Origin of the sequence: Caldimonas taiwanensis NBRC 104434, from assembly GCF_001592165.1 — a bacterium.
Classification (GTDB): Bacteria; Pseudomonadota; Gammaproteobacteria; order Burkholderiales; family Burkholderiaceae_C; genus Caldimonas; species Caldimonas manganoxidans.
Genome location: NZ_BCWK01000006.1, coordinates 110,596 through 167,982 on the forward strand (window position 1 = coordinate 110,596; position 57,387 = coordinate 167,982).

Below are 57,387 nucleotides of genomic sequence, written 5' to 3' on the forward strand. Positions count from 1 at the left end.
CGTGGCGGTCGATCAGCCAGCCCACGTCTCGTGGGAGTCCTTGCTGGCCCGTGCCGATACCGCGTTGTATGCGGCCAAGCAGCAAGGGCGCAACCGATGTGCCATGTATCGACCCGGCACGCACGATGCGTCTGCGGGCACTGTCTGTGGCGCGACCGCATGAACGTCTTCTACAACTTGACGATCGCTCAATATTGGGGGCTGTTGCTGGCGCTGTGCGTCTTGTCGCTGATCATTCTGGCGCTGTTGGCCGTTCTGCGCCATGAATCGCGCCATATCCGGGGTCCCGGTCATTGGCTGGCTGCGGTGGCCCTGATGATGGTGGGCACGGGCTTGGCCGGAGTGGCCGTGGCCCAGGCGCAAGGGGTGTGGGTGTGGATGTATGCCCCGGCCTCGGCGATTCAATTGCTGGGCATCGGACTGTTCGGGGAGGGACTGAGGCGACATCAAGGGTTGCCTTCACGCGCCGCGACCGTGGTGATGCTGTCGGTGTTGGCCATGCTGGTGTTGCTGGGCCTGACGGCTTCAGGCCGACAGTATGGGGCCGTCTCGAGCATGTCGTTGTTCGCGGGGCTTGCGTGGGCGCGATTCGTTTGGTTGTCGGTGCGCTTTCGGCGGCCAGGCTACGGAGCGATCCGCTTCGGGCTGGTGGCCAGTGGCCTGTTCCTGTTGCTGGGATGGACGGTGCGCGGCGTCGTGTTGCTGCACGCCGGGCCGACGGCCTGGCGAGAACTCATCAGTCTGGCCAACATCGGGTTGATTTTTTTCTCCTTCATCGGCGCGGGCATGTTGGGCTTGCTGCTGGTGTTGCTCATCAACTTCCGGCTGGCCGAGCGCTTGCGGTCCATGGCCTTGCGTGACGCACTGACCGGGGCGCTCAACCGTCGCGGCTTCGAAGAGCGTGCGGCGCGCCTGGTGGCCCTGTCGGCGCAGATGGGCCAGTCAGTGACCGTGCTGATGCTGGACATCGATCATTTCAAACGGGTCAATGACGAGCACGGGCATGCCGTGGGCGACCTCGTGCTCAAGGCCTTGGCGCAGCTGGTGCACCGGGCCAAGCGCGAGACCGATCTGTTCGCTCGCTTGGGGGGCGAGGAATTCTGTCTCGTCCTGCCAGGCACCGATGTGCCCGGCGCCCGAGTCTTCGCCGAGCGACTGCGCCATAGTTTCGAAGTGTTGGAAATCGACACCGGCAGCCGCTTCCTGCGCTGCACGGTGAGCATCGGCGTGGCCTATGCGTCGGCTGCCATGCTGCAATCCAGGCGAGTCGATCTGGTGGACCTGCTGCACCAGGCCGACGAAGCGCTGTACGAAGCCAAGCGAGCCGGCCGTAACCGTCTGCGCTTCTACGCTTCGCCCGAAGTCGTCTCCAGCCGGCTGGACTCACGCCTGTTCGCCACGACCGGCCTGTCCTCGGGCTTTGGCCCATCGAGCCTGGTGTGGGGGGATTCCTCGGGCGTGCAATGAATTCGTGCTGCGGCCGTCGGCCTTGCCAACGGCTGGACCATCTCGCCAGGCAGGGCCGGCCAGCCTTCGGTGGGCGGATCCCGGCGCAGCGGTGCAGCCACTGAACTTTGTCGCGGCGGTTGACTCTGCTTGGCATGTTCCGTGGCCTCTTGCTCCTGCGAATCGCCCTGGCGGCCCTGCTGCTCCACAGCCTCAGCGGCGTGGCGTCCGAGCTGAGCCCCTGGGCCGGCGCATCTGGGGCCGCGCCGGCTCCTCCTTGGCATTTCGTGGGTCTGCCAGGACAGACCTTGCCTCGCACCCGTTACAGTCTCGTCGAGATGGATGGGGTGTCCAGCCTGCGCATCGAGGCCCAGGCGTCTTATGGCAATTTTGTGCATCCAGTCAAGAGCCGGCCGGGCCATTTGAGCTGGTCCTGGCGTGTGGCACGCTTTGCCGAACATACCGACTTGCGCACCAAGGCAGGTGACGATACCTCGGTGAAGGTCTGTGCCTTGTTCGATCATGCGCTGGAACGCGTCCCCTTCTTCGAGCGGCAGTTGTTGCGCATGGCCCGCGCGCGCAGCGGCAGCGACTTGCCCGCTGCCACGCTGTGCTATGTGTGGGATACCGATCTGGCCGCTGGCACGGTGATCGACAATGCCTACAGTCGCCGCGTGCGCTACCTCGTGCTGCGCAGCGGTGAAGCTGCTCCTACGCCTTGGCGTCGCGAGTCGCGCGACCTGGCGGCCGACTTCCTGCGCGCCTTCCACGACGAGGCCACCGACGTGCCGCGCCTGCTTGCCATCGCCGTAGGGGCCGATACCGACAATACGGGCAGCCAGGCGATCGCCTTCGTGCGAGACCTGCAGCACCGCCCGGGAGGATCCGAATGAAACAACTCGTGCTGGCCGGTGGAGGCCATGCCCATGTCCAGGTTTTGGCTGCTTTTGCACAACAGGTCTTGCCCGGGGTCGAGGTGACGCTGGTCACCCCACAGCCCGTGCAGTGGTATTCCGGCATGGTGCCTGGCGTCATTGCGGGCCGCTATAGCGCGCATGAGGCACAGATCGACCTGGCCGCGCTGGCCCGCCGTGCCGGCGCACGTGTGGTGCTCGATGCCGTGGTCGGGGTGCGGCCCGATGCCCGCCAGCTGCGCTTGGCCAGCGGTGGCGAGCTGGCTTATGACGCGCTCAGCCTCGATACGGGCGGAGAACTCTCTCGCGACCTGATCGACGGGGCCCGCGAACATGCCCTGTTCGTACGCCCGCTGCATGCCTTCATGCACCTTTGGCCGCGTTTGCAATCCCTCGCGGCGCGCCAGCCCGGGCTGCAAGTGGTGGTCATCGGTGGCGGGGCGGCAGGCTTCGAACTGGCCGTGGCCATGCGTCACGCGCTGGTCGCCCAGGCGCGCGTCACCCTCGTGGCCGGCAACGCCGGATTGCTGCCGCGATTTCCGCGTGGGCTGCGCCATCGCGCCCTGGCGGTGCTCAAGTCGCGTGGCATCACCGTCATCGCCGACGACGCGGTCGAGATCGAGCCCGGACAGCTGCGCCTGTCCGGTGGCAGTCGCCTGCCTTGCGATGCGCCGGTCGTGGCCTTGGGCGTGCAGCCTCCGGCTTGGCTCGCTCACAGCGGCCTGCGCTTGGCCGCCGATGGCTTCATCGCCACGACCGCCAGCTTGCAATCCGTCTCCCACCCTGAGGTGTTCGCGGTGGGCGACGTGTCCTGCCGTATCGACGCTCCCCATCCCCGCAGCGGTGTCTATGCCGTGCGCGCAGGCCCGGTCCTCGCTGCCAACCTGCGCGCCTGGGCGGCCGGGCGACCCTACGCGATGTATCGTCCGCAGCGGCGGGCCTTGGCGCTGCTGTCTTGCGCCGATGGCACTGCGCTGGCCAGCTGGGGCCCCCTGTCGGCTCGTGGGGCCTGGGTGTGGCGCTGGAAGGATCGCATCGACCGCGCCTTCGTCCAGGCCTATCGCGACAGCGAGCCGCTCGTCTCCCTGTCCCTGCGCTGACAGTGCGCCCTACGCAGCACGCCTGCAGCCATGAGAGCCGCTGCCGTTTGCAAGCAGCGCCGCGACGCCTGTTTGCCACCAAACCCTGCCAGATGTAAGCGCTGGTCGTTCCTCTCGATCGGGGGGACCGAAGGGGGACGAGGAGCCATACTTCGCGCCCATACAGGCGAGAACCGGCAAAAGACCCCCTTCAGGCAGGAGGCGCGAGATGACCGACGGCTTTCCGATCTGGGCCCACTCGTGCGTGCGGCGCAAGCTGGCCCTGAGCCACACGAACGGCTGCTGCGGCGGCACTGGCCGCCAAGCCCGCAGCGCCGCGGAAGTGGAAGTACCACGCAGGATCACCATGCTGCCGCTACGTCCTGGTTACTACGTGGCAAGCGAGACACCCTGTGATCAGGCATCCAACGCAACCATCGTGCGGGTCCACCGGAATGGCATCAATTCGTCCCGCCTGGTCTGTGAATTCTCGAGCATCGAGCAGGTCAGGTCGAACACCTTCCACACGCTGGAATCCTGTAAGGATATCCGTGTTGAAGGCGCCGGAGATGTCGGCACGATTGTCTACACGCTGGATGAAGAATACACTTTCATTTTCGAAAGCCCGCAGGGTGTGGTGCAGAGCTTTCGCTAGTGCCCACAATCCGGCATGCCGACGCCCTGGCGTGATAGCGCCATCAAGGGTTGACCGTAGGAGAAGACGGCAATGTATTTTCTGGTAACAGTCGGCATGGTGGCATTGGGTATCTGGATGTTCACCAGCGCAGTTCGCATTCGCAAGGAATTGGCACGCTACGAATTCGAGCACAGAGACGCTGGAGGCAACGTGACCTTCAAGTCATTTGAGGATGCCGAGCGGCATCGCAAACGTGAAGCAAGGATGAACGTTCTGGTGACCTTCGGTGTGTTGCTGGTACTCGTCGGCGGACTGGGTCTGCTGGCTGGCATTACTCTTCCGCGCTTTCTCGTATGACGGGGCGACCGGAACAGCAACCCGCTCCTGCGTAAAGCAACGCCGCGGAACCGGCCCAAGGGCGATGCCGATGCAGGCAGACAGCCCGGTCCGACGGCGTTCTTGCCCTTTAGTCTCCTGCCCTGCCCGTTTGCCCATCCGCAGATCCGCGCACTCTGCCCTCTACCTGTCGGGTCCCGGATGATTCCCAACCTGTTTTGAGAACAGATGCGGATGGGAGCGGCGCCATCGTTTCATGGCCTGAAGGGTGAGGTGTGGCAGAGCCTTCTGGGGCAGGTGCTCGTTGCGCAGCCACACGCAGCCGTGCAGCGGGGTGGCCAGGCTCTGGGCGCTGTTGAAGGGGTGCGCGCGCAGCACCTGCTCAAGCCGCCCGTTGAATCGCTCGACCATGCCGTGGGTCTGCGGGCGACTTCGGCCGGGTCCAGCGATGCTCGATGCCCAGGGCTTCACACAGGGCGTCCAACGCATGCTGCCCCCTTGGCTTTGGAGCCGAAGGGGCGGTCGGTGAACTCACGGCCGTTGTCGGTGAGCAGGGTGTGGATCTCGAACCGCGCGGCCTTGTGCAGCATGTGGAGGAAGGCTTTGGCCGCCGCAGCCGTCTTGTGGCTCTTGATGGCGATGAACACCCAGCGTGTGGCCCGGTCGATGGCCACGAACACATCGCGCCAGGCCGGCTCGTCGGCCTTGAAGGGTTGGGGCGAGCGCGCAGGGACCTGCGGGGCCGGCAGGCGCGAATGGCCTCGTCGATCGTGCAGCAACCAATCATCCGGGACCCGACAGGCGGTTTGGGAGGAAGGTTTGGGTATCAGCCAGCGAAGGGGGGTGGCGAGCAGGGGGGCGGGGCGCCGACGGTCGAAGTGGCTTGAAGCAGCTCGGCGGCCACGGCCACGGCGATCACTTCGGGAGACTTGCCTTCGATGCCGGGCACGCCAATGGGGCAGCGCATGCGGGCAAGGGCTTGCGGCGCGATGCCTCGTTGAATGAGACGGTGTTCGAAGCGGCTGCGCTTGGTTTTCGAGCCAATCAAACCGAAGTAGCGGAAGTCGCCGCGACGCAGAATGGCTTCGGTGATGCGCAGGTCCAGGTCGTGCTGGTGGGTCATCACCAGGAAGCAGGCGTTGGCAGGTGCGCGCGCGACTTCGGCTTCGACGCTGTCGACGCACAGGCGCTCGATGCGTGCGGCCGTCGAGAGGGGGATGTCCGGAGGAAAGGCGTCTTCGCGCTCGTCGATCCATTGCACCTGACAGGGCAAGGTTTCCAATACGCGCACCAAGGCCCGGCCGACATGGCCCGCGCCGTAGAGCTGCAACACGAAACGCGGTGGAGTCTCGGGCCATTGTCTCCAGGCCGCCTCGTCCAGCGGGGCGATGCGCAGCTCGACCACTCCGCCACAGCATTGGCCCAATCGTGGCCCAAGCGGAAAGCGTTGTGTGAACGCGGTCCATCCGGGGTGGGCCAGGGCCTCGCGCGCCAGACGGATGGCTTCGAATTCGAGATGCCCGCCGCCGATGGTGCCGGCCACCTCGCAGGCGTTGACCAACATGCGCGTGCCGGCTTCACGCGGGGCCGAGCCCTGGGTGTGCTCGACGCTGACCACCGCGGCGGCTTGTCCGCGGTCGAGCCAGGTGCGGGCCAATTCGCGCAACATCAGCCGGCCTGCTGCACGGCATGAATGGCCGCCAGGATGGCCTCGGGCGTGGCCGGCGCGCGCAGCGGGGGATCGATGCGGTGGCCGCCCACGGCCGAGATGGCGTCGCGGATCGCGAAAAACACCGAAAAGGCCAAAAGCAAGGGAGGCTCTCCCACCGCTTTGGAACGGTGGATGCTGTCTTCTCGGTTGTGCGCGTCGTACAGATGCACGTTGAACACCGGTGGCACGTCGTTGGCAGTGGGGATTTTGTAGGTGCTGGGCGCATGGGTCATCAGGCGGCCAGTGCGAGGATCCCACCACAACTCTTCGCTGGTGAGCCAGCCCATGCCCTGGATGAACGCGCCTTCGACCTGCCCTAGATCGATGGCCGGGTTCAAGGAACGGCCCACGTCGTGCAGGATATCGGCGCGCAAGGTGCGAGCTTCGCCAGTGAGTGTGTCCACGATCACTTCCGACACCGCCGCGCCGTAGGCGAAATAGTAGAAGGGCCGGCCTTGCAGGGTCTGCGGATCCCAATGGATCTTGGGTGTGGCGTAGAAGCCATCGCTCCACAACTGGACGCGGGCCAGGTAGGCTTGCCAGACGAGTTCGGAGAAGGTCAGGCGGTGGCCTGCGACATGCACCATGTCGTTGGCGAAGTGCACCTCCTGAGGGGCGCCGCCGAATCGGCTGGCGGCAAAGGCGGCGAGACGATCACGGATCTGACGCGCGGCGTGTTGCGCGGCCTTGCCATTGAGGTCGCTGCCGGTCGAGGCCGCAGTGGCCGAGGTGTTGGCGACTTTGTCGGTATCGGTGGCGCTGCAGCGCACGCGCTCGAAGTTGACCCCCAGCTCGTGCGCCACCACCTGGGCCACTTTGGTGTGCAGGCCCTGGCCCATTTCGGTGCCGCCATGGTTGACCAGGATCGATCCGTCGTTATAGACGTGCACCAAGGCGCCGGCTTGGTTGAAGTGCGGCACGTTGAACGAGATGCCGAACTTCACCGGTGTCAGCGCCAGCCCCTTTTTCAGCACCGGGCTGGCGGCGTTGAAAGCCTGCACCGCTTCGCGCCGGGCGCGGTAGTCGGCGCTGCGTTCCAGCGTGTCCACCAGCTCGTGAAGAATGTTGTCCTCCACCGGCTGGCCATAGGGAGTCGTCTGTCCCTGGCGAGCATAGAAATTGAGCTTCCGCACGTCCAGCGGGTCACGGCCGAGCTTGCGGGCGATGGAGTCGAGGATCCATTCGATGGCAATGGCGCCTTGCGGTCCGCCGAAGCCGCGGAACGCGGTGTTGCTCTGCGTGTTGGTTTTGGCGCAATAGCCATGGATGGCCACCTCGGGCAGCCAGTACGCGTTGTCGAAATGGCACAAGGCACGGGTCATCACTGGACCGGAGAGGTCGGCCGAGAAACCTGCGCGTGAGACCATGTCGATTTCGACGCCCAACAAGCGCCCTTCGTCGTCGTAGGCCGCTTCGTATTCGTAGTGGAAGCAGTGGCGTCGGCCCGTGATCAGGAAATCGTCGTCACGGTCCACGCGCAGCTTGACCGGTCGGCGCAGGGCGCGCGCGGCGATGGCTGCCACACAGGCGAACAGGGCGGACTGTGACTCTTTGCCGCCGAAGCCTCCGCCCATGCGCCGGCATTCCACCCGCACATGATGGGCTTGCAAGCCCAGGGCATGCGCCACCACGTGCTGCATCTCGGTCGGGTGCTGAGTGGAACACTGCACCAGCATCCCCTCGTCTTCGAGCGGGCGGGCATAGGCGATTTGCCCTTCCAAGTAGAACTGTTCCTGGCCGCCCACCTCGAACGTGCCTTGCAGCTTGTGCGGCGCCGTCGACAGCACATGCTGCACAGCCCCTGGCGCACTTTCTCGTCGCATGTGCATGGGTGGCAGCACGTACTGGCCGGCCGCGTGCGCGGCTTCGGGGGTGAGCAGGGCGGGCAGCTCTTCATAGGCCACCACTTCGGGTTGCTGCGCCAGGGCAGCAGCGCGTCGAGCGGCTTGGACCGAGGTGGCCACCACCGCAAAGACCGGTTGGCCCACATAGTGCACCAGGCCATCGGCCAGAATGGGGTCGTCTCCCTTCACGATGGGCGCCACATCGTTGGTGCCTGGAATGTCCCGTGCGGTGAAGACCGCCACCACGCCTGGCATGGACCGTACAGGCTCGAGGTTCAGCGCCGTGATGCGTGCGTGTGGCACACGGGACAGGCCCAGCGCTGCATACAGCGTGCCAGAGACCTCGGGAATGTCGTCGGTGTACGTGGCTTCTCCAGTGACGTGCAGGTGGGCCGATTCATGGGGCCGGCTCACTCCCACGCGCTGGCCGGCGCGCAGGCGTTGCGCCTCGCCATCGGCATCGATGCGGATCGCCCGCGGCGCCGGGTCGATCAGAGCGGGCTCGCTGGGGGTCAGGTCGGTTGGGTCGGCGCGCTGGTTCATGGCGAGTTCCTCATGCATCGGAGGCCGCAGGCAGGGCTTGCGCTCTGTCGTGCCACACCGTCACGGGGGCAGCCCCTGCTTGGCTGTCGTGCCAGGCCCGCAGGATCAGATGGCTGGCCACACGCAGCCGGTACTCGGCCGTCGCCCGCAGGTCACTCAGGGGTCGAAAGTCTTGCGCGAGTGCGGCCATTGCGGCTTGCACGCGCGGCAGCGACCACGGTCCGCCGCGCAGCGCGGCCTCGGCTCGTGGGGCACGGCGCACGGTCGCTGCCATGCCCCCGTAAGCCAGGCGCACGTCGCGCACGGTATCGCCTTCTAGCCACAGTGACAGACCCAGGCAGACCGCTGAGATGTCGCTGTCGTAGCGCTTGCTGATTTTGTAGCCACGCACCAGTTGGCCGGGCTGGGGCAGGGGCACTTCCAGTGCCTGCAAGAACTCGCCCGGCTCCAGCGCGTTCTTCATGTAATCGAGGTAGAAGTCGGCGAGCATCAGGCGGCGTATCCGTGGCCCGCGCCGCAGCACGACTCGCGCATCGAGCGCGATGAGCGCCGGGGCGCTGTCGCCGATGGGTGAGCCGTTGGCCACGTTGCCCCCCATGGTGCCGGCATGGCGGATGGGGGGTGAGGCAAAGCGCAGCCACAGCTCGGCCAGCTCGGGATACAGTCCCACCAGGGCGCTCCAGGCCGCTTCCAGCGTTGCGCCTGCACCAATGTGCAAGCACCCATCGCGCTGCACGATGTGTTTGAGTTCCGCGACCTCGCCCAGGTAAATCAGATCCCCCAGGCGGCGCATCTGCTTGGTGACCCACAGGCCCACATCGGTGGAGCCGGCCAGCAGCCGGGCCTGCGGATGGGCCAAGCGCAGCTCGGCCAGTTCATCCAGGGTGCGCGGGGCGAAGAATCGATCGCTGCCGGCTGGCGTGGCCAGCTGCGCACCTCGTGCCGGGATCAGGCTGCGCAATGCCGCTTCGATGGGCGTGGTGTCCAGGTGCACCGGCGGCAGATCGAACATGCGCAGTCCGGCCTCCAGGATCGGGCGGTAGCCGGTGCAGCGGCACAGGTTGCCCGACAGATCGTCGGCCAAGCGCTGTCGGCTGGGCCGACCGGCAGCCCCGCGGCCGTGGCGCTCATAGGTGTGCCACAGCGTCATCACGAACCCCGGCGTGCAAAAGCCGCATTGCGAGCCATGGCAATCGACCAAGGCTTGTTGCACCGGATGCAAGCGGCCACCGGCCAGGCGCTTGAGGTCTTCCACCGTGAACAGGGCCTTGCCGTCCAGCGTGGGCAGGAACTGGATGCAGGCGTTGACATTGCGCAGATCCAAGCCCCCGACGCGGCTGACGCCGGGCGCCGGCGGGGCCGAAAGATCGGCCAGCTCACCGACGACCACGGTGCAAGCGCCGCAGTCGCCCTCGGCACAGCCTTCCTTGGTGCCGGTGCAATGCAAGTCTTCGCGCAAGTATTGCAGCACGGTGCGCGTGGGCTCGGCCTGCGCCAGCGTGTGCAGCTGGCCTTGGGCGTAGAAGCGGATCGGTCGCGTGTGCATGGCGTCCATGGGGTACGGGCCAAGCCGCTGCTGCGGCGCCGGCCAACGAAGGGCGAATACCGCAACGGTAACGCCAAGGGGGGCTTGGTGTATACGAGAATATGAATAAAGGTTATCGAAACATGGATATGACACTGCGGGCCGAATTCGACAAGATCGAGCTTCATCTCGTGCGGGTCTTGCTCACCGTGATCACCGAACGCAGCGTCTCACGTGCCGCTTTGAAGCTGGGCTTGAGCCAGCCGGCCGTCAGTGCCTATTTGCGCCGGTTGCGTGCGCTGACGGGCGATGCCTTGTTGGTGCGTGCTGGCAATGAGATGATGCCGACCCCGACGGCCTTGGAGCTGCTGGAGCCAGCGCAGACTCTCTTGCGGGAGGCCGAGCGTTTGTTCGGTGCCCCGCAGCGCCACCGCAGTTTTGACCCCTCGACGGCCGCCGGGGTGTTCCGGGTGGCAGCCAGCGACTACCTCGACCCGCTGTTCTTGCCTCAGCTGGTGGCGCACTTCAAGCACGAAGCTCCATTGGCGCAGCTCGATCTCGTGCCGCTGACGGCGCAGTTCGATCTGCGCCGCGCCCTGGCCTCGGGCGAGGTGGATCTCGTGATCGGCAACTGGTTGGAGCCGCCTGAAGAGCTGCATTTGGGGCGGCTGCTGACCGACGAGGTGGTGTGCCTGGTCAACCAGGACCACCCGGCCGTGCGCAGCACGCGCGGCTGGACCGTGGAGCGCTATCTGGAGTGTGAGCATGTCGCGCCCATGCCGCTGCACACCGGACGCGAAGCCCTGGGCGTGATCGACGCCTATCTGGGTGCTCGGGGCTTGCATCGGCGTGTGACCGTGCGCAGTGCCCACTTTGGTCAGATCCCGCACATGGTGGCTGCCAGCCTGCTGGTGTTGACCACCGGGCGGCAGTTTTGTCAGCGCTATGTGGATCACTTGCCGGTGCGCATCGTGCGCTGCCCAGTGGGATTCCCGCCGATGAACTACTACCAGCTTTGGCACGAGCGCACGCATTCGTCTGCCGCCCATCGGTGGTTCCGCGAGCAGGTGCGCGAGGTGGCGCGCGCCTTGGTCGGCTCATGAATTCGATGGCCCACCGATGACATGTCGATGAACCAGCCCTTGCCTTCGAAGTTTGCCCTGCGCGGTGACTTGCTCGACTTTGCCGCCGACCCGGGCTGGAGTGTGGAGCCGGGTGCGGCCGTGCGTTTCCGGCCCGACCATTGGCTGTTGGTGGAGGACGGCATCATCCGTGGTGTGCATGCCAGTGATGCGGCATTCGACGCGAGTTGGACGCGCATCGACCACCGCGGCCGCTTGGTATTGCCAGGTTTCATCGACACGCATGTGCACGCGCCTCAGCTCGATGTGATCGCCAGCTTCGGCGCCGAACTGCTGGACTGGCTGAACACCTATACCTTTCCGGCCGAGCAGCGCTATGCGGATGCGCACGAGGCCCAGGCTGGCGCCGAGCGCTTCTGCGATGCCTTGCTGGCGCACGGCACCACCAGTGCGGTGGTGTTCCCGACGGTGCACAAAGTCAGTGCCGATGCATTGCTGGCGGCTGCTCATGCGCGCGGCATGCGGCTCATCGCCGGCAAGGTGCTGATGGATCGCAACGCGCCGACGGCATTGCTGGACACCGTCGACAGCGCCGAGGCCGACAGCCGCGAGCTCATCGAACGATGGCATGGCCGCGGCCGCTTGGCCTATGCGATGACGGTACGCTTTGCGCCCACCAGCACGGTCGCGCAGATGGAGATGGCCGGCCGCTTGATGCGCGAAGTGCCGGGCTTGTACATGCAGACGCACGTGGCCGAGAACCGCGCCGAGGTGGCCTGGGTGCGCGAGCTCTTTCCGCAGGCGCGTAGCTACCTCGATGTCTATGACCGCCATGGGTTGCTCGGACCGCGGTCGGTGCTGGCGCACGGCATCTGGCTCGACGACGAAGACCGGGCCTTGCTGGCGCGCACCGCAGCGCAGATCGCGCACAGCCCGAGCTCCAATCTCTTTCTCGGCAGTGGGCTGTTCGCTTGGCGTGCCTTGGAGGACGCCGGCGCGCGGGTCAGTGTGGCCACCGACGTGGGCGGCGGCACCAGTCTTTCGATGATCCGCACATTGGCCGATGCCTACAAGGTGCAAGCCTTGCAGGGAGTCAAGCTCACGGCCTGGAAAGCCTTGTATGCCGCCACCCGCGGCGCGGCCCTGGCGCTGGCGCTGGACCACGAGATCGGCAGCTTCGAACCCGGGCGCATGGCCGATGTGTGCGTGTGGGACTGGGCGCGGGGGCCGGTGGGACAGCGCCGCCTGGCCGTGGCCACGGGGCTGCACGAAAAGGTGTTTGCCTGGATGACCCTGGCCGACGAGCGCCATCTGGTGCAGGCCTTCGTGGGCGGCATCAGCCGCGTGCGGCGCGACACGAGTTGACCCGCGTTCATCGATTCCATTCACCAAGTATCACAGGCGGGCGCCCGTGCGACCCGCTGCAACAGGAGACACATCATGCCGGCCCAGACCGACCCCACGCCCGGTGTTGCCAACCCCCTGGTTCCGACGCGCGCCGATGCGCCGCCGCAGCCGCTGCTGGAGCGCTGGTTCCAGTTGCGCGCACATGGCACCGATGTGCGCACCGAGCTGACCGCAGGACTGACGACCTTTCTGACGATGGCGTACATCGTCTTCGTCAATCCGTCCATCCTGGGAGATGCCGGCATGCCCAAAGACGCCGTGTTCGTGGCCACGTGTCTGATCGCGGCCTTGGGCACCTTGATCATGGGCCTGTATGCCAACTACCCGATCGCCCTGGCCCCGGGGATGGGCTTGAACGCTTACTTCGCTTACGTGGTGGTGCTGGGCATGGGCTACTCCTGGCAAGTGGCGCTGGGGGCGGTGTTCATCTCCGGCTGCTTGTTCCTGTTGGTCACCGTGCTGAAGCTGCGCGAACTCATCATCCGTGGCATTCCGTCGGCGTTGCGGGTGGCCATCACCGCAGGCATCGGCATGTTTTTGGCGATCATTGCCTTGAAGAGTGCTGGCATCGTCGCCGCGTCCAAGGCCACCTACGTGACGCTGGGCAATTTGCACCAGCCCTCGGTGGTGTTGGCCGTGCTGGGTTTCTTCACCATCGTGGTGCTCGATCACCTGAAGGTGCGGGGCGCGCTCCTGATCGGCATCTTGTTGACCACCGGTTTGTCCTTCGTGTGGGCAGACAACACCTTCGTGGGCGTGTTTTCCGCGCCGCCGTCCATCGCGCCGACCTGGCTGGAGCTGGATGTCCGCGGGGCCCTGGCGGTGGGGGTGTTCAACGTGATACTGGTGTTCTTCCTGGTCGAGTTGTTCGACGCCACCGGGACCTTGATGGGCGTGGCCAAACGTGCGGGCTTGCTCGCCGAGGGGCAGATGCACCGCATGAACCGCGCGCTGCTGGCCGACAGCGGCGCGATCTTTGCGGGATCTTTGCTGGGCACCTCCAGCACCACGGCGTATATCGAGAGTGCCTCGGGAGTGCAAGCCGGCGGGCGCACCGGCCTGACGGCTGTCACCGTGGCCGTGCTCTTTCTCGCGTGCCTGATGATCTCGCCGTTGGCTGCCTCGGTGCCGGCCTATGCCACGGCCCCGGCACTGTTCTTCGTGGCCTGTTTGATGCTGCGCGAGCTCACCGAACTGGACTGGGATGACACCACCGAAGTCATCCCGGCGGCCGTCACCGCGCTGAGCATGCCGCTGACCTACTCCATTGCCAATGGGATTGCTTTTGGCTTCATCTGTTATGCGGTGCTCAAGCTGTGTACCGGGCAGGCCCGCGCGGTGCACCCGATGGTATGGATCATCGGTGCCATCTTCTTGTTCAAGTTCATCGTCATGGGCGGGCATTGATCGAGCGACGGCCTGGCCCGCCTCGTGCTTGTGGCCGAGGTCGTCGCCACACAGGCACAATCACGGGCCGTGAACGAGACCGCCCCCCGATCGGAGAACTCCATGCCCCTGCGCCTCGAACTGCTGGGCATCAGCAAGCAATATCCCGCCGTCAAAGCCAATGACCGGGTCCACCTGCAGGTGGCCCCTGGTGAAATCCATGCCGTGCTGGGCGAGAACGGTGCGGGCAAATCCACGCTGATGAAAATCATCTACGGCGCGGTGCAGCCCGACGAGGGCGAGATGCGCTGGAATGGGCAGCCGGTGAGGGTGCGCAATCCACATGAGGCGCGCGCGCTGGGCATCAGCATGGTGTTCCAGCATTTTTCGTTGTTCGACACTCTGACCGCGGCTGAAAACGTGTGGCTCGGGCTGGACCGTCGGCTCAGCCTGGACGCGGTGAGCCAGCGCATGCGCGAGGTCTGTGGTCTGTACGGGCTGGACGTGGACCCGCAGCGCCCGGTGCACACGCTCAGTGTGGGGGAACGCCAGCGCGTGGAGATCGTGCGCGCCTTGCTGACCCACCCGCAACTGCTCATCCTGGACGAGCCCACCTCGGTGCTCACCCCCCAAGCGGTGGACAAGCTGTTCGTGACGCTACGCAAGCTGGCCGATACCGGCTGCTCCATCCTCTACATCAGTCACAAGCTCGACGAGATCCGGGCGCTGTGCCACCGCTGCACGGTGCTGCGTGGCGGTCGGGTCACGGGTGAGGTGGATCCGACGAAGGAGACCAACGCCAGTCTGTCGCGCTTGATGATCGGTGCCGATCCGCCCGAACTGGTGCACCGCGAAGCCCAAGCCGGACCGGTGGCCTTGGCGGTGCAGGGCTTGAGCCTGCCCAAGCGCCACCCCTTCGGCACCACGCTGCATGACATCGCTTTCGAGTTGCGGTGTGGCGAAATCCTCGGCGTGGCCGGCGTCTCGGGCAATGGTCAGCAGGAGCTCTTGGCGGCCCTGTCGGGCGAGGACACGCGCGCGGCGGCCGGCAGCATCCGTCTGTTCGGCCAGGACATCGCGGGCCAAGATCCTCGCCGGCGTCGCCAACTGGGCTTGCACTTCGTGCCCGAGGAGCGCTTGGGGCGAGGGGCCGTGCCTTCGTTGTCGCTGGCCCTCAATACCTTGCTGACGCGCACCGAGGCCGTGCATCCCCGCACCGGCTGGATCGATATGCGCCGCGTGCGGGAGCAGACCGAGACGATCATCCGACGCTTTCAAGTCAAGGCCGCAGGAGCGGCCGCGGTGGCCAAAAGCCTGTCGGGGGGCAATTTGCAGAAGTTCATCGTCGGGCGCGAGATCAGCGCCAACCCCAAGGTGCTGATCGTCGCTCAGCCGACCTGGGGCGTGGATGTCGGTGCGGCCGCACAGATTCGAGCCGAGCTGTTGGCGTTGCGCGATGCCGGTTGCGCGTTGCTGGTGGTCAGCGAGGAGCTGGACGAGCTGTTCGACATCAGCGACCGCCTGGTCGTGATGGCCCAAGGACGGCTGTCGCCTGCCGTGCGCACCCGCGAGGCCACCGTCGAGCGCATCGGGGAGTGGATGAGCGGCCTGTGGCCGCAGGAGCGCGCCCAGACGCCTCCAGTGTCTTCCATCGGAGTGACCCATGTTCAAGCTTGAAGCCCGCCCCACGCCTTCGCGGGCCATGTCTTTGGTGTCGCCGCTATTGGCACTGGCCCTGACCGTGCTGATTGGCATCGGTTTGTTCATCGTGCTGGACAAGGACCCGGTGCGCGGCCTGCAGATGTTCTTCGTCGAACCGCTCAAGAGCGGCTACCAGCTCAGCGAGCTGGCAATGAAGGCCGTGCCCTTGGTGTTGATCGCCTTGGGGCTGGCGGTGTGCTTCCGCGCCAATGTGTGGAACATCGGGGCCGAAGGGCAGTTCATCCTCGGTGCCATCTTCGCCGGTGGTGTGGCCATGCAGGCGGGGCCTGGCACGCCGGGCGGCTTCTTCGTCCTTGTGCTGCTGGCTGGCGTGGTGGGTGGCATGGCCTGGGCGGCGATCACCGCTGGGCTGCGTGACCGTTTCAATGCCAATGAGATTCTGGTGAGTCTCATGCTGGTCTACGTGGCTGACATGCTGTTGAGCTATCTGGTCTATGGCCCTTGGAAAGACCCGGCGGGCTTCAACTTCCCGCAAACGATCAGCTTTGCCGAGGTCACCCGCGTGCCGCGGCTGTGGAGCGGATTGCGGGTGAACATCGGCCTGATCCTCGCGCTGGTGATGGTGGTTGCCTTCAGCCTGTTGTTGTTTCGCACCTATGCGGGCTTGAAGCTGCAAGTGGGGGGGCTGGCGCCAATGGCAGCCCGCTATGCCGGCTTTTCCTCACGACAGGCGCTGTGGACGGCCCTGCTGCTGTCCGGCGGCATGGCCGGGCTGGCCGGTGCGCTGGAGGTGGCCGGGCCGCTGGGCCAACTCACGCCGCACGTGCCCTCGGGCTATGGTTTTGCGGCCATCATCGTGGCCTTCGTGGGGCGGCTGCACCCCGTGGGCATTGTCTTTTCGGCGATTCTGATGAGCATGTTTTACATCGGTGGCGAGCTGGCCCAGTCGCGCATGGGGCTGCCCAAGTCGATCACGGGCGTCTTTCAGGGCTTGTTGTTGTTTGCGCTGCTGGCGTGCGACACGCTCATCCATCATCGCCTTCGCTGGCAGCCGTGGGCGCGGGTGCGAGCGGGTGCGGGCCAAGGAGGGGTCTGAGATGGAATCGATCGCCTTGCTGATGGCCGCCACGATGAACGCCGGCACGGTGCTGGCCATTGCTTCGCTGGGTCTGCTCATCAACGAGCGCGCCGGCATCGTCAACCTGGGCGCCGAGGGCATGATGCTGGTGGCGGCCATCGCCGGCTTTGCCACGGGGGTGCACACCGGCAGCGATGGGCTGGCCTTTGCTGCCGGGGCCGCCGCTGGCGCGGCCCTGGCGCTGGTCTTTGGCCTGCTGGTCATTTGGCTCAACACCAACCAGTACGCCTGCGGCCTGGCGCTCAGCCTTTTTGGTGTGGGCTTCTCGGCCTTTGTCGGCATTGGCTATACCCAGCAGCGTCTGAGTGAACGGCCTCGCTTCGAGATCCCCGGCTTGGCCGACTTGCCGTTCTTCGGCGCGGCGTTCTTCAAGCACCATCCGATGGTTTACTTCGCCATCGTGTTGACAGGGGCGCTGGCATGGTTTCTCTACCGTTCCCGTGCCGGCTTGGTGCTGCGCGCGGTGGGCGAATCGCCCGAATCGGCCCATGCCCTGGGCTATCCCGTGCGGCGCATCCGGCTGTTGGCCGTGCTGGCCGGCGGTGCGCTGTGCGGGCTGGCCGGCGCCTACATTTCGGTCATTTACACCCCGCTGTGGGTGGAAGGCATGATCGCTGGCAAGGGCTGGATCGCGCTGGCCTTGACCACGTTTGCCACATGGCGCCCGGCACGGGTGTTGCTTGGCGCGTATCTGTTCGGGGGCGTGACGATGCTGCAGTTCCACCTGCAGGGGCAGGGCGTGCAAATCGCCAGCCAGTTGCTGACGATGTTGCCCTACCTGGCCACCATCGTGGTGCTGGTGCTGATTTCGCGCAACCCGAGCTTCATTCGCGTCAACATGCCGGCCTCGTTGGGCAAGCCCTTCTATCCCGGCGGCTGATGGCGAGATAATTGCCCGTTCACCCCCTTCTTGACCCTTCGATCGGAGACGCTTGGACATGACCGACTTCACCAAACGCACCCTGGTCCGCCTGACCGGCTTGGGCGCCCTGGCGGTGGCTGCGGCCCTGGTGGGCTGCGGCAAGAAAGAAGAGCCCGCCGCCCCAGCGGCCTCTGCCGAGGCGCCGGCGGCTGCCAAACCCGAGCCCCTGAAGATTGCCTTCGCCTACGTCGGCCCGGTGGGCGACGCGGGCTGGACCTTCGCCCACGACCGTGGGCGCAAGGCCATCGAGGCCGAATTCGGCGATCGGGTGCAGACCTCGTTCGTCGAGAGCGTGCCCGAAGGGGCCGATGCCGAGCGCGTCATCCGCGACATGGTCGGTCAGGGCAACAAGCTGATCTTCGGCACCACCTTCGGCTACATGGACTACATGCTGAAGATTGCGGCCGATCACAAGGATGTGAAGTTCGAGCATGCCACCGGCTACAAGACGGCCGAGAACATGCGCACCTACGATTCGCGCACCTATGAGGGGGCTTACATGGCCGGCGTGATCGCCGGCGCGATGACGAAGTCGAACACCCTGGGGGTGGTCGGCTCGGTGCCGATCCCCGAAGTGATCCGCAACATCAATTCGTTCACCCTGGGCGCCCAGAGTGTCAACCCGAAGATCACCACCAAGGTGGTGTGGGTCAACAAGTGGTTCGATCCGCCCAAGGAAGGCGAGGCCGCGCAGTCCTTGCTCAACCAGGGGGCTGACGTGTTGTTCCAGAACACGGATTCCTCGGCCGTGCTGCAAGCGGCCGAGAAAGCTGGCAAGCTGGCCTTCGGTTGGGACTCCGACATGAGCCACTTCGGCCCCAATGCTCATCTGGCCTCGGCCATCATCAACTGGGCGCCGTACTACATCAAGGCCACGCGTGACGTGCTGGAGGGCACCTGGAAGACCGAAACCACTTGGTGGGGCGTCAAGGAAGGCGCGATCGACATCGTCTCCATCTCCGACAAGGTGCCGGCCGATATCCGTGCCAAAGTCGAGGCGGTCAAAGCCGGTCTGAAAGACGGCAGCTTCCAGATCTGGAAGGGGCCCATCGTCGCTCAAGACGGCAAAGAAGTGCTGAAGGCCGGTGAAGTGGCCGACGACAAGTTCCTGCACGGCATCAACTTCTACGTCAAAGGCGTGGACGGCAAAGTGCCCAGCGGGGGCTGAGGCTTGGCCATGCAGGCCGCCGGGGCACAGGCCCGGCGGCTTTTTCGTTTCTCGCCAGTCATGTGGCCACCGCCAGGCCGTGGCCTCGCCCCCACGTGCTGCTGGACGGCCCAGAGGCCCTTGGAGGCGCGTGGCAGACAGGATGCAGGCCGCACTCAGGGGGTGGCGCATCCGTGCCGAGGCCCGGGCCTGTTCGAGGATGGATGCGCAGGAATGGCGGTTCAGTGTGGACGCTTCAGGCTACTTTCCAAACGCAAACATGAACGAGCTGATTGGCTATCTGGCCGCTTGCCTGACCACGCTGTCGTTTCTGCCACAAGCGCTGCACACGTTTCGCACGCGCGATGTCAGCGGGATCTCCTTGGGCATGTATGCGCTGTTCACCAGTGGCGTGGCGCTGTGGCTGGTGTATGGCGTGCTGCTGCGGGCTTGGCCGATCATCGTGGCCAATGGCGTGACCTTGGCGCTGGCGCTGGCCATTTTGTCGATGAAGCTGCGCTATCGCCGGCGCTGAGAAGATGCCCGAGTTCGCCCGCAGGCCAGTCGCAGGGCCGGTCTGCCGCGGTGCGCAGAAGGTCAAAACCCAACGGCGCAGCACGGCCTGGTGTGGCCGCGCTGTGCGCCAGCCGTGGCCGGCGGGCCGCACCGTGCTGGGACGGCCGCGCTGCCGCGGCCGCCCACCGTGCCCCTGCGGACACTCTGGCTCAAGCCACGGGTTGGGGCTTTTGTGTGTGCAGCATTTGCATATAGCGGTCGACTCGGGGGTCCATGATGCGACGCCACAGCGGCGGGCACAGTGCCACCACCACCGCGGCGGCGTAGCCGAACGGCAGTTGCGGGCTTTCATCGAAGTGACGCAGCACTTGGTAGCGCCGTGCGGCGTAGGCGTGATGGTCTGAATGCCGCTGTAGATGGAACAGGAACATGTTGGTCACGAGATAGTCCGAGTTCCATGAATGCTTGGGATCGACGCGCTCGTAGCGGCCATTGGGGAGCTGGCGCCGCTGCAAGCCGTAATGCTCGACGTAGTTGATGATTTCCAGCAAGCACACAGCCACGAAGGCCTGGCCGACGAAATAGACCAAGCCGAGCCAATGGCCTGCGATCCACACGCAGGCCAGGGCGAACAAGGCGCTCAGTCCGAACCAAACCGCCAGTTCCCCGAGCCACGGGCTGTAGGGCTCGCCGCGTCGCTTGGCACGCTGGCGCTCCAGCTCGAAGGCGCGCGGCACGTTGTGCCGCAGTGCGCGGCCGATGAAGCCGTACACGGTTTCGCCGCGTCGCGCGGTGGAGTTGTCGCGCGGCGTGGCCACATCGACATGGTGTCCGTAGATGTGTTCGATCTTGAACGATCCATAGATCACGGACGACAGCAGCAAGCCGCCCCCCCATTGTTCGATCCGGCTGGGCTTGTGGATCAATTCATGGGCGACGTTGATGCCCAGCACGCCGCCCAGGCAGCCCATCGACACGATCCAGCCCACCGCACCCAGCGGACCGAAGGGCGCGGTGGCAAACACATGGGCCCCCCATAGCATCAGGCTGAGTTGAAACGGCACGCACAACAGGGGCAGCGCCGCGTAGTACCAGGACCGCTCCAGCATGGGCGTGTCTTGGGAGGATGGGTTGAGTTTGTCGGTGCCAACGATCAGATCGGCCAGCGGAATCGCCCCGAAGTACATGAGCGGTGTGAGCCAAGCCCACAGATCCCATCGCCCATCCATGCTGGCCATCCAGTAGCTCATCACCGGGGGAGTTCCGGCCAGCAAGAACATCAGATAACCCCAACGGTGATACCCATGGGTTTTCGATCGGGTCAGCCATTGCCACAACATCGCATGCCTCCTCTTGTCAGAACGCGTAGCCCACGCTCAGTAGTACGACGTATGGATCGAGTTTGCTGTCGATCTTGCGCTCGTAGGTTCCCAATGTGCCTCCTCGCGACTGGGCCACACTGTTGAACACGGAATCGAGAATGCCTTGCGTCAGCGGACTGTTGGCGATTTGAGGAATCGGCGCCGGATAGTCTTGCAAGACCGGCGAGCTGCTGCTGAGCATGGTGTCACGCGTGGTCAGGGTGGCGGTGGTGCGCACGGTGACGTACCCCAGCGTCAGCTTCAGATGCAGGCGCTGACTGAATTGGTATTGGAGTCCTGCAAACACGCCCCAACCGGTGGACGGTTTCATTTTGATGTCGGTCGGGCCGCCGGTATAACTTTCCAACGCGGGTGTGGCCTCGGCGTCGAAAAAGTAGGTGTAGTTCAGGCCCACACCCAGCGAGGGGCGAAGTTTGTCGCCCCAGTTGCCGAAGTAGCGGTGCAGGATCAGCGTTGGGGGCAGTTGCTTGACCGTGGCCACCTTGCCCAGACGTTCGATGGTGCCGGCGCCGTAGATGTCGTGCTTGAAGGGCGCGGCCAAGATCAGTCCTTCCACCGCCCAGTTGTCATCCAGGAACTTGCCGATGCTGCCGTAGACCGATTGGCTGTCGCGCACGTCCACGGTCACTCCGGCGGGGATGCCGAAGCTGCGGAAGTTCGGAGAGAACAGCCCCAACACGCCCAGCAGGGGGTGATCGGAGGACGTGAGCACCGGGCCGGTGACGTCGCGCGCATCGCTCGATTCGTCGTTGACTTTGATTTTGGCGCCACCCAGACGGGCGAACCACCGATGCTTGGGTTCGATCTGCAAGCTGCTGCCCGACGATGCCGCGGTGTTGGCTTGCGCCAGTGTCCAGATGCCGCGGTCCTGCTGGTGCGGGCCCGGCCATGAGAGATTCAAGCCCGTGCCACTGGCCGGGCCGACCGCGGGGTCGTCGAGCAACACGCTGGTGGCGGCATGCGCCGGCGAACTGGCGCCCAGGCATGCTCCAGCCAGGGTCAAGGACAGGCTCAAACCGCGCAAACCGCGCGCGGCGAGTCGAATGAACTGCATCGGTTGTCTCCGAATCAAAAAAATGTGGTGGTCGATGGTTCAGTCGGTGTCAGGAAAAGTCCTAATTTCCGGCCAGCGGACGTCCATGATTGATTGAAAGATTGCGGCCTGCGACCGGCTGAGGGGGCTTTGCCTGGGTCATGCGATTGCGAATCGGGTCGGGTCCTCGGGGGCGATTTCAGGTGTGGCGTGATCTGGGTTCGCCCCACGTCCGGTGTGGTGGCTTGCAAGCGTATGGCCCGGGCTGAAAACCCGGGCGATCGATGCGGTCGACGTCAGCGTCAAAACTGTGAGAGATTTCATGGATTGGAAGCATGACCTTCATGCGGAGCACGACACGGTTCGCAGCCCGTCCGGCGTCCGCACTTTTCGCCGGAGTCCGCCTGCGGCATCGTCGATGGAACGACAAACCTTCGTCGGTGGCTGCAGCGTCAAGCATGGCCAAGCCGCTGCCGGTGTTCAATGATTCGAAGCCGTGGGTTGAGGGGGAGCGATGCCAACGCAATCACTGCTGGGTGGGCCGGTGGGGCGAGGGCATTCGCTTGGGGGGCCGATGCGGCCGCGACGCTGATGTTTGAGGGCTGTTTGTGTTTCCACGTATGATGAAAATCGACCATGGGCCCGCTGCCCGGGACTGGCCATCTTGCGGCGCCTGGCCGCTGTGGGCGGCCGCCTGCGGGGACCTTCACGGGCGAGCCAGGGGGCAGGGGGGAGGCCGCGCCGGTCTGGCGGGGCCACGGTGGAAAAAGGGGGGGCGCACATGAGCACGACTCGCACGACGATGGTGCGACGCGGCCCGGCCGAGCCATCCGGCCCGGCGGTGGCGCCCCCGGATCCAGGGTTGGCTTCGACGCCGGAGCCGACGGCCACCGTTTACGAATCCGCCCTGACCCTCATTGCGGTGGTACGCCGACATGGCGCCACCGATGCTCAAATCTTGAACGCCACCGGCATCGACGTGCGCCGGTTGAAGGGGCCCTTGGCGCGTGTGCCCTTGTCGCGGCTCGAAAAATTGTGGGATTTCGCTGCGCAGGTCACCGGCAACCCTGGCATTGCGTTGCAACTCCATCAGTACTATCCCGAAAACAAACTGCATTTCGTGGCCCACTTGGGCATGCGGGCCCGCACGTTGCGCGAGGCCTTGATCAGTTGGCGTCAATACGCGTCTTTGGTGTGTGAGGCCGACGAGGTGGACTTTGCCGTGGACGGTTCGGTGGCAAGGTTCATCTACCGTTGTCGTGACCCGCGTTACGAGTCCCGTTGGTTTGCGGAACACTTTTTGTCCCTGGCCGCTTGGTTCGCTTTGTCCTTCACGGCGGCGCCGCTGCGGGCGCATCAGGTCAACTTCATGCATCCGGATCCGGGCTGTCCCGAAGCGTATCGACAGGCGTTTTACGGCGCGCCGGTGAATTTCCTGGCCACGGAAAACAGCATCGTGTTCGATGCACAGTATCTGGAGCTGCCGTTTTGCACCGCCGACAGCTATTTGCAGCACTTTTTGAAGGAGCAGGCCGAGGAGCTCAAGCGCAGGCTCGAGCGCGATACGCCGGTGAGCAACCGGGTCATGTTTGCCATTTCGGCGTTGATCCAGCGCGGCGAAGAAGTGTCATTCGAGCGCGTCAGTGAAGTGCTCGAGCAGCCGCCGCGCAAGCTGCGTCAGCAGTTGGAAGCCGAGGGACGTCGGTTCCGTGATCTGGTGGACGAAGTTCGGCGGCACTCGGCCGCTCGCTATCTGAAATGGGGGTTGTCGATCACCCAGATGACGGAGATGCTGGGCTTCTCCGAGCCCAGCGCCTTGCAGCACGCCTTCCGTCGGTGGTTCCGTGCGACACCGGGGGCCTTGCGTGCGCAGATGAAATCCGGGGACCCTACCAGCGACTGACCCTCGATCGGCCGTGATCCCTTGGGGCGGCGTTCGAGGGGCCGCCCTGGGGACGTGCGCTTCAGGGGGCCGTCGGCGTTGCGTGGCAGCGCCATCTTGCGTGCGTCCATGCCTTGCCCCGCGTGCACGATGTGCCCGGGCCCTGAGCCGCCTGGCGGCATCGCAGCGCCGCGGGGTGACACCAGCGTCGCCAAAGCCGCGCTGGAGCACATCTCGAATCATTGTCCGGGCCATGGAGCCTGCGTACGCTTGCGTCCATTTCACTGAGCCTTTCAACACTCCAATGCACAGAGGACTTGCGACATGATGGATGTGGGCTTCGTTGCGGCCGTCGTGGCCGCATTGCCGCTCGGGTGGTTGCTCTTGATCTACGCCGGGGCGTCGGTGGGGTGGGCGCTGATGTATGCCCTGGCGTGGACCGTAGGTGCATACGCCACTGGGGCCTTGGGCGTTCGGGGGGTGATCGTCGCGGCGGTGGTGGCGGTGCTACCGCTGGCCGTCTTGACGGTCAAGCCGCTGCGGCGTCGCTGGCTGTCCAAGCCGTTGTTGCGCGTCTTTCGCCGCATCCAACCGTCGATGTCGGCCACCGAGCGTGAAGCCATCGAGTCCGGGACGGTGTGGTGGGAGGCCGATCTGTTTTCCGGTCGCCCCAACTGGGATCGGCTGCTGTTGATGCCGGCGCCACGGTTGACGGCCGAGGAGCAGGCTTTCCTCGACAACGAAGTCGAGCGCTTGTGCGATCTGGCCAATGATTGGGAAACCACGCAGATCTGGCAAGACATGTCGCCGCAAGCCTGGGCGTATGCCAAACAGGCTGGCTTCATGGGCTTGATCATTCCCAAGGAATATGGGGGCAAAGGCTTCTCGGCCTATGCGCATTCTCAAGTGGTGATGAAACTGGCCACCCGCTGCTCGGCGGCCATGGTGTCGGTCATGGTGCCGAACTCTTTGGGCCCGGCCGAGCTCTTGCTGCATTACGGCACGGAGGAGCAGAAGCGCTACTACCTGCCGCGCTTGGCGCGCGGCGAGGAGATCCCGTGCTTTGCGTTGACCAGTCCGTATGCGGGCTCGGATGCCGCCTCCATTCCCGACGTGGGCATCGTGACCAAGCGCATGCACGAAGGGCGCGAAGTCTTGGGCTTTTCTCTGACGTGGAACAAGCGCTACATCACGCTGGCGCCGATCGCCACGGTGCTGGGGTTGGCCTTCCGGGCGCAAGACCCGCATGGCTTGCTCTCGGACAAAAAAGACTTGGGTATCACTTGTGCCCTGATTCCCACGAACCACCCGGGCGTGAACATCGGTCGCCGTCACTGGCCGCTCAACGCCGTGTTCCAAAACGGTCCGACCTCGGGCAAGGATGTCTTCATCCCGCTGGACTGGGTCATCGGCGGGCGCCAACAGATCGGTCAAGGCTGGCGCATGTTGATGGAGTGTCTGGCCGCGGGGCGTTGCATTTCGCTGCCGTCGTCCAATGTCGGAGTCGGCAAGCTCGCGGTGCGCACCACCGGCGCGTATGCCGCATTGAGGCGTCAGTTCAAAACCTCGATCGGCAAGATGGAAGGCGTTCAGGAAGTGCTCGGTCGCATGGGAGGCCACTTGTATGCCATGGATGCGACGCGGCGCTTTGCGGCACTGGCCGTCGATCTGGGCGAGCGTCCCTCGGTGCTGTCGGCCATTGCCAAATACCATGTGACCGAGCGTGCTCGCATGGTCGTCTCCGACGCGATGGACGTGGTCGCCGGCAAGGGCATTTGCATGGGGCCGCACAACTTCATCGCGCGTGCATGGCAGCAGCTGCCCATCGCCATCACGGTGGAGGGCGCCAACATCATGACGCGCAGCTTGATCATCTTTGGTCAAGGATTGATCCGCTGCCATCCATGGGTGTTGCGTGAGCTGCAGGCGGCGTCTCAGTCGGATGAGCGCGTGGCGCTGCAGTCCTTCGATGAGGCCGTGTGGGGGCATGCGGGATTCATGCTGCGCAACGCGGTGCGGGCTTGGATCGATGGGTGGACCGGCGGGCGGCTGTTGAGAGCGCCACGGCGTGCTGCCTCCGAGCTCAAGCCTTACTACCCGGCCGCCACCCGGCTTGCCACGGCTTTGGCCTTGGTCTCCGACGCCTCCATGTTTTCCTTGGGCGCACGGCTGAAGCGCGCCGAGTTGGTCACAGCGCGATTGGGCGATGTGCTGTCGCAACTGTTGATGGCCAGCGCCACGCTCAAGCGCTATGAGGACGAGGGCCGTCGGGTCGAGGATTTGCCGTTGGTGCACTGGGCGGTGCAAGATGCCCTCACCCGCGCTTGGCGGGCTCTGGACGAGGTGCTGCTCAACCATCCGGTGCGCTGGCTCGGTCGTTTGCTGCATCGATGGATTGCGCCTTGGGGCGTGCCCGACTTCCGTCCGTCCGATCGCGAGCTGATCCGCATCGCGGAGTATGTGCAAACGCCGGGTCAAGCGCGCGACCGCTTGTTGGCCGGCTCGTATGTCCCCAGCCCGCAGGTCGATGAAATCGCGCATGGTGAGCTGGCCTTTGCGTTGCATCCGCGGGTGATGCAGATCGAGAAGCGCTTGCGCGAGCAAGGGGCGCTGGTGACCTTGGGGCCCGTGCCGCAGGACTTGCGGCAGTGGCCTGCCTGGGCTCGCAAGGCGCAGCAGCTCAAGCTGATCGACGCACAGGAGCTCGCCCTCCTGGAGCAATACGCGCAGCACTGTGAGATTGCCCTGATGGTGGATGACTTCCCGCAGGACTTCAATTTGTTGGCCGACTTGCAGCGGCGCCAGCAGGCTCTTGCCGATCCTGCGCGCATGGCCGCTTGAAGCAACGATCCAGACTTCCAACGCTTATGAACACCTATTCGCAAGGCTCCACCTCCACGCCGGCATCTTCGGTGGGGGCTCATCCAGCGCTGCGCTCGCATGAGCGCGCGTCCGGGGTGGCCGACCGCTATGTGCATTTCGCCAATTCCGCCTTGGGCAGGCGCGTCATCAGCGCCTTCGGACTGCCACAACCGGCCGTGCTGCGCCGTTGGCAGCCGCATGAGCCCGAATTTCCGGGCCCCGTGATGGTCGATACCTCCCCTGGCAGCGCCCTGGGCGATCGTTTGATCGGCATGCTGGAGGGCTTGGGCGCCAATGTGGTGTCCCCCGCGCGCGTGGACATCGTCAAAGGCTTGCATGCGCTGGTGTTCGATGCCACCACCGTCCAAAGTAGCGCCGAGCTCAAACGCTTTTTCGATTTCTTCCAGCCCAGGGTGCGATCGCTGGCGGCGTGCGCGCGGGTGGTGGTGCTGGGCCGCCCGCCGCAGCAGACCGCCACGACCGCGCAGGCCATTGCCCAGCGTGCCCTGGAGGGGGCGGTGCGTTCGTTGGCCAAGGAGCTTCGGCAAGGTGCCACCGCGCAACTGATCTACGTGACCCCGGGGGCCGAGGGGGCGCTGGAGAGCACGTTGCGCTTCTTTTTGACGGCCCGATCGGCTTTCGTCTCGGGTCAGGTCGTGCGTGTGGATCCACCGGTCGATCCCGTCGTGACCTGGGATCGGTCTCGCCCGCTGACGGGACGCACGGCGGTGGTCACCGGAGCTTCGCGTGGCATCGGCGAAGCCATCGTCCGCGTTCTGGCCCGCGAAGGCGCGCGGGTGATCGGGGTGGACGTGCCGGCGGCCGAGGCGGCCTTGCGGCGGGTGTGTGAAAGCGTTGGGGGGCTGGCCCTCGCGCTGGATGTGACCGCGGCCGATGCCGGGGCCCGCATGGCCAAGGCCGCCGACGGGTGCATCGACGTGATGGTGCACAACGCTGGCATCACGCGGGACAAGCGGCTGGTCAATATGCGCGAGGACCAGTGGAGCAGTGTCATGGAGGTCAACCTGCTGGCGCCGGAGCGGGTCACCGAAGCTTTGGTGGCCCTCAAAGCTTTGCCACGGGGCGCGCGGGTGGTGTGCGTGTCGTCGATGAGCGGCATTGCTGGCAACGCTGGGCAGGTCAACTACGCGGCCTCCAAGGCTGGAGTGATCGGCTTGGTGCAAAGCTACGCGCCACGGCTGGCGCCCGATGGCGTGACGATCAATGCCATTGCGCCGGGCTTCATCGAAACACAAATGACCGGTGCCATGCCATTTGCCATTCGAGAAGCGGGTCGGCGTCTGAACTCCTTGGGCCAAGGGGGCCAGCCGGTGGACGTGGCCGAGGCGATTGCTTGGTTGGCACACCCGGCCTCCGGTGGAGTCACCGGGCAGGTCGTGCGCGTGTGTGGACAGAATTGGCTGGGAGCTTGAGCGATGAACGCTTTCGTGGCGCAAACGAGCTCGTCTTTGGAACTGCCGAGCTGGCGTTATCGGCGGGTGGGTGGTGTGACGATGCTGCGCGCGGGCATGACCTCCTGGACGCGACGGCACCATAGCGCCTTGCCGCCCACCGGGTATGACGTGCGCGGTTTGCCCGAACTGGGCGTGCAATCGAGCAACGTGCAGGTGCGCGCCCGTGACGTGCGGGCCTACGGGAAGGTGTGCGGTTACGCGTTTTCCAGGCACGTGCCGCCGACCTATCTGCATGTCTTGTCGCTGCCTTTGCAAATGGCGCTGCTGCTCGATCGACGGTTCCCATGGCCCTTGCCGGGGCTGGTGCATTTGTCCAGCAGTTTGCGTCAAATCCGACCCGTGCATCCCGGCGATGAGTTGAATCTGGCCGTGTGGATCGATCGGCTCGTGTCGCATCCCAAAGGTCAGGCCGTGGTGTTGGCATGCCGGGTCAAACAAGCTTCGGATGTCGTTTGGGAAGGAGAAAACGTGTATTTGCGCCGCACCGAGGCTGCCTCCGTGGGGGAATCTTGGCGCCCGTTCGTGCTGCCCGATTGGGCTGGCATGACGATGGTCGAGTCCTGGAAAGTGGCCAGCGACATCGGCAGGCGATACGCATGGGTTTCTGGCGATGCCAACCCGATTCATTTGCACGCTTGGCTGGCGCGGATGTTTGGTTTTCGTTCCGCGATCGCGCATGGCATGTGGGTTTTCGCGCGCGCCCTGGCAGGTCTTGGGCAGTTGCCGCCTCGTCTGCGCGCGTATGTGGAGTTCCGCTCTGCCGTGACCTTGCCTACGCGAGTGTCCTTGTGGGCCACCGCGTGGCACAGGGATCGGCCGCGCACCGGGCCGTGGATGGTTCAATCGATGGACGGCTCCCGCATTCATGCCATCGGAGAGTGTGTGGCATTGGGGGAGGTGTGAACGATGCTGGCACTGCAAGCGCCCAGACGGGTGGCCATTGTCGCCGGCAACCGCATTCCTTTTGCCCGCTCGAACACCGCTTATGCTGAACGGTCCAATCAGGAGATGCTGACGGCGGCATTGCGAGGGCTGGTCGATCGTGTCGGATTGCAGGGTGTGCGCCTGGGCGAGGTGGTCGCCGGCGCGGTACTGAAGCATTCTCGTGATTTCAATCTCACCCGCGAAAGCGTGTTGGGCACCACCTTGCATCCAGACACGCCTGCCTACGACATCCAGCAAGCCTGTGGCACGGGGATGCAAGCGGCCATCTTGGTGGCCAACAAGATTGCGCTGGGGCAAATCGACTGTGGCATTGCTGGAGGGGTGGACACCACCTCCGATGCGCCGATTGGACTGAACGAGAAGCTGCGCCGACGGCTGCTGCGTGTCCATCGGGCACGCGGCACCGCAGCGCGTTTGCGCGAGCTGTTGCGCATCAACCCCGGACTGTTCTTCGCACCGGCGCTGCCGCAGATTGCAGAGCCGCGTACCGGTTTGTCCATGGGGGAGCATTGCGAGCAGATGGCCAAGCGCTGGGGCATCTCGCGCGCAGACCAAGACGCCCTGGCCTTGCGCAGCCACCAGCGATTGCATGCCGCCTATGAGCGTGGATTCTTCAATGACTTGGTCACGCCGTATGGCGGACTGCAGAGAGACAACAACTTGCGCGCTCAGCTCAGCGCAGCACAGCTGGCGGCTTTGAAGCCGGCGTTCGATCGTCAGGCTGGAACGCTCACCGCAGGCAATTCCACGCCGTTGACCGACGGTGCCTCATGCGTGCTGCTGGCCAGCGAAGAGTGGGCCAAGGCGCGTGGCTTGCCGATATTGGCCTATCTGCGCTTGGCCGAGACGGCGGCGGTGGATTTCATTGCGCCTCCGGCCGAGGGCTTGCTGATGGCCCCGGCGTATGCCGTGCCGCGCATGCTGGCCAAACTCGGATGGAGCTTGCAGGACTTCGACTATTACGAAATCCACGAGGCCTTTGCCGCGCAAGTGCTGTGCACGCTCAAGGCTTGGCAAGACCCGAAATACTGCCGTGACCGGCTCGGCTTGGATCGCCCCTTGGGCAGCATCGACATGGACCGCTTGAACGTCAATGGCGGTTCGTTGGCGGCAGGACACCCGTTTGCGGCCACCGGGGCCCGCATCTTGGCCCAATTGGCCAAGCAGCTGGCCGAGCGCGGCGGGGGCCGAGGGCTGATCTCCATCTGTGCGGCCGGCGGCCAGGGCGTGGTGGCCGTGGTCGAGCGTTGAGTGTGGCCCCCGGTGGTTGACCGGTCGATGAGGACGGTCGAGACGACAGGAGAAGCATCCGTGATGTCAACGAACGAGTCCAGGATTCGTCTGGCGCGAGTCGCCATGCCCGATGCCGGGGCGGCCGCGGATACGGCCACCCCGGTCCGACCGGTGGGCCCAGAGGGCGCTGCGACTGGCGTGTCCGGTGCGCAAACGGTCGATCCGGATCGCCCATGGTTGCGCTCGTATGCGCCGGGCGTTCCCGCGGACATCGACCTGACGCGGTATCGGTCCATTGCCGAGGTGTTCGAGGAGAACGTCAGGCAGTTTGCCGATCGCACGGCTTTCGTCAGCCTGGGCTCGCCGATGAGCTATCGCCGATGCGGCGACTTGGCGCATGCGTTTGCTGCTTGGCTGCAGTCGGTGGGCGTGCAGCCCGGGGATCGGGTGGCCATCATGATGCCCAACTGCCTGCAGTATCCCGTGTGTCTGTTTGGCACCTTGCTCGCCGGGGCGGTCGTGGTCAACGTCAATCCGCTGTATACGGCGCGTGAGCTGGCGCATCAACTCAATGACAGCGGCGCCGAAACGCTGGTGGTGATGGATTTGTTCACCGGCACGGTGCAAGAAGCGTTGCCGCAAGTGCGACTCAAACGAGTGGTCGTCACCCGCATCGGCGACCTGTTTGCCGACGGGCTGAATCTGAAGGGCCGTCTGGTGAATCGGCTGGTGCGTCTGACCGCGCCCAAGGAGCGACGCGTCGTCTCGCTGCGTGAGGCCATCGATCTGCGTGATGCGCTGAGGTCGGGTTTGCGCCGCAGTGCAGCATTGCCCGTGCGGATGCAAGCAGAGGACCTGGCCTTCTTGCAGTACACCGGGGGCACGACCGGCGTGGCCAAAGGGGCCATGCTCAGCCATCGCAACATCATTGCCAATTTGCTGCAGTCGCTGGCCTGGCGAGGGCATTACGTGGACACCAGCCAGGTTGAAACCAACGTGAGCTTGCTGCCGATGTATCACATCTTCTCGCTCACGGTGAACTGCCTGCTGTTCATGTGCTTGGGCGGACGCAATGTGCTCATCGCCAACCCACGTGACGTCAAACGGGTGATGATGGTGCTGCGCAAAGAGCGCTTCAATGGCATGGCCGGCGTGAGCACGCTGTTCAATGCCTTGCTGGAAAACGAGGATTTCCGGCGCCATGATTTTTCCGATTTCAAGCTCACCATCGCCGGGGGCATGGCCACGCCTCAAGCCATCGCGCAACGGTGGCAGCAAGTCACCGGCGTGCCGGTGATCGAGGGCTACGGCCTGACGGAGTGCTCACCGATCGTCACGATCAATCCCCTCGATCTATCGCAGCCACGCAACATGCGCTACACCGGCACGGTCGGGTTGCCGGTGCCTTCGACCGAGGTGCGTCTGCGTCGCGAGGATGGTCGCTGGGCGGCAGTCGGCGAGCCGGGCGAGGTGTGTGTGCGTGGACCGCAAGTCATGCAAGGCTATTGGCAGCGCCCGCATGACACGGCCCAAGTGCTGGATGCGGAAGGATGGCTGGCCACCGGCGACATCGGCGTGATGGACGAGCAAGGCTATTTGCGCCTGATCGATCGGCGCAAAGACATGATCCTGGTGTCCGGCTTCAATGTCTATCCCAATGAGATCGAGGATGTCGTCATGCGTCATCCCGGAGTCAGGGAATGCGCGGCCGTCGGGGTTCCCGATGCGGTGGCCGGCGAGCGGGTCAAGCTGATCGTCGTGCCCAGCGATGCGCGGCTGACCGAGTCCGAGCTGTTGGCACATTGCCGGCGGCACCTCGTGGCCTACAAAGTGCCGCGCATCGTCGAGTTTCGGCGGGAAGAATTGCCCAAATCCACCGTGGGCAAGATCCTGCGGCGTGAGTTGCGCTGAGCCTTTGCGGCGGTTCGCTGCCGCGAACACTCCAAAGCGCTCGGCGTTGCGGCCATTCGGTCGATTCCAATACCCACCATGAGGAGACAGCCATGGGGATGTATCGTCATCTCATCCATCGTGCCGCCGCCGTGGCGGCGTCTGTTGTCGCGCTGATGTCAGTTGCTGGGGCGGCGCATGCCGTGAAGATCACGCCGGCCGGGGAGGTGGTCGCCTCAGGCAAGTTGCGATACAAGAAGAGTTTCGTGACCCTCGAATGTGACACGAAGTTCGTCTCCCATATCACGGAGGACGGCCGGTTGACGGTGCTCAATGCCGAGTTCGGTCGCAATGGTTTGTGTCGCCACATTTCGGCCTTGGCCTTGCCGTGGCGAGGACAGGCGCAGGGCAACAATTTTTTGGTGATCCACAATGCCTATGTCAATGTCGATGTGCCGCTGCTTGGCGGCGTGTGCGGCCCCAGTCGGCTCGAGCTGGCCTGGGACAACGCGCAGTCCACATTGACCTTCAAGGATGCGGTGTTGATGTCTCCCGAAGGGCGTGACTGCATCACCAATGGGGTGGTCACGGTGGTGCCGGCCTTGGACGTGCAGCCGTGAGCGTGCACCGATGGAGCGTGGCGGCCGGCAGCAGGCGGCCGCTCGCGGCTCCGTAGCCAAGGCTGCTTGTGGCCGTTGTCCGCCGCCAAGGCCAGGCCGCCGGTGCCCTCGGCTTTGAGGCCGGGGGGCTGCGCACCGGGCGATCATCGTGGCTGCTTCGACTCGGCGGTCGGCCACTCCTCCACGCCAAAAGCCATAGCTCGTCTTGCCAGCTTCATCCAGGCCGACCCCGGTCAGCGAGGTGGGGTTGTAGACCGCCACGCCATGCAAGGCCGCCGTCGGCCGACGGCCTCTTCGATCCTGTCCATCCGGGCCACGCCAGCGGTGGCCACCGTGATCATGGGTTCGGGCCTCGATGCAGGGAAAACCATAACTAAATCCAGTTGATTTATTTAGATGTGGGCAACTATAGTTGCTGCCATCCGCGGCTGGATGCGGGGTTCGTCCCGATCCCACGTGCTGATGCACCAGGCCGAGCAAGGGCTGCGGAGCAGACCTGACCTCTGAGGAGACCGTCCATGAACAAAGCCATCTTCCTGTCGTCCGTGCTGGCCTTGGCGATGGGGTCTGTGTTCGCGCAGACGCAGCCAGTCATTGGCCTGATCACCAAGACCGAATCCAACCCGTTCTTCGTGAAAATGAAAGAGGGCGCCGAGGCCGAAGCCAAGAAGCTGGGCGCCAAGCTGATCGTGGCTGCGGGCAAAACCGACGGGGACAATGCTGGTCAGGTCACGGCGATGGAAAACATCGTGGCCGCCGGCGCCAAGACCATTCTGATCACGCCCAGCGACGCCAAGGCCATCATTCCGGCCATCAAAAAGGCCCAACGGCAAGGCGTGATGGTGATCGCGCTGGACAGCCCGACCGACCCGCCTTCGGCCGTGGATGCTTTGTTTGCCACCGACAACTACAAGGCCGGTGTGCTGATCGGGCAGTATGCCAAGGTCGCCCTGGGCCAAAAGAAACCGGTGATCGCCACCTTGGACCTGTTCCCCGGACACCCGGTGGGCGCACAGCGCCACAACGGCTTCCTCAAGGGCATGGGGCTGAACGCCCCGGATGCCAAGAGCAATGAACTCGGTGGCAAGGCCGCAGGCGTGGCCTGCATGGCCGACACCTACGGCGACATGGCCAAGGGCCAGACTGCCATGGAAAACTGCTTGCAGAAAAACCCCGACATCAACCTCGTCTACACCATCAACGAACCGGCCGCAGCCGGTGCGTACAAGGCGCTCAAAGCCGCTGGCAAGGAAAAGGATGTGATCATCGTGTCCGTCGATGGGGGGTGTGAAGGGGTGAAAAACGTGGGCGCAGGCATCATCGCGGCCACCAGCCAGCAGTACCCCTTGCGCATGGCCGCCATGGGGGTGGCCGCCGGCGTGGAGTACGCCAAGACGGGCAAGAAAGTCAGCGGCTATACCGACACTGGTGTGACGCTGATCGCAGCCAAGCCCATGCCCGGTGTGGACAGCAAGGACGTCCAAACGGGGCTGGACCTGTGCTGGGGCAATAAGTAAACGATGCTCTGTGTCGCGCCGCCTGCCGGGCTCGTCGTCGGGGGCCCCCGCACGAGTGGGCGGGCCGCGTGGGGTGTGCCTAGCAAACTTTCGCCACCGCCCCAACGGGGCCGATCGCCATGACTGCCATCCACACCAAACTGCCGCCCTTGGGCGCACTGGGACCGTTCATCGCGCTGGTGTGCGCCTGCGCCTTCTTTGCGACGCAAAGCGAGCGGTTTTTGACCTTACAAAACTTCTCGCTGATCCTGCAACAAGTGATGGTGGTTGGCACGATCGCGATTGGCCAGACCTTGATCATCTTGACCGCAGGCATCGATCTGTCGTGCGGCATGGTGATGGCCTTGGGGGCCATCGTGATGACCAAGACGGCGGCTGACCATGGTTTGTCTGCGCCGGTGGCCTTTGCGCTGGGCATGGCCGTGACCACGCTCTTTGGCCTGATCAACGGTTTGTTGGTCACCAAGGCCAAGTTGCCGCCGTTCATCGTCACCTTGGGCACACTCAACATCGCGTTTGCCATCACCCAGCTGTACTCGGGCTCGCAAACCATCACCGAGGTGCCCGCGGGCTTGACCTGGCTGGGCGAGAGTTTTCGCATCGGCTCAGCCCACATCCTCTATGGCGTGGTGCTCATGCTGGCGCTGTATCTGATCACCTGGCTGTATTTGCGCGAGACCGCGCCCGGCCGGCACATTTATGCGGTGGGCAACAACCCCGAAGCCACGCGCTTGACGGGCATTTCCACCGACAAGGTGCTGCTGGGGGTGTACCTGATGGCTGGCGTGTTCTACGGCATCGCCTCGCTGCTGTCAGTCGCACGCATCGGCGCGGGCGACCCCAATGCCGGTCAGACCGAGAATCTGGACGCCATCACGGCCGTGGTGCTGGGCGGCACCAGTCTGTTTGGCGGACGCGGCGTGGTGCTGGGCACCTTGGTCGGGGCGTTGATCGTGGGCGTGTTTCGCAACGGCCTGACGCTCATGGGCGTGTCCTCGGTCTATCAGATCTTGGTCACCGGCATCTTGGTGATCCTTGCGGTCCTGACCGACCAAATGTCACGCAAAGGAGTGCGTTGATCATGAGCACCGATCGCAAGCCCTCTGTCGTGATGCAGGCCAAAGGGCTGGTCAAGCGGTACGGCCAGGTCACGGCCCTGGATGGGGCGGACTTCGAGCTGCGCGCGGGCGAAATCTTGGCCGTCATCGGCGACAACGGCGCGGGCAAGTCTTCGCTCATCAAATGTCTGTCGGGGGCGATCCAACCCGATGAAGGGCAGATCCATCTCGACGGCCGCCCAGTGCAGTTTCGCAGTCCGATCGACGCGCGTCGGGCCGGCATCGAGACGGTCTATCAGGACTTGGCCGTGGCCCCGGCCATGACGATTGCCGAGAATCTGTTCCTCGGCCGCGAGATCCGCCGGCCGGGGTGGTGGGGCCGCTGGTTTCAGGCCATCGACAAGAAAAAGATGCTCGAAGAAAGCATTGCGCGCCTGAGCGAGCTCAAAGTCGGCATCCGGTCGATGACACAAGCGCTGGAAACGCTCTCGGGCGGGCAGCGCCAGTGCGTGGCGGTGGCTCGTGCGGCGGCCTTTGCGCAGCATGTGGTCATCATGGACGAGCCCACTGCCGCGCTGGGGGTCAAAGAGGGCAACATGGTGCTAGAGCTGATCCGTCGCGTGCGCGATCGGGGTTTGTCGGTGGTCTTGATCAGCCACAACATGCCCCATGTGTTCGAGATCGCCGACCGCATCCACATCGCCCGATTGGGCAAGCGCGCCGCGGTGGTCGATCCCAAGAAGATCAGCATGAGCGACACCGTGGCCGTGATGACCGGTGCGATGTCCCCTGAAGACATTCCGGCCGAGTGCCTGGCTTGAGGCCCCCTATGCTCAAAGGCATCGATCCTTTGCTCAGCCCCGAGCTGCTCAAGCTGCTGGCCGAAATGGGCCATGATGATGCGGTGGTCTTGGCCGATGCCCACTTCACCGCCATGAGCTTGGGCGCGGGCAAGCCGGTGGTGCGTCTGCCCGGCGTGGGCATGCTGCGCACGCTCGAGGCAGTGCTCAGTGTGCTGCCCTTGGCCGAGGACGTGCCGCATCCGGTGGCCTATATGCAGGTGGCCGGCACCGAGCCGGGTTACCGCTCGGCCCTGCAGCGCGAATCCCTGTCCGTGTTGGCGCGCCACGGCCTGCGTGAGGAACAGGCCGAGGCGGTGGAGCGTTATGCCTTCTATGAGAGGGTCCAACGGGCCTATGCCATCGTCGTCACCGGCGAACTGGAGCCCTGGGGCAACTTTCTGTTGCGCAAGGGCGTGCTGGGCAGGCCTTTGCGCCCCTGAGGCCCGACGCCTGCGTGCCGGGATTCCACGTGCCACACTTTCTCACCGTGAGCCCTACCCCCGAGCTTCCACCTGCCCTCGCCGATGCCGCGGGACACCCCTTGCGCCCGCGCGGATCGAACCAGGTCGGTTTGCGCCAGTTCAATGAGCGCGTGGTGCTGCAAGCCTTGCGCACGCATGGCCAGCTGGCCAAAGCGGATCTGGCCCGACTCACCGGCCTGACGGCACAGACCATCGGCATGATCATCGCCCGCCTCGACGAAGACGGCTTGATCACCCGCGGTGCACCAGTGCGCGGCCGGGTGGGGCAGCCTTCGGTGCCCATTGGCTTGAACCCCGACGGTGCCTTTGCCATCGGTATCAAGATCGCGCGTCGCAGCGCCGACTGGCTCTTGGTGGACTTCACCGGGCGGGTGCGGGAACGCATCAGCGTGGCCTATGCCTTTCCCGAGGCCCAGACCCTGTTGCCGACCATCCGATCCAACCTCGACGAGTTGTTGCATCGGCTGGGGCCGTTGGCTGCACGGGTGGTCGGGGTGGGCGTGGCCGCGCCCTTCCAACTGGGCGGGTGGCACCGCATGCTCGGCCTGACCGAAGCGCAATCCGACGCCTGGAACCATCTCGATCTGGCTGCCGAAGTGCAGCGCATGACCACGTTGCCGGTGAGCTTTGCCAAAGACACGGTGGCGGCGTGCGTGGCCGAGCTGCTGCAGGGCAAAGGGCGAGACGTCCACAGCTTTCTGTACCTGTTTCTCGACACCTTTATCGGTGGGGGGCTGGTGTTGCATTCGCGCTTGCATCGCGGCGAGCATGGCAATGCCGGCGCGGTGGCCTCGTTGCCGCTGGCTGCCGCCGATGGCCGGGCGTCCGAGCGGCCGCCGCAGTTGCTGAGTCGGGCCTCGCTGTGGGATCTGGAGCAGCGCTTGCGCGAACATGGGCTCGATCCCATGGCCGCTTATGACGATCGTGCGCTGCAAGAACCTTGGCGCCAACACGCTCGGCAATGGCTCGATCATGCTGCGCTGGCGCTGGCTCACTGCGTGGTGTCGGGCGTGGCGTTTTTGGATCTGCCCGCCGTGGTGATCGATGGGGCGGTCGCGCCGGCCTTGCTGTCCGAGTTGATCGCCTGCACCGAGCAGGCGCTGGCCGCGTACAGCTGGGAGGGGTTGCAAGCACCGCCTCGCTTGCTGAGCGGCAGCATCGGCTCGGACGCGCGCGCGTTGGGAGGCGCCTTGTTGCCTTTGCATGCCAATTTCGCGCCCGATTGGGATGTGTTTCTGAAAGCCTGAGTCGCGGCGTGCGCCTGCCTTCCAAATGCCCCTTGCATGGCCCGCTCCTTGCGTGGCCCGCACTGGCGCGTTGCTCGGCTCGCGCCTGGGAGCCCCGCCGCGGGCGGGCGTTGTGTTCCTCCCTGAAGGTCGTGCGTGAATGTCAGTCGTCGTTCAGGCTGGACCAGACCGTGTCGCACTGGTGCTCGGCCGCAAACTGGGCGTGCGGTGCGATGCCTTCGCCGGAGGCCAGGTCCAAGCCCATGTAGATGGGCGCTTCGCTACGGAACGCCGGCCATGCGGGCAGGCCAGGGACATCGGGGCGGCCGTCGCGGGCGAAGCGGGTGACGTAGCGCACGATGGCCTGTTTCAGGCTCGTTTGGGCGGCATCGAGCGGGCGCGGCATGTCGAACAGGTATTGCAGCTCTGCGGAATGGGCGGCTCCTTGTGGGAAGCTCACCGCAGGCAAGACTTCGGGGGCGCTGCGGTCCCGGAACTCATAGGCGTAGACTGCATGGCCTCTCGAGGCCAGACGCCGAGACACGTTCAGCCCGTTGCAGGCAAAGACCAGGTCGGTGCCCACGGCGGCAAAGGCAAAGCTGGCATTGTCTTCATAGCGTGATGGGTGATAGGGGGCCGCGGCCAACGCATCGGCCAACGGTGCGGGCAGCCCCAAGCCTTGAATGGCAGCCGACAGCGTCGAGTGGGTCAGTGGTGCAGCCCCGCCCAGCTCGTTCAAGGCTGCGAACAGGCGGTATTCGTCGCGCGTGCTGCCTTGCATCACCGGCACGGCGTGGTGGGTGCCTGCCCAAATCTTTTGGCGCACCGAGGCGTCGAGCACCCGGCCGTCCACACTGGGCACCGGGCCGCGCGGGTAGACGGTCATTTGAGCACCGAGCAAGGCCTGCACCGGCAGGCTGCGCAGGCATTCGACCGTGCTGGTGTCGCAGGCCGGGCCGCCTGCGCCCGTGACCAGGCCCATCGCGGTCTGGGCCAAGGAGCGGCCCTTGTCTTCCGACAGGCTCAGCGTGTCTTGGAGATCCAGGCCATAGGCGCCGCTCATCACGATGGCTTTGTGAAACAGCCCGGCCGATCCCGGCGCGGCCAAGTGCGACAGCACGCTGAAGCCGCCCGCCGACTCGCCGAAGATCGTGACGTTGCGGGGGTCGCCCCCGAAGGCGGCGATGTTGTCGCGCACCCAGCGCAAGGCGGCTTGCTGGTCCATCAGTCCGTAGTTGCCGGAATGCCCGCCTTGCTCCGCGCTGAGGGCCGGGTGAGCCATGAAACCCAAGGCGCCCAAGCGATAGTTCAATGTGACCACGACCACCTGCTGCGCCACGAGGCTCGACACATCGGGATAGCCGGCGCTGGTGCCGAGGTAGAACGCCCCGCCGTGGATCCATACCATCACGGGATGCGGTCCGGGGGCGGTCGGCCGAAAGACATTGAGCGTGAGGCAGTCTTCGTTCACGGTCGGCTCGCTCGTCCCGAAGGCGCTGGCAGGCTGCGCGCAGGCCGGACCGAAATTCGTGGCTGGCCGCTCACCGGTCCAGGGCGTGGGAGGCTGCGGGGGGCGCCAGCGCAGCGCCCCGACAGGGGCGGCGGCATAGGGAATGCCTTTGAACTGCACCATGGAGCGGTTGCCGTCGAGCTGACCGCGCACGGCCCCGGCGGTCGTCAGGGCCTGCGTCGGATCGGGCGGCGCCGTTGGGCGGTCGCCGCCCCCGCAGGCCGCCAGCGTGAGCATCAGCACCACAGTGCAGCAGCGCCGCATGTGGCGGCGCACGAGAGAAAGTTGACGATACATGGCGGTGTCTTGGGTCATCATCGTGCCGTCGTGGGCGGGGCTTGCGGCATGATTCCATCGCCGGGTGCGACCGCGGTGTCACCTGGGCGGCGGGGCGAACCCGCACCCCGGCCGTCACCCGTGCGACAGTTGAGTCCTGTGCCCTGTGAGAACCCAACCATGACCACCCCACCGACTCTGCCCGCCGATGCGATGGCTCAGCTGCTGCGCGACATGCCCAAGGCTGAGCTGCACATTCACATCGAAGGCTCTTTGGAGCCCGAGCTCATCTTCGAGCTGGCCCAGCGCAATGGCGTTGCGCTGGCGTACCCCGATGTCCAGAGCCTGCGACAGGCCTATGCCTTCACCGATCTGCAGAGCTTTCTCGACATCTACTACGCTGGGGCCAGTGTGTTACTGAAGGAGGAGGATTTCTTTGACATGGCCATGGCCTATTTCCGCCGGGCCGTGGCCGACGGCATCGTCCATGCCGAGGTGTTCTTCGATCCGCAAACCCACACCGCGCGTGGCGTGTCTTTCGAGACGGTGATGCGTGGGTTGACACGGGCGCGTGAGACCGCTGCGCGGGAGCTGGGCTTGAGCAGCGCCTACATCATGTGCTTTTTGCGGCATCTCAGCGAAGACGAGGCGTTCGAGACACTCGAGCAGGCTTTGCCTTGGCGCGACCATTTCATCGGGGTGGGCCTGGACAGCAGCGAGCGCGGCCATCCGCCGGAAAAGTTCGCACGGGTGTTTGCACGCTGCCGTGAGCTGGGTTTGCATCTGGTGGCCCATGCGGGCGAGGAAGGCCCCGCGGCCTATGTGCGCAGTGCGCTCGACGTGTTGAAGGTCGAGCGCATCGACCATGGGGTGCGGGCCCTGGAGGATGCCGATTTGGTGCGGCGCCTGGCGCGCGAGCGTGTGCCGCTGACGGTGTGTCCGCTGTCCAATGTCAAGCTGTGTGTCGTCGAGCGGCTGGCCGACCACCCGCTGGGCCAGTTGCTGGCCTCGGGCCTGATGGCCACCGTGAATTCCGACGATCCGGCGTATTTCGGGGGCTATTTGCACCAGAACTTCGTCGAGACCTTCGCGGCCTTGCCTTCGCTGCAGCTGCGCGATGCGTATACCCTGGCGCGCAACAGCCTGGAGGCCAGCTTTGCCGATGCGTCGGCCAAAGCGCGCTGGATCGAACGGCTCGATGCATGCTTTGCCAGCCACAGCGGTTGATCGGCGGTTGAGCGGCAGGGGGGTGGCGGCGCAGCGGCGTGTAGTCCGAGGGCGCGGCGTTCAATGGGCTGCCTGGCAGCCCAAGGCCTGTGCCAGTCGATGGGCCTCGGGGCCGAAGGCGTAAGCATCCATGGCCAGGCACCCGTAGGTCACGCCGGCGTGGATGCGTACCGGCGCGGCTTGGCGTCCGCCGGCGCCGGCGGGCACGTAAAACGGCAGCCAGTGCTCGTCGGTCGGGTGCATCAGGGCGGCATGCGGCGCCTGCTGCCGGTATTCGAGCAGTGCGCTCCAGTCGCGGGCCTGCGTGCGTTGCCACACCCAATCCCGAAAGGCGGCGCACTCGGCGGTCTCGGTCCGATCTTCGATGCGGCCGCCGCCAAGGGCCAGTGACAGATTGTGGGTGAGGCTGCCGGTGCCAAGGATCCATACGCCTTGCCGGGTCAGGGGAGCCAGCGCCTGCCCGATGGCCCAGTGCATGGCGGGCGCAGCCTCCGAGGGCACCAGCGACAGCGGCACGATGGGCACGTCGGCCTTCGGCCAGGCATGGATCAGGGGCGTCCAGATGCCGTGATCGAGCCCGCCCTCGGCCAGCACGCGGTGCGCGATGCCTGCCTGACGGAGGCAGTCCGAGGCGGCTTGGGCCACGGCAGGGTCGCCCGGTGCGTCGTAGCGCAGTTCGTACAGCGCCTGGGGAAAGCCCCAAAAATCGTGAATGGTGCTGTGCCGCGCTGCGGCCAGCAGCACGGGCTCGCGGGTGGTGGTGTGCGCCGAGACGGCAAGGATGGCGCGTGGCCGCCCGAAGGCCTGCTCCAGCACGGGCCCCAGGCGGCGGAAGAAGGCGCCGGTGTCACCGGGGTGCACAGCGATCAGCGGCGAGCCGTGAGACAGAAAGATCGGCGGCAGGGTCGAGGTCGTCATCTGCGCAGTGAAGCATGTGGCCGGCGGCTTGGGATTGAGTCGGCTTGATGATCGCATTCAGAACCGTTCACAACCGTGGCCGCGTCTGGCCTTGCCAAAAGACCCCAGGGTGGTGCCCGGCCCCGGGCTCGGCTATCGTTGCCGACGATCGAACTCCGATGTCTACCATGTTGCCATCCGTGGTGTCTCTTGCCCTGCGTCAGACCTGGCGCGACTTTCGCGCGGGGGAGTTGCGGTTGTTGGTGGTGGCCGTGATGCTGGCCGTGGCAGCGCTCACCGCGGTGAGCTTTTTTGCCGACCGGCTCAGAAGCGGCCTGCAGCGCGATGCGGCTCAGCTTCTGGGGGGCGATGCCATCGTGGCCAGCGACCACCCCACGCCGCAGGCATTCGTCGAACGCGCGCACGCGCAGGGCTTGCGTGTGGCCCGCACGGTGACCTTTCCCAGCATGGCGCGCGCGCCGCAAGCGCGCGGTGGGGCGACCCGGCTGGTGGCGGTCAAGGCCGTGAGCGAGGGCTACCCGCTGCGTGGCCGCGTGCGCACTGCCCCTGCGCCCGGCCAAGCCGATGCAGCCGCCCAGGGAGGGCCTGCGCAGGGCAGTGTGTGGGTCGATGCGGCCTTGCTCGAAGCCTTGCAGCTGAGCGTGGGCGACATGTTGCTGCTGGGGGAAGCTGCGTTGCGCATCGACCGCGTGATCACGCTCGAACCCGATCGAGGGGCAGGCTTCATGGCCTTCGCACCGCGGGTGATGCTGCATGAGGCCGACCTGGCGGCCACCGCGCTGATTCAGCCGGCCAGCCGAGTCACGTATCGGTTGGCCGTGGCTGCGCCGCCGGGGCGGGAGTCCGAGGTTGCACGCTACCTCGCTTGGGCGCATTCCTATCTCGAAACGCAGGGACTGCGTGGCGTGCGTCTGGAGTCCCTGGACAACGGCCGCCCCGAGATGCGCCAGACCTTGGATCGTGCCGAACGCTTCCTGAACTTGGTCGCGCTGCTGGCCGCCTTGCTGGCAGCGGTGGCCGTGGGCATTGCCGCGCGGGACTTCGCTTCTGGCCACCTGGACGACTGCGCGATGCTGCGGGTGCTGGGGCTGCCGCAGCGCGCCATCGCTTGGAGCTATGCCCTGGAGTTCGGCGTCGTGGGGGCCGTGGCAAGCGTGCTGGGCGTGATGGTGGGCTATGCCGTGCACCATGTCTTCGTGGTCCTGTTGAGTGACCTGATCGAGGCCACCTTGCCGGCGGCCAGCCTGTGGCCTGTCATCTTTGGCCTGGGGGTGGGCTTGACCTTGTTGTGCGCATTCGGCCTGCCGCCGGTGTTGCAGCTGGCTCAGGTGCCGGCGTTGCGCGTCATCCGCCGCGAGATGGGGGAACTGCGACCGGCTTCTCTGAGCGTGCTGGTCGCCGGGGCTTTGGGCTTTGCCGCTTTGTTGGTGGCCGCCTCCAGCGATGTGCGCTTGGGTCTGATTGCCGTTGGGGGCTTTGCCGCGGCGATGGCATCGTTCGCCTTGGCGGGCTGGTTGGCCGTGCAACTGTTGCGCCGCATCGTGGTGTCCATGCAGGTGCCGCGCTGGCTGCGCCTGGCCACGCGCCAAGTGGCTGCCCGTCCCGGCTTTGCCGTGCTGCAGGTCTGTGCCCTGGCCGTGGGATTGCTGGCGCTGGTGCTGTTGGTGTTGCTGCGCACCGACCTGATTGCCAGTTGGCGCCAGGCCACGCCGCCGGATGCGCCCAATCGGTTCGTGATCAACATCCAGCCGGAGCAGGCCGAGTCCTTCCGGGAACGGCTCACGCAGGCCGGCGTGCAGGGCTTCGACTGGTATCCGATGATTCGCGGTCGGCTCATCAGCATCAACGGAAGGCCGGTGAGCCCCGAGGACTACGCGGAGGAGCGTGCACGCCGTTTGGTCGATCGTGAGTTCAACCTCAGCCATGCCGCGGACATGCCCCGGCACAATGTGTTGGCCGCCGGCCAATGGGTGCCCGAGGCCGCCGACGAGATCAGCGTCGAGGAAGGGCTGGCGCGGACCCTCGGTCTGCGTCTGGGCGACGTGCTGGTCTTCGATGTGGCCGGCATGCCGGTGCAGGCCCGCATCACCAGCCTGCGCCGCGTCGATTGGGCGTCGATGCGTGTGAACTTCTTTGCGATGTTTCCGCGCAGCCGCATGGACGAATTGCCGACCACCTACATCGCGGCATTCCGGGCGCCACCGCAGCCCGGCTTCGACCATGCGTTGATCCAGGAGTTTCCCAACATCACCAATGTGGATGTTTCGGCGTCGATCGCGCAGGTGCAGCGGGTCCTCGACCAGGTCATTCGTGCCGTGGAATTTTTGTTCGGCTTCACGCTGGCGGCCGGGGTGGTGGTGCTGTTTGCCGCCGTGGTGGCCACCCGCCAGGCCCGTGAGCGGGAGTTCGCGGTGATGCGGGCGATGGGGGCGGGGCGTCGCTTGCTGTCACAGGTGCAGCGTGCCGAGCTGATCGGGGTGGGGGCGTTGGCAGGTGCCTTGGCCGCGGGGGCCGCCATCGCCGTGGGCTGGGCCTTGGCCCGCTATGCCTTCGAATTCCATTGGGCGCCTTCACCCTGGGTGCCGCTGGCGGGCATGGGGGCCGGTGCCGGGTTGGCCTTGGCCGCTGGATGGTGGGGCCTGCGCGAGGTGTTGCGCCGACCGGTCGTCGAAACGCTGCGTCGGGCGGCGCAGTAGCACTCCAATAGCGCTCAAGTCGGGCGTCGAGGTGCCGATATGCAGGGCTATGGCCGTCCATTTCTCGGGGGTGCCCTCCTAGGCCTCGCTGCTAGACTGGACCTTACCTTCGCGTTCCCACTTCACAGACTGTGCCTGCCGCCATCTCGACCGATGCGCTACGCCTGACCGAGCTCAAGCTCGACCAGGCGCTGAGTCTGCTTCAACAGGCGGGCTACCCCTTGCCCTCCCTGACCGACGCGCCCGCGGTCGTCGCGTTGCAGGCCATCATCGATGGCTTGTGCGATTTGTCGCTGCGCGACGCCCTCACCGGTCTGGCCAATCGCCGCCATTTTCGAGCGGTGCTCGAACGAGAGATCGATCGCGTGGCGCGCACGGGCGAATCGGCGCTGCTGCTGGTGGTCGACATCGACCATTTCAAACACGTCAACGACACCCATGGTCATGCGGCCGGAGACTTGGTCATCCAAGCGGTCGGCCAGCGCTTGGCCGAGTGCGTGCGTCCGATGGACACGGTGGCGCGATTTGGCGGCGAAGAGTTTGCGATGGTATTGCCCAACTGCCACCCGGCCTATGGTGAGGTTGTGGCCGAGCGCATCCGCCGTTCGATCGAAAGCTGCGCCATTCGTTTGCCTTCGGGCCAGGAGATCCATGTGACGGTCAGCATCGGTGGTGCGTTCGCCCCCCAGTGGGTGCGCTCCTCGGCAGCCTTGTGGACGGAGCGCGCCGATTTGCAGCTCTATTGCGCAAAGACGGAGGGACGCAACCGGGTGTGCCTCGAGAAATCGGTGGTCAGCAGTGTCAGCCGTGAAGAAAAGTCCATGCTGTTCGGTGTGACGTCCTGGGATGACAGCCTTGAGTGAAGCCATGAACAACCCAGTGACCCCTGCGTCGCTTCCCTTGCCCGGCGCCCGGCGCGCATGGGTGCTGGCCGTCACCAGCGGCAAAGGCGGTGTCGGCAAGACCTTCGTGTCGGCCAACGTGGCGGCAGCCTTGGCCCGCCGCGGCCATCGTGTGCTCGTGCTCGATGCCGATCTCGGGCTGGCCAACCTGGACGTGGTGTTGAACCTGTATCCCAAAATCACGCTGCACGACGTTTTCACCGGCAAGGCCACGCTGGACGAGGCCGTGCTCAAGGCCCCCGGCGGGTTCTCCGTGCTGCTGGCGGGCTCTGGGCTGGTGGAGTATTCGCGCCTGACGCCGGAGGTGCGCGAGCAATTGCAGCGCGTGGTGGACACGATCATCCCGCGTTACGACTTCGTGTTGTTGGATACGGGAGCGGGCATCTCCGATGTGGTGCTCTACGCGGTCTCGCTGGCCGATGACGTGCTGGTCGTGGCCACGCCCGAGCCGACCTCGCTCACCGATGCCTACGCCACCATCAAAGTGTTGGCCTCCCAGCAGCGCCGCCGAGTGCTGCACATGGCGGTCAACCAGGTGGGCAAGCCCGGTGATGGCAAGGCCGTCACGCATCAACTGCAGCAGGTGGTCGACCGCTTCGTCACCACGCCGCAGGGCGATCCGGTGAAACTCGTGCTGGTGGGCGACATTCCCACCGATGCATCGGTGCGCGAAGCCTTGCAGCGCCGGCAACTGCTGTTCGAAAGCCTGCCGGGCAGCGCGGCGGCCCAGGCCATCGCCAACCTGGCCGCGCGCATCGAGGCGGCGGCACCGGCTTCGGTGTCTTCTTGATCAGCGTGGCGCCCCCTGCGCCAGGGGGAGTTTCTACAATGGTCGATCCTTCGACACACGAAAGGACGCCCATGCCACCTCATGCCCTTGCCGAGCGTTTGGCGCGCGGCCGCCTCAGCCGACGCGATGCCCTGTGGCTTGCCAGCGCCAGTGCGGGCGTCATGGCGGCGTCCTGGCTGCAAGGCTGTGCCACCTCGCCGGTGACGGGCAAGCCCATCGTCGTGGGCATGAGCGAGGCGCAGGAGCGCGAAGTCGATGCCCAGGTCTCGCCGCACCAGTTCTCTCAGGACCTTGGGCCGGTGCAGGATGCGGCCGTCAATGACTACGTGACCTCGGTGGGGCGCCGTCTGCAGACGCACACCCATCGGCCGCAAATGCCTTATTCCTACCGGGTGCTCAACGCCAACCATGTCAATGCCTATACCTTCCCGGCCGGGGCCATGGGGGTGACGCGTGGCATTCTGGTCGAGCTCGACGACGAAGCCCAGCTGGCGGCGTTGCTGGGTCACGAGATGGGACACGTCAACGCCCGTCATGCCGCGCAGCGCCAGGGTCAGGCGCTGATCGCGCAGTCCGTGGTGGTGGGGCTGAATGTGGCGGCGTCCAACTCGCAGTGGGCTGGCCTGGTGAGTTTGGGCAGCCAGATCGGCGCCAGCGCCTTGCTGGCCAGCTATTCACGTGACAACGAACGCGAGGCGGACGCTCTGGGGCAAGAGTACATGGTGCGGGCCGGTTACCCGGCCAGCGGCATGACGGCGCTGCACCAGGTGCTGGTGGATCAGGAAAAGTCGCGTCCCAGTCTGCTGCAAACCATGTTTGCGTCCCACCCCATGAGCACCGAACGGCGCGACGCGGCTCGGCGCGCAGCGCAGGAGCGCTACGCAGCCAGTGCCTCGTTGCCCGTACAGCGTGAGCGTTACATGGACCAGACCGCTGGGCTGCGGCGCTTGAAGCCCACCATCGTGGCCTGCCAGCAAGGCGAGACGGCGATGGCGCGCAAGTCGTATGACGAGGCGGCCACGGCCTTCAGACGGGCTTTGACGCTCACACCGGAGGACTACCCCGCTCACCTGCGCATGGCCCAGTGCTTACAAGCCCAAGGCCGGGCTCGTGAAGCGCTGCGCTACGCCGAGACGGCCAAGACCCTGTACCCACAAGAGGCCCAAGCCCGCAAGCTCCTCGGTGTGCTGGCCCTGGCGCAAGGCGACCCGGGCAAGGCCCATGCCGAGTTGCTGGCTTTCGATCGCATGTTGCCCGGCGATCCAGGGGTGACGTTCTTGCGCGGCGTGGCGCTGGAGGGCCTGGGCGAGCGCCAGGCGGCCGCGCGTCAATACCATGCCTTCGTGCGCATGGGGGTGCAGGGGCAGGCGGCCCAGTATGCGGCCAGTCGCCTCAAGGTGTGGGGATACGTGAAGTGAAGATCCGATGAATTCGAATCCTGCCGATGCCACCACGCAAGCCGACACTGCCTACGAGCGTTTGGGCGGTGAAGCGGCCGTGCGTGCCTTGGTGGACCGCTTCTACGACTTGATGGACCTGGAGCCGGCCTATGCCGAGCTGCGCGCCTTGCACCCCACCACGCTTGCGGGCTCGCGCGACAAGCTGTTTTGGTTCCTGTGCGGCTGGCTGGGGGGGCCACAGTACTATGTGGAGCGCTTTGGGCACCCCCGCTTGCGGGCTCGCCATTTGCCCTATCCCATCGGCATCAAGGAGCGCGACCAGTGGCTGGCGTGCATGGACCAAGCCATGCAAGACCTGCAGCTCGATGCTGCCCTGGTAGAGCGACTGCGGGCTGCCTTCTTCAACACGGCCGACTGGATGCGCAACAAGGGCGGCTGAGGCTGGCGCTCTCAACCCGTGTTGCGCAGACCGGCGGCGATGCCATTGATGGAGATGTGGATGCCACGCTGCACGCGCTCGTGCACTTCGCCAGCGTCCTTTTGCTGACGGTAGCGGCGCATCAGCTCCACCTGCAAGTGGTTGATGGGGTCCAGGTAAGGGAAGCGGTGCTCGATCGAGCGCGCCAGCGCCGGGTTGGACGCCAAGCGTTGCGTCTGGCCGGTGATCAGCGCCAGCGCCTCGTGCGTGCGCTGCCATTCGGCCTCGATGGCCTTGAAGATGCGCCGGCCCAGGCGTTTGTCTTCCACCAGTTCCACATAACGCGCGGCCACCGCCATGTCGGTTTTGGCCAGCACCATGTCCATGTTCGACAGCAGGGTGCGGAAGAAGGGCCATTGACGGTGCATGCGCATCAGCAGCGCAATCCGCTCCTTGCGCTGGGAGCCTTGGCCCAAGAAGGCCTCGATGGCCGAGCCAAAGCCGTACCAGCCCGGCAGCGCCACACGGCATTGCCCCCATGAAAAACTCCAGGGGATGGCACGCAGATCCTCGATCGCGCGCGTGGCCTTGCGCGAGGCCGGGCGCGAGCCGATGTTGAGCTCGGCGATCTCGCGGATGGGCGTGGCGGCGAAGAAGTAGTCGGTGAAACCCGGCGTCTCGTAGACCAGTTTGCGATAGGCCTTCATGCTGGCCTCCGACAAGGCCTGCGCGGCCTCCAGGAAGGACTTCGGCGGGCTCTTGGACGGGTGCAACAGCGTGGCCTCCAGCGTGGCGGCCACCAGCGTTTCGAGATTGCGCAGGCCGATCTCGGGGTTGGCGTACTTCGAGGCGATCACTTCGCCTTGCTCGGTCAAGCGGATCTGGCCGTTGACCGTGCCAGGCGGCTGGGCCAGGATGGCTTGGTAGCTCGGGCCGCCGCCGCGGCCCACCGTGCCGCCGCGGCCATGGAACAGCCGCAGCGTGATGCCGTGCTCGGCCTGCAGGCGCTTGAAGTGCTCCACCAGCTCGATTTCGGCTCGATACAGCTCCCAGTTGCTGGTGAAGTAGCCGCCGTCCTTGTTGCTGTCGCTGTAGCCGAGCATGATGTCTTGCTCGCCGCCGCTGCGCTGGACCAGGTCGATCACCCCGGGCAGGGCGTAGAAGGTGCGCATGATGGGGCCGGCTTGGCGCAGGTCGCCGATGGTTTCGAACAGCGGCACCACGATCAAATCGGCCACCGCATCCTCACCCAGGGTGCCGCGCATCAGCCCGGCTTCTTTCTGCAGCAGCAGCACCTCCAGCAAGTCGCTCACCGTCTCGGTGTGGCTGATGATGTAGTGGCGGATCGCTTCGGGGCCGAAGCGCTCGCGCATCAGCCGCGCCGTCTCGAAGATGGCCAGCTCGGACTCGGTCAGCTCGCTGTAGCTGGCACCGCGCACGCGCAGCGGCCGCGGGTCACGCAACTGCTGCACGAGCAGTTCGATCTTGTGGATCTCGTGCAGCTGCGCGTAACCCGATTCCACCCGGGCGCGCGCCAACAGCTCGGCCACCACGGCTTCATGCTTGTCCGAGCTTTGACGCAGGTCCACCGTGGCCAGATGAAAGCCAAAGACCTGCACGGCGCGGATCAGCGGGCGCAAGCGCACCTCGGCCAGCGCGGCGCCGTGGTGGTGCGCCAGCGAGTCCTCGATGGTGCGCAGATCGGCCAGAAACTCCGCGGCATTGGCGTAGGGGGTGGACGGCGCGACCGCGTGGCGTAGCGCCTCGGTGCCGGTCAGGTGCGACAGCGTGGCCGCCAGCCGTGCATACATGCCGATCAAGGCGCGCCGGTAGGGTTCGTCGCGACGATGTTCATTGGTGTCCGGTGAGCGCTCGGCCAGTGCGGCCAGCGCCGGGGTCACGTCCACCAGCATCGCCGAGACCGACAGTTCGGCCCCCAACGCATGCACCTCGGTCAGATAGTGGCGCAGCGCCGTTTCGGCCTGTTGCCGCAATGCGTATTCCAGCGTCGCTGCGGTGACATTGGGATTGCCATCGCGGTCGCCGCCGATCCAGTGCCCCATGCGGAAGAAGGGCGCGATGTCGAAGCCGGGCAGGGCGCGCTCCAGGCTGCGATACAGGCGCGGGATCTGCCGCAGGAACGTGGTGTGGTAGTAGCTCAGCGCATTCTCGATCTCGTTGGCCACCGTCAGCTTCGTGTAGCGCAGCATGCGCGTTTGCCACAGTTGCGTCACACGTGCGCGGATCTGGGCCTCGTTGTCGTCCAGCTCGCGCTGGGTGTGCAGCTCGTCACGCTGATGGATGAGCTCGGCGATGGCGCGCTCGGCATCCAGGATGGACTTGCGCTGCACCTCGGTCGGGTGGGCCGTCAGCACGGGCGAGATGTAGGCCCGTTGCAGCATGCGGGCGATGTCCTCGGCACGCACCCCCCCCTCGGCCAGGCGCTCGAAACTGTAGGCGAGCGAACCTTCCTGCACATGCCCTTGGCGTTCGTGATGTTCACGCCGGCGCACATGATGGCGGTCTTCGGCGATGTTGGCCAGGTGCGAAAAGTAGCTGAACGCCCGAATCACCGAGACCGTTTGGTCACTGCTGAGGTTTTTCAGCAGGCGATCCAGCGCGCGGCCGGCCTGCGCATCGCGCTTGAGCCGGTAGGCCACCGAAAGCTGACGGATGCGCTCGATCAGCTCGAAAGCCTCGCGCCCCTCTTGCTCCCGAATCACGTCGCCCAGGATGCGGCCGAGCAGTCGGATGTCCTCGACCAGCGGGCGGTTCTTCTCGGCGGCATCGGCCTCGATGCGCTTTGCGCGGGGCCGGACAGGGGGGCGGGCGGCGGGCATGGGTACCTCGGGGTGGCTGACGGCGGTAACAAAATTACAAGCTCGGGATGGTAGCACCGTCGCGTCGCCGCGCGAGCATCGCACCGGCGCCGGTCGATGAGGCCCTCGGGTAGCATGTGGACATGAACACCACATCCTCGTCCCATTCTTCTGGTTCATCGGCCGCGCAGGTCCGCTGGGTCATCGCCACCCGTGAAAGCCGCTTGGCGCTGTGGCAGGCGCGTCATGTGCAGACCTTGCTCGAGCAGCGCTGGGGCCAGCCGGTGGGGGTGTTGGGCATGACCACGCGCGGCGACCAAATCCTCGATCGCAGCCTGTCCAAGGTCGGAGGCAAGGGCTTGTTCGTGAAAGAGCTGGAAGTGGCGCTGGAGGAGGGGCGTGCCCACTTGGCCGTCCATTCGCTCAAAGACGTCCCCATGGAGCTGCCCACCGGCTTCTTGCTGGCTGCCGTGCTCGAGCGCGAGGACCCGCGCGATGCCTTCGTCTCGCCGCGATATCCCGACCTGGCCAGCCTGCCGCCTGCCGCGGTGGTGGGCACCTCCAGCCTGCGCCGTCTGGTGCAGCTGCGTGCTCGGCGGCCCGACCTGCGCATCGAGCCCCTGCGTGGCAACCTCGACACCCGGCTGCGCAAACTCGACGAGGGGCACTACGATGCCATCGTGCTGGCGGCCGCCGGCCTCAAGCGTTTGGGCCTGGCCCAACGCATTCGCCAACTGTTCGAACCCGAGGAGATGCTGCCGGCGGCAGGACAGGGGGCCCTGGGCTTGGAGATCCGGACGGAGAATGACGAATTGCGGGATGCGCTGGCCCCGCTCATCCATCGCCCCACTTGGCTGGCCGTGCACGCCGAGCGAGCGGTCTCGTGCGCCTTGGGAGGCAGTTGCAGCGTGCCGTTGGCCGCGCATGCCGTGTGGCAGGGCGAGGAGCTCGTGTTGCACGCTGCGCTCGGCGACCCGCAGGCCGAGCCGGTGCATTTGTTGCAAGTCCGTTGTGCCGCCGTGGTCCAAGACACCGCAGCGGCGCAGCGGCTGGGCCAGAGGGCGGCCCATCAGCTGCGCGCCTTGGGTGCCGAGGCCATCCTGTCCCGTGTGAGCACGCACGCGTGAGCATGGTGCCGTCTGCTCCATGGCTGTTCGTCACCCGGCCGGCGGCACAAGCCGATGAATGGGTCCGTCGTCTGCAGGCGCAGGGCGTTCCGGCACGGCCCTTGCCGCTGATCGCCATCACCGCGCCAGACGATCCGCAGGCGGTTTTGCGCGCATGGAGCGAGCTGTCTGGCTGCGATTGGGTCATCTTCGTGAGTCCCAGCGCCGTCGAGCAGTTCTTTGCGCAAGCGCCTGTGGCGGCGCGTTGGCCCGAGGGCGTGAGGGTCGCCACGCCTGGCCCGGGAACCGATGCGGCCTTGGCGCGCGCCGGCGTGGCCGAGGCCTTGCGCCGTCGGCCCCGCGACGAAGCCGAACAGTTCGACTCCGAATCCCTTTGGGACGTGTTGCGCGACGAGACCTGGGCGGGGCGTCGCGTGCTCATCGTGCGTGGCGACGGTGGACGGCCCTGGCTGGCCCAGCGTCTGACCGAAGCTGGCGCGATCGTCGACTTTCTCAGCGCCTATCGCCGCGGCTTGCCCGTGCTGGATGCCACCGAGCAGGCATGGCTGGTCCAGGGGCTGCGCGCCCCGGGTCAGGCCGTATGGCTGTTCAGCAGTTCTCAGGCCATCGAGCATTTGGTGAGCCTCGCGCAAGCCCTGGGCTTGCAACCCGACTGGTCGCAGCAGGAGGCCATCGTCACCCATCCACGCATCGGCCAGCGGGCGTGGGCCCTGGGCTGGCGCAGGGTGGAGCTGTCGCATCCGGCCCCCGATGCCGTGGCTGCGGCCTGGAAGCGCCGGCACGATGCGTCATAGCGGCTCGATACAATGACCGACACCGTGAGCGACACCACCTCTTCCACTCCTGCGCCGACCTCTCCCGAACCCCAGTCCGAGCGTGCGGCTGCGCAGGCCGCTGGGGCCAGCAGCGCGTCCGTTGCGCAAGCGCCCAGCCGTTCCTTGTGGTGGGTGGCCATCGTCGGCTTGATGTTGTTGGCCGTCGTGGGGCTCACCTTGGCCTACCAGGCGCAACAGCACGTCCAAAGCCTGGAGCGCGAACTCGTGCGCCGCCAGCAGGACAGCCAGGACCAGGCCACCGAAGCCCGAGCGCTGGCCCGACAGGCCCAGGACGCCGCACGCGAGGCGCTGGCCAAGGTCACCGTGCTGGAGACGCGTCTGGCCGAAGTGGCCTTGCAGCGCGACCAACTCGACGAATTGCTGCATGCCCTGGCCCGTTCCAGAGACGAGAATGTGCTGGTGGAAATCGAGGCTGCCCTGCGGGTGGCCCTGCAACACTCGGCCATCACGGGCAGTGCCGAGCCCCTGCTGGCGGCCCTGCGCAGCGCCGATGAACGCCTGCAGCGGTTGAATCAGCCCCGGCTGGAGCGTGTGCGCCGTGCCATCGCCCAAGACGTGGAACGAGCACGTGCCGTGGCCGTGGCCGACGTGCCCTCGCTGGTGGCGCGCTTGGACGAGGCCGCGCGTCTGGCCGACGACCTGCCCTTGTTGTCCAGCCCGGGCATGGGCATGGCGGCACGCCTGCCGCGGTCCGAACCGCCGGCCAGTGCCGCTGCGCCAGACTGGCCATCATGGGGGCGCGATCTTGCCGCTCGCGTGTGGAGCGAGCTGCGCTCCCTCGTGCGGGTGACCCGTATCGACCAGCCCGAAGCCATGTTGATCGCCCCCGAACAGACCTTTTTCCTGCGCGAGAACCTCAAGCTGCGGCTGCTCAATGCGCGGCTGGCCCTGCTGAGCCGACAGTTCGAGACCGTGCAGGCCGACATGCGGCAGGCCCAGCAGGCGCTCGAGCGCTATTTCGACCCGCGCTCGCGTCGCGTCATGCAGGTGGCCGACACGTTGCGCCAGGTGCAAGCCCAGGCTCACGCGACCCAACTGCCGCGTCCCGATGAAACGCTCGCGGCCTTGCAGGCCGTGTTGGCCACCCGCTGAGCGCAAGACGGCCTGGCCATGCGCAACGTCATCTGGATCCTCCTGCTGTTCGTGCTCGCGGTGGTTGCTGCGGGCGTGTTCGGACGCAACGATGCGGTGGTCACGCTCTACTGGGCCCCGTGGCGTTTGGACCTGTCGTTCAACGTGTTCGTGGTGCTGTGGCTGCTGCTGAGCGTGGCCCTGTACCTCACCTTGCAGACCTTGCGCACGCTGATCGGCTTGCCGCGGCGTGCGCGTCAGTGGCGCATTGCGCGGCGCGACCATTACGCCCAGCGGGCCTTGCGCGAGGCTTTGGCGCTGTATTTCGGTGCCCGCTACAGCCGCGCCCATAAGGCAGCGCAGCGGGCCTTGACCATCCAGCAGACCACACCTGAACTGAGCGCCGATGCAGAATTCATCACATTGGCGCGACTCCTGGCTGCCGGCAGTCTGCACCGCTTGCAAGACCGCGCAGGGCGCGATGAACTGCTCAAGCAGGCCCTGGCCAGCTCGGCAACCGGCGGCAATGGTCGAGCCGCCGACGAGGGCGTGCGTTTGATGGCTGCGGAATGGGCCTTGGACGATCGGGATGCCGAGCGGGCCTTGGCGCTGCTGGCCGAGCTGCCGCCAGGCTTGGCCCGGCGCACCCAAGCTCTGCGCCTGAAGCTGCAGGCTGCACGTTTGGCCCGCCAGCCGCTCGATGCATTGCGCACGGCTCGCTTGCTGGCCAAGCACCAGGGCTTCTCACCTCTGGCGGCTCAAGGTCTGCTGAGATCCTTGGCCATGGAGGCGTTGGATGCCGCACGCGATGCCGACCAGCTCCAGCGGGTGTGGGAACAGCTCGACGCGACCGACCGTCGCGATGCCTTCGTGGCCGCGCATGCGGCCGCGGCCATGGCCGGTCACGGACGTGCGGCGCTGGCGCGTGCGATGCTCCAACCGTTTTGGGACGCGCCGCAAGCCCGCAGCCCCGAGGAATGGCAGGCACTGGCCAAAGCCTTCGCGCGTTCGCTCGACGGGGTGGGCTCCGACTGGCTGCCCCGTCTGGAGGCTGCAACAGTCGCCCATCCCACGCGCCCCGAGCTCATCTACGCACTGGGTCGTGCTCTGGCGCAGTTGCAGCTGTGGGGCAAGGCACGTCAGCAGCTCGAACACTGCGCCGACGACCCCGAGCTGCCCGCACCACTGCGACGCGACGCGTGGCGCTGCTTGGCCGAAATGGCCGAACGGGAAGAGGATTGGGATCGGGCCCGTGCGTGCTATCGACGCGCTGCACGCATCGAGTGATGACAAACGGAAAAAACGTGTTATAGTAACGGTCTTCGCGGCTGTAGCTCAGTTGGATAGAGTACTTGGCTACGAACCAAGGGGTCGTGGGTTCGAATCCTGCCAGCCGCGCCAACTCATCGTGGGCCTGATCCTTTACCAGGGTCAGGCCCTTATTTTTTGTTCATTCGGGTCCACGCAGCCGCGTGAAGCTGTGAGCGCAGCTGGCGCCCTTCAAGGGCGCCGATTCAGCGCGGGATGTGTTGCGGTGACGGGGCTTGTGGGGCGGGGTCTTCCACGGCGGGTTGCGGCATGAGCAGCAGGCTTTCCAGCAAGGCGGCGCGCTGGGCTTTCTGAGCCTCCCCATCCTGGCGGATCAGCATCGATTCACCCACTTCCCAGGCATACAGTGCAAAGCCTCTGGCCCGTGCTTCAGCAATGGAAAAGCCCAGCGCCGAGAAGCATTGTGCGATGTAGGCGATTCGGCGCGAGTCCACCTCGTCGAGCACCTGGCGCGCCGTCGCATCATGTCGCGCCCAGGCGCGGATGGCCAGCTCGATGCGGGCGGCACGGCGGGCCGAACGCCCGCGGAAGGGCAGAGACATCAGCTCGGTGATCAACGCGCGCGGCTCCACATGCTGGCGCTCAAAGCGATCGATGAGCTGCTCGGTGGCCGCGTCGCGCCAGGCTCTGAGCACGCTCATCAGGAGATCCTCGCGGTCTTTGAAGTGCCAGTAGAAGCTGCCCCGTGTCACGCCTAGGAGCTTCGCCAGCACGTCCACACGCACGCTATCCACGCCTTGGTCCACCAGCAGTTCGGTGGCCGCTTCGATCCAGCTTTCGGGGGTGAGAGGGGTTCGAGCCGCTTCGGCCGTGCGGCGTTGGGGTCGAGTGGGCGCGGTGAGCAGAGTGTCTGTCATGGTGGGTCAAGGAGATCGATCCTCGAGATTGTCCACCATCGGACCCATGCAGCAACGCATGTTTTTTGGTGGAAACCCGGGTTTCCATTGTTGGCTTCCACATTAGGATCCGGTCCATACACATACGTATGTGCATGTTAAAGATGCTGGTGCCGATGCAGTGCCTGCACGAGTTGACCCAGGAGACAATATGGCCCCCGGTTTCTTCGACGATCCGAGTGTCCTGGCACCGCCACGTGTGGTCCGGCAGGACCAGCCCGGCGGCGGTTTCGTGCTGCGCTCGCCGGAACCCTTGCAGCCCTATGCACGATGTGTGGGGGAATGGCTAGAGCACTGGGCTGCGGTTACGCCTGAGGCTCCGGCCCTGGCCGAACGGAGGGCGGACGGACCGTGGATGTGCTTGAGTTACGCCCAGGTCCGGCAGGCCGTGGGGGCCATAGGGCAGAGTCTGCTGGACATGGGGCTGCCGACCGGCTCCCCGATCGTGGTGCTGTCGGACAATGGCCTGGACCATGCCCTCCTGATGCTGGCTGCCCTACACGTTGGCCGGCCGGTGTGCACCGTCTCCAGCGCATACTCGCGGCTCGCGAAGGGGCATACCCGGATTGTCGGCATCTTGCGCACCCTCAGGCCGTCCCTCGTCTATGCGTCCAGTGCAGAAGTGTATGGAAAGGCCTTGCAGGCTGCCGAGGTGGACGCCCTGGCGGTGTTCAGTTCGGGGGCCCAGGGCTATGCGGGCGCGCTGCCCTTCGAGCGGCTGCTGCAGACCCGCGAAACCAGCGCGGTGCGTCGGGCCTTCGAGGCGATCACGCCTGACACCCATGCGAAGTACCTGCTGACATCGGGCTCCACCGGCCAACCCAAGGTGGTGATCAACACCCACCGCATGCTGTGTGCCAACCAACAGATGATTGCGCAGGCGTGGCGTTTTCTGGAACGCGAGAAGCCGGTGGTGCTGGACTGGCTGCCCTGGAGTCATACCTTCGGGGGCAACCACAACTTCAACCTGGTGCTGCGCAACGGTGGTGCACTGTACATCGACGAAGGGCGGCCAGCTCCTGGAGAGATCGAGAAGTCGGTGCGCAATCTGCGCGAGGTTCAACCCACGCTGTACTTCAACGTGCCGCGTGGATTCGACATGCTGCTGCCCTACCTCGAAGCCGACGAAGATTTGGCACGAGAATTCTTCGGCCGCCTGCGCATGGTGTTCTATGCGGGAGCAGCCCTGCCGCAGGCGACTTGGGAACGGTTGGAGGCCGTGGCGGCACGGGTCCGTCGCGAGCCGGTCTGGTTTACCACTTCGTGGGGAGCGACCGAGACTGCGCCGGCAGTTACCTCCGCCCACTGGAAGCTCGACCGCACCGGCGTGATCGGTCTGCCGCTGCCGGGAACGGAGCTCAAGTTCGTGCCCAATGGCGAGAAGCTTGAGATGCGCGTGCGCGGAGTGTCAGTCTTTCCGGGCTACCTCC

At 65.6% G+C, this 57,387-nt stretch carries 48 protein-coding genes and 1 tRNA gene (2 of these 49 cut by a window edge); 38 read left to right on the forward strand and 11 right to left on the reverse strand.

The genetic code is table 11. The features are described from left to right. From CTA01S_RS07270 to CTA01S_RS07295, 6 genes are all read left to right on the forward strand, one after another. Positions 1 to 163, forward strand: the end of a protein-coding gene (locus tag CTA01S_RS07270) for a GGDEF domain-containing protein (RefSeq protein ID WP_062193840.1). 1,025 nt of this gene lie to the left of the window's left edge; the window shows 163 of its 1,188 coding nt (coding positions 1,026-1,188); its start codon lies beyond the left edge, outside the window; it ends in the stop codon at positions 161 to 163. Further along, positions 160 to 1,467 carry a GGDEF domain-containing protein gene (locus tag CTA01S_RS07275; RefSeq protein ID WP_062193844.1) on the forward strand — a complete coding sequence of 436 codons (1,308 nt, stop codon included), beginning with the start codon at positions 160 to 162 and terminating at the stop codon, positions 1,465 to 1,467. Before CTA01S_RS07270 ends, CTA01S_RS07275 begins: the two co-directional genes overlap by 4 nt. Before the next feature lie 149 nt (positions 1,468 to 1,616). Further along, positions 1,617 to 2,339 (forward strand): DUF3047 domain-containing protein, encoded by a 723-nt coding sequence (locus CTA01S_RS07280; protein ID WP_198150809.1) that lies wholly within the window; start codon positions 1,617 to 1,619, stop codon positions 2,337 to 2,339. After that, positions 2,336 to 3,460, forward strand: coding sequence for an FAD-dependent oxidoreductase (locus CTA01S_RS07285; protein WP_062193851.1), 1,125 nt, complete (start codon positions 2,336 to 2,338; stop codon positions 3,458 to 3,460). The genes CTA01S_RS07280 and CTA01S_RS07285 overlap by 4 nt, the downstream gene beginning before the upstream one ends. A gap of 208 nt (positions 3,461 to 3,668) precedes the next feature. After that, a complete protein-coding gene (locus tag CTA01S_RS07290; protein ID WP_062193854.1) occupies positions 3,669 to 4,094 on the forward strand; it encodes a hypothetical protein in 426 nt (141 codons plus the stop codon). Between the two features lie 72 nt (positions 4,095 to 4,166). Next, positions 4,167 to 4,433 (forward strand): hypothetical protein, encoded by a 267-nt coding sequence (locus CTA01S_RS07295; protein ID WP_062193857.1) that lies wholly within the window; start codon positions 4,167 to 4,169, stop codon positions 4,431 to 4,433. A gap of 162 nt (positions 4,434 to 4,595) precedes the next feature. Here CTA01S_RS07295 and CTA01S_RS07300 read toward each other — a convergent pair whose 3' ends face one another. From CTA01S_RS07300 to xdhA, 5 genes are read right to left on the reverse strand one after another with little or no spacing between them, the layout of a single operon-like run. Then, positions 4,596 to 4,823: a hypothetical protein gene (locus CTA01S_RS07300; protein WP_084362347.1), complete on the reverse strand. Its 228-nt coding sequence runs from the start codon at positions 4,821 to 4,823 to the stop codon at positions 4,596 to 4,598. Between the two features lie 56 nt (positions 4,824 to 4,879). Beyond that, positions 4,880 to 5,191, reverse strand: coding sequence for a DDE-type integrase/transposase/recombinase (locus tag CTA01S_RS07305; protein WP_062193865.1), 312 nt, complete (start codon positions 5,189 to 5,191; stop codon positions 4,880 to 4,882). A gap of 47 nt (positions 5,192 to 5,238) precedes the next feature. Continuing rightward, entirely contained in the window at positions 5,239 to 6,081 is an 843-nt protein-coding gene (xdhC, locus tag CTA01S_RS07310; RefSeq protein ID WP_062193869.1) for a xanthine dehydrogenase accessory protein XdhC, read from the reverse strand. After that, the gene (gene xdhB / locus CTA01S_RS07315) at positions 6,081 to 8,510 is read right to left on the reverse strand and encodes a xanthine dehydrogenase molybdopterin binding subunit (RefSeq protein WP_062193873.1); all 2,430 of its coding nucleotides are present in this window, start codon (positions 8,508 to 8,510) and stop codon (positions 6,081 to 6,083) included. Before xdhB ends, xdhC begins: the two co-directional genes overlap by 1 nt. Positions 8,511 to 8,520: 10 nt before the next feature. Continuing rightward, complete coding sequence (gene xdhA / locus CTA01S_RS07320; protein WP_019559988.1) at positions 8,521 to 10,065, reverse strand: xanthine dehydrogenase small subunit; 1,545 nt, start codon at positions 10,063 to 10,065, stop codon at positions 8,521 to 8,523. 119 nt (positions 10,066 to 10,184) lie between these two features. Here xdhA and CTA01S_RS07325 point away from each other — a divergent pair, with 119 nt between their 5' ends. From CTA01S_RS07325 to CTA01S_RS07360, 8 genes are all read left to right on the forward strand, one after another. After that, positions 10,185 to 11,138 carry a LysR family transcriptional regulator gene (locus CTA01S_RS07325; RefSeq protein WP_062193875.1) on the forward strand — a complete coding sequence of 318 codons (954 nt, stop codon included), beginning with the start codon at positions 10,185 to 10,187 and terminating at the stop codon, positions 11,136 to 11,138. Positions 11,139 to 11,165: 27 nt separating this feature from the next. Next, positions 11,166 to 12,482 carry a guanine deaminase gene (gene guaD / locus CTA01S_RS07330; protein ID WP_062194092.1) on the forward strand — a complete coding sequence of 439 codons (1,317 nt, stop codon included), beginning with the start codon at positions 11,166 to 11,168 and terminating at the stop codon, positions 12,480 to 12,482. A 75-nt stretch (positions 12,483 to 12,557) separates the two neighbouring features. Next, positions 12,558 to 13,931, forward strand: coding sequence for an NCS2 family permease (locus CTA01S_RS07335; RefSeq protein ID WP_084362348.1), 1,374 nt, complete (start codon positions 12,558 to 12,560; stop codon positions 13,929 to 13,931). 102 nt (positions 13,932 to 14,033) lie between these two features. Further along, on the forward strand, positions 14,034 to 15,587 hold the full coding sequence (locus CTA01S_RS07340; protein WP_019559992.1) for an ABC transporter ATP-binding protein: 1,554 nt from the start codon (positions 14,034 to 14,036) through the stop codon (positions 15,585 to 15,587). Then, positions 15,574 to 16,668, forward strand: a complete 1,095-nt coding sequence (locus CTA01S_RS07345; RefSeq protein ID WP_062193878.1) for an ABC transporter permease — start codon at positions 15,574 to 15,576, stop codon at positions 16,666 to 16,668. Before CTA01S_RS07340 ends, CTA01S_RS07345 begins: the two co-directional genes overlap by 14 nt. 1 nt (position 16,669) lies before the next feature. Beyond that, on the forward strand, positions 16,670 to 17,590 hold the full coding sequence (locus tag CTA01S_RS07350; RefSeq protein ID WP_062193880.1) for an ABC transporter permease: 921 nt from the start codon (positions 16,670 to 16,672) through the stop codon (positions 17,588 to 17,590). A 58-nt stretch (positions 17,591 to 17,648) separates the two neighbouring features. Further along, positions 17,649 to 18,800 carry a BMP family ABC transporter substrate-binding protein gene (locus tag CTA01S_RS07355; RefSeq protein WP_019559995.1) on the forward strand — a complete coding sequence of 384 codons (1,152 nt, stop codon included), beginning with the start codon at positions 17,649 to 17,651 and terminating at the stop codon, positions 18,798 to 18,800. A 259-nt stretch (positions 18,801 to 19,059) separates the two neighbouring features. After that, positions 19,060 to 19,314, forward strand: a complete 255-nt coding sequence (locus CTA01S_RS07360; protein ID WP_019559996.1) for a SemiSWEET transporter — start codon at positions 19,060 to 19,062, stop codon at positions 19,312 to 19,314. A gap of 190 nt (positions 19,315 to 19,504) precedes the next feature. On the opposite strand, the gene CTA01S_RS07365 is transcribed toward CTA01S_RS07360, so the two are convergent. Beyond that, positions 19,505 to 20,635, reverse strand: coding sequence for an alkane 1-monooxygenase (locus CTA01S_RS07365; RefSeq protein ID WP_062193883.1), 1,131 nt, complete (start codon positions 20,633 to 20,635; stop codon positions 19,505 to 19,507). Between the two features lie 16 nt (positions 20,636 to 20,651). Then, positions 20,652 to 21,731, reverse strand: coding sequence for an OmpW/AlkL family protein (locus CTA01S_RS07370; RefSeq protein WP_062193887.1), 1,080 nt, complete (start codon positions 21,729 to 21,731; stop codon positions 20,652 to 20,654). A gap of 760 nt (positions 21,732 to 22,491) precedes the next feature. On the opposite strand from CTA01S_RS07370, the gene CTA01S_RS07375 reads away from it, so the two are divergent. The 12 genes from CTA01S_RS07375 (at position 22,492) to CTA01S_RS07430 (ending at position 37,763) form a co-directional block, all read left to right on the forward strand. Continuing rightward, a complete protein-coding gene (locus CTA01S_RS07375) occupies positions 22,492 to 23,613 on the forward strand; it encodes an AraC family transcriptional regulator ligand-binding domain-containing protein (RefSeq protein WP_084362349.1) in 1,122 nt (373 codons plus the stop codon). 303 nt (positions 23,614 to 23,916) lie between these two features. Then, positions 23,917 to 26,433, forward strand: coding sequence for an acyl-CoA dehydrogenase (locus CTA01S_RS07380; RefSeq protein WP_062193895.1), 2,517 nt, complete (start codon positions 23,917 to 23,919; stop codon positions 26,431 to 26,433). Positions 26,434 to 26,549: 116 nt separating this feature from the next. Further along, on the forward strand, positions 26,550 to 27,887 hold the full coding sequence (locus tag CTA01S_RS07385; RefSeq protein ID WP_062194099.1) for a 3-oxoacyl-ACP reductase: 1,338 nt from the start codon (positions 26,550 to 26,552) through the stop codon (positions 27,885 to 27,887). 3 nt (positions 27,888 to 27,890) lie between these two features. Next, positions 27,891 to 28,832, forward strand: coding sequence for a MaoC family dehydratase (locus tag CTA01S_RS07390; RefSeq protein ID WP_062193912.1), 942 nt, complete (start codon positions 27,891 to 27,893; stop codon positions 28,830 to 28,832). Between the two features lie 3 nt (positions 28,833 to 28,835). Beyond that, positions 28,836 to 30,125, forward strand: coding sequence for an acetyl-CoA C-acetyltransferase (locus tag CTA01S_RS07395; RefSeq protein ID WP_062193916.1), 1,290 nt, complete (start codon positions 28,836 to 28,838; stop codon positions 30,123 to 30,125). A 105-nt stretch (positions 30,126 to 30,230) separates the two neighbouring features. Next, positions 30,231 to 32,018, forward strand: a complete 1,788-nt coding sequence (locus CTA01S_RS07400; protein ID WP_157451324.1) for an AMP-binding protein — start codon at positions 30,231 to 30,233, stop codon at positions 32,016 to 32,018. A 92-nt stretch (positions 32,019 to 32,110) separates the two neighbouring features. Beyond that, positions 32,111 to 32,617: a PraA/PraB family alkane oxidation protein activator gene (locus CTA01S_RS07405; RefSeq protein WP_019560005.1), complete on the forward strand. Its 507-nt coding sequence runs from the start codon at positions 32,111 to 32,113 to the stop codon at positions 32,615 to 32,617. Between the two features lie 518 nt (positions 32,618 to 33,135). Then, positions 33,136 to 34,134, forward strand: coding sequence for a sugar ABC transporter substrate-binding protein (locus tag CTA01S_RS07410; RefSeq protein ID WP_062193924.1), 999 nt, complete (start codon positions 33,136 to 33,138; stop codon positions 34,132 to 34,134). A gap of 119 nt (positions 34,135 to 34,253) precedes the next feature. Then, positions 34,254 to 35,213 (forward strand): ABC transporter permease, encoded by a 960-nt coding sequence (locus CTA01S_RS07415; protein ID WP_062193929.1) that lies wholly within the window; start codon positions 34,254 to 34,256, stop codon positions 35,211 to 35,213. A 2-nt stretch (positions 35,214 to 35,215) separates the two neighbouring features. Further along, entirely contained in the window at positions 35,216 to 36,013 is a 798-nt protein-coding gene (locus CTA01S_RS07420; RefSeq protein WP_019560008.1) for an ATP-binding cassette domain-containing protein, read from the forward strand. An 8-nt stretch (positions 36,014 to 36,021) separates the two neighbouring features. Then, positions 36,022 to 36,474: an RbsD/FucU family protein gene (locus CTA01S_RS07425; protein ID WP_019560009.1), complete on the forward strand. Its 453-nt coding sequence runs from the start codon at positions 36,022 to 36,024 to the stop codon at positions 36,472 to 36,474. Positions 36,475 to 36,575: 101 nt separating this feature from the next. Next, on the forward strand, positions 36,576 to 37,763 hold the full coding sequence (locus CTA01S_RS07430) for an ROK family transcriptional regulator (RefSeq protein ID WP_019560010.1): 1,188 nt from the start codon (positions 36,576 to 36,578) through the stop codon (positions 37,761 to 37,763). A 142-nt stretch (positions 37,764 to 37,905) separates the two neighbouring features. Here the strand turns inward: CTA01S_RS07430 and CTA01S_RS07435 are convergent, their stop codons facing one another. After that, on the reverse strand, positions 37,906 to 39,570 hold the full coding sequence (locus CTA01S_RS07435; RefSeq protein WP_062193932.1) for a carboxylesterase/lipase family protein: 1,665 nt from the start codon (positions 39,568 to 39,570) through the stop codon (positions 37,906 to 37,908). Positions 39,571 to 39,708: 138 nt separating this feature from the next. On the opposite strand from CTA01S_RS07435, the gene CTA01S_RS07440 reads away from it, so the two are divergent. Then, a complete protein-coding gene (locus CTA01S_RS07440; RefSeq protein ID WP_062193936.1) occupies positions 39,709 to 40,755 on the forward strand; it encodes an adenosine deaminase in 1,047 nt (348 codons plus the stop codon). Between the two features lie 60 nt (positions 40,756 to 40,815). Here the strand turns inward: CTA01S_RS07440 and CTA01S_RS07445 are convergent, their stop codons facing one another. Further along, positions 40,816 to 41,673: a DODA-type extradiol aromatic ring-opening family dioxygenase gene (locus CTA01S_RS07445; RefSeq protein WP_062193939.1), complete on the reverse strand. Its 858-nt coding sequence runs from the start codon at positions 41,671 to 41,673 to the stop codon at positions 40,816 to 40,818. Between the two features lie 167 nt (positions 41,674 to 41,840). Between CTA01S_RS07445 and CTA01S_RS07450 the strand changes: the two genes are divergently transcribed. The 5 genes from CTA01S_RS07450 to CTA01S_RS07470 all read left to right on the forward strand — a co-directional run bounded on the left by CTA01S_RS07450 (position 41,841) and on the right by CTA01S_RS07470 (position 47,900). After that, complete coding sequence (locus CTA01S_RS07450; protein WP_157451325.1) at positions 41,841 to 44,369, forward strand: ABC transporter permease; 2,529 nt, start codon at positions 41,841 to 41,843, stop codon at positions 44,367 to 44,369. 131 nt (positions 44,370 to 44,500) lie between these two features. Continuing rightward, a complete protein-coding gene (locus CTA01S_RS07455) occupies positions 44,501 to 45,232 on the forward strand; it encodes a GGDEF domain-containing protein (protein WP_062193943.1) in 732 nt (243 codons plus the stop codon). A 4-nt stretch (positions 45,233 to 45,236) separates the two neighbouring features. After that, positions 45,237 to 46,061 carry a MinD/ParA family protein gene (locus CTA01S_RS07460; protein WP_157451322.1) on the forward strand — a complete coding sequence of 275 codons (825 nt, stop codon included), beginning with the start codon at positions 45,237 to 45,239 and terminating at the stop codon, positions 46,059 to 46,061. A 71-nt stretch (positions 46,062 to 46,132) separates the two neighbouring features. Beyond that, positions 46,133 to 47,479, forward strand: coding sequence for a M48 family metalloprotease (locus CTA01S_RS07465; protein WP_062193947.1), 1,347 nt, complete (start codon positions 46,133 to 46,135; stop codon positions 47,477 to 47,479). Positions 47,480 to 47,486: 7 nt separating this feature from the next. Continuing rightward, the gene (locus tag CTA01S_RS07470) at positions 47,487 to 47,900 is read left to right on the forward strand and encodes a group II truncated hemoglobin (protein WP_062193950.1); all 414 of its coding nucleotides are present in this window, start codon (positions 47,487 to 47,489) and stop codon (positions 47,898 to 47,900) included. Between the two features lie 11 nt (positions 47,901 to 47,911). On the opposite strand, the gene ppc is transcribed toward CTA01S_RS07470, so the two are convergent. Then, positions 47,912 to 50,719, reverse strand: a complete 2,808-nt coding sequence (gene ppc / locus CTA01S_RS07475; protein ID WP_062193955.1) for a phosphoenolpyruvate carboxylase — start codon at positions 50,717 to 50,719, stop codon at positions 47,912 to 47,914. Between the two features lie 122 nt (positions 50,720 to 50,841). Between ppc and hemC the strand changes: the two genes are divergently transcribed. The 5 genes from hemC (at position 50,842) to CTA01S_RS07500 (ending at position 55,133) form a co-directional block, all read left to right on the forward strand. Then, on the forward strand, positions 50,842 to 51,825 hold the full coding sequence (hemC, locus tag CTA01S_RS07480) for a hydroxymethylbilane synthase (RefSeq protein WP_062193959.1): 984 nt from the start codon (positions 50,842 to 50,844) through the stop codon (positions 51,823 to 51,825). Between the two features lie 2 nt (positions 51,826 to 51,827). Continuing rightward, the gene (locus CTA01S_RS07485; RefSeq protein WP_062193963.1) at positions 51,828 to 52,619 is read left to right on the forward strand and encodes a uroporphyrinogen-III synthase; all 792 of its coding nucleotides are present in this window, start codon (positions 51,828 to 51,830) and stop codon (positions 52,617 to 52,619) included. Positions 52,620 to 52,643: 24 nt separating this feature from the next. After that, a complete protein-coding gene (locus CTA01S_RS07490) occupies positions 52,644 to 53,753 on the forward strand; it encodes a uroporphyrinogen-III C-methyltransferase (protein ID WP_371326084.1) in 1,110 nt (369 codons plus the stop codon). 18 nt (positions 53,754 to 53,771) lie between these two features. Then, a complete protein-coding gene (locus CTA01S_RS07495; protein WP_062193970.1) occupies positions 53,772 to 55,019 on the forward strand; it encodes a heme biosynthesis HemY N-terminal domain-containing protein in 1,248 nt (415 codons plus the stop codon). Positions 55,020 to 55,056: 37 nt separating this feature from the next. Beyond that, positions 55,057 to 55,133, forward strand: a tRNA-Arg gene (locus tag CTA01S_RS07500). A 113-nt stretch (positions 55,134 to 55,246) separates the two neighbouring features. On the opposite strand, the gene CTA01S_RS07505 is transcribed toward CTA01S_RS07500, so the two are convergent. Beyond that, positions 55,247 to 55,918: a TetR/AcrR family transcriptional regulator gene (locus CTA01S_RS07505; protein ID WP_062193973.1), complete on the reverse strand. Its 672-nt coding sequence runs from the start codon at positions 55,916 to 55,918 to the stop codon at positions 55,247 to 55,249. A gap of 190 nt (positions 55,919 to 56,108) precedes the next feature. Here CTA01S_RS07505 and CTA01S_RS07510 point away from each other — a divergent pair, with 190 nt between their 5' ends. Next, positions 56,109 to 57,387 carry the 5' portion of a feruloyl-CoA synthase gene (locus CTA01S_RS07510; RefSeq protein ID WP_062193976.1) on the forward strand. Its footprint extends 539 nt past the window's final position, so 1,279 of the gene's 1,818 nt are visible here — the first part of the coding sequence; its start codon is at positions 56,109 to 56,111; the stop codon falls past the right edge of the window.

Coding starts and splice junctions, on each gene's coding strand:
- CTA01S_RS07275 (WP_062193844.1), top strand. CDS start 160: ATGAACGTCTTCTACAACTTGACGATCGCTCAATATTGGGGGCTGTTG.
- CTA01S_RS07285 (WP_062193851.1), top strand. CDS start 2,336: ATGAAACAACTCGTGCTGGCCGGTGGAGGCCATGCCCATGTCCAGGTT.
- CTA01S_RS07290 (WP_062193854.1), top strand. CDS start 3,669: ATGACCGACGGCTTTCCGATCTGGGCCCACTCGTGCGTGCGGCGCAAG.
- CTA01S_RS07295 (WP_062193857.1), top strand. CDS start 4,167: ATGTATTTTCTGGTAACAGTCGGCATGGTGGCATTGGGTATCTGGATG.
- CTA01S_RS07300 (WP_084362347.1), bottom strand. CDS start 4,823: ATGGTCGAGCGATTCAACGGGCGGCTTGAGCAGGTGCTGCGCGCGCAC.
- xdhC (WP_062193869.1), bottom strand. CDS start 6,081: ATGTTGCGCGAATTGGCCCGCACCTGGCTCGACCGCGGACAAGCCGCC.
- xdhB (WP_062193873.1), bottom strand. CDS start 8,510: ATGAACCAGCGCGCCGACCCAACCGACCTGACCCCCAGCGAGCCCGCT.
- xdhA (WP_019559988.1), bottom strand. CDS start 10,065: ATGGACGCCATGCACACGCGACCGATCCGCTTCTACGCCCAAGGCCAG.
- CTA01S_RS07325 (WP_062193875.1), top strand. CDS start 10,185: ATGACACTGCGGGCCGAATTCGACAAGATCGAGCTTCATCTCGTGCGG.
- guaD (WP_062194092.1), top strand. CDS start 11,166: ATGAACCAGCCCTTGCCTTCGAAGTTTGCCCTGCGCGGTGACTTGCTC.
- CTA01S_RS07335 (WP_084362348.1), top strand. CDS start 12,558: ATGCCGGCCCAGACCGACCCCACGCCCGGTGTTGCCAACCCCCTGGTT.
- CTA01S_RS07340 (WP_019559992.1), top strand. CDS start 14,034: ATGCCCCTGCGCCTCGAACTGCTGGGCATCAGCAAGCAATATCCCGCC.
- CTA01S_RS07345 (WP_062193878.1), top strand. CDS start 15,574: ATGTTCAAGCTTGAAGCCCGCCCCACGCCTTCGCGGGCCATGTCTTTG.
- CTA01S_RS07350 (WP_062193880.1), top strand. CDS start 16,670: ATGGAATCGATCGCCTTGCTGATGGCCGCCACGATGAACGCCGGCACG.
- CTA01S_RS07355 (WP_019559995.1), top strand. CDS start 17,649: ATGACCGACTTCACCAAACGCACCCTGGTCCGCCTGACCGGCTTGGGC.
- CTA01S_RS07360 (WP_019559996.1), top strand. CDS start 19,060: ATGAACGAGCTGATTGGCTATCTGGCCGCTTGCCTGACCACGCTGTCG.
- CTA01S_RS07365 (WP_062193883.1), bottom strand. CDS start 20,635: ATGTTGTGGCAATGGCTGACCCGATCGAAAACCCATGGGTATCACCGT.
- CTA01S_RS07370 (WP_062193887.1), bottom strand. CDS start 21,731: ATGCAGTTCATTCGACTCGCCGCGCGCGGTTTGCGCGGTTTGAGCCTG.
- CTA01S_RS07375 (WP_084362349.1), top strand. CDS start 22,492: ATGAGCACGACTCGCACGACGATGGTGCGACGCGGCCCGGCCGAGCCA.
- CTA01S_RS07380 (WP_062193895.1), top strand. CDS start 23,917: ATGATGGATGTGGGCTTCGTTGCGGCCGTCGTGGCCGCATTGCCGCTC.
- CTA01S_RS07390 (WP_062193912.1), top strand. CDS start 27,891: ATGAACGCTTTCGTGGCGCAAACGAGCTCGTCTTTGGAACTGCCGAGC.
- CTA01S_RS07395 (WP_062193916.1), top strand. CDS start 28,836: ATGCTGGCACTGCAAGCGCCCAGACGGGTGGCCATTGTCGCCGGCAAC.
- CTA01S_RS07400 (WP_157451324.1), top strand. CDS start 30,231: ATGCCCGATGCCGGGGCGGCCGCGGATACGGCCACCCCGGTCCGACCG.
- CTA01S_RS07405 (WP_019560005.1), top strand. CDS start 32,111: ATGGGGATGTATCGTCATCTCATCCATCGTGCCGCCGCCGTGGCGGCG.
- CTA01S_RS07410 (WP_062193924.1), top strand. CDS start 33,136: ATGAACAAAGCCATCTTCCTGTCGTCCGTGCTGGCCTTGGCGATGGGG.
- CTA01S_RS07415 (WP_062193929.1), top strand. CDS start 34,254: ATGACTGCCATCCACACCAAACTGCCGCCCTTGGGCGCACTGGGACCG.
- CTA01S_RS07420 (WP_019560008.1), top strand. CDS start 35,216: ATGAGCACCGATCGCAAGCCCTCTGTCGTGATGCAGGCCAAAGGGCTG.
- CTA01S_RS07425 (WP_019560009.1), top strand. CDS start 36,022: ATGCTCAAAGGCATCGATCCTTTGCTCAGCCCCGAGCTGCTCAAGCTG.
- CTA01S_RS07435 (WP_062193932.1), bottom strand. CDS start 39,570: ATGATGACCCAAGACACCGCCATGTATCGTCAACTTTCTCTCGTGCGC.
- CTA01S_RS07440 (WP_062193936.1), top strand. CDS start 39,709: ATGACCACCCCACCGACTCTGCCCGCCGATGCGATGGCTCAGCTGCTG.
- CTA01S_RS07445 (WP_062193939.1), bottom strand. CDS start 41,673: ATGACGACCTCGACCCTGCCGCCGATCTTTCTGTCTCACGGCTCGCCG.
- CTA01S_RS07450 (WP_157451325.1), top strand. CDS start 41,841: ATGTTGCCATCCGTGGTGTCTCTTGCCCTGCGTCAGACCTGGCGCGAC.
- CTA01S_RS07460 (WP_157451322.1), top strand. CDS start 45,237: ATGAACAACCCAGTGACCCCTGCGTCGCTTCCCTTGCCCGGCGCCCGG.
- CTA01S_RS07465 (WP_062193947.1), top strand. CDS start 46,133: ATGCCACCTCATGCCCTTGCCGAGCGTTTGGCGCGCGGCCGCCTCAGC.
- CTA01S_RS07470 (WP_062193950.1), top strand. CDS start 47,487: ATGAATTCGAATCCTGCCGATGCCACCACGCAAGCCGACACTGCCTAC.
- ppc (WP_062193955.1), bottom strand. CDS start 50,719: ATGCCCGCCGCCCGCCCCCCTGTCCGGCCCCGCGCAAAGCGCATCGAG.
- hemC (WP_062193959.1), top strand. CDS start 50,842: ATGAACACCACATCCTCGTCCCATTCTTCTGGTTCATCGGCCGCGCAG.
- CTA01S_RS07485 (WP_062193963.1), top strand. CDS start 51,828: ATGGTGCCGTCTGCTCCATGGCTGTTCGTCACCCGGCCGGCGGCACAA.
- CTA01S_RS07495 (WP_062193970.1), top strand. CDS start 53,772: ATGCGCAACGTCATCTGGATCCTCCTGCTGTTCGTGCTCGCGGTGGTT.
- CTA01S_RS07505 (WP_062193973.1), bottom strand. CDS start 55,918: ATGACAGACACTCTGCTCACCGCGCCCACTCGACCCCAACGCCGCACG.